Annotated in this window: 42 protein-coding genes and 2 tRNA genes; 28 read left to right on the forward strand and 16 right to left on the reverse strand. The window is 71.5% G+C overall.

From position 1 onward, the window contains the following. The first annotated feature begins 279 nt into the window (after positions 1-279). Together Q7T15_RS00720 and Q7T15_RS00725 are read left to right on the forward strand one after the other, a co-directional pair. A complete protein-coding gene (locus tag Q7T15_RS00720; protein ID WP_304692274.1) occupies positions 280-936 on the forward strand; it encodes a response regulator in 657 nt (218 codons plus the stop codon). Then, the gene (locus tag Q7T15_RS00725; protein WP_304692276.1) at positions 936-1,607 is read left to right on the forward strand and encodes a thymidine kinase; all 672 of its coding nucleotides are present in this window, start codon (positions 936-938) and stop codon (positions 1,605-1,607) included. The genes Q7T15_RS00720 and Q7T15_RS00725 overlap by 1 nt, the downstream gene beginning before the upstream one ends. A gap of 251 nt (positions 1,608-1,858) precedes the next feature. On the opposite strand, the gene Q7T15_RS00730 is transcribed toward Q7T15_RS00725, so the two are convergent. The 3 genes from Q7T15_RS00730 to Q7T15_RS00740 all read right to left on the reverse strand — a co-directional run bounded on the left by Q7T15_RS00730 (position 1,859) and on the right by Q7T15_RS00740 (position 5,539). After that, positions 1,859-1,932 (reverse strand) — tRNA-Pro (locus Q7T15_RS00730). 24 nt (positions 1,933-1,956) lie between these two features. Further along, a complete protein-coding gene (locus tag Q7T15_RS00735; RefSeq protein WP_304692278.1) occupies positions 1,957-2,913 on the reverse strand; it encodes a metallophosphoesterase in 957 nt (318 codons plus the stop codon). Further along, positions 2,900-5,539 (reverse strand): transglycosylase domain-containing protein, encoded by a 2,640-nt coding sequence (locus Q7T15_RS00740; RefSeq protein WP_304692280.1) that lies wholly within the window; start codon positions 5,537-5,539, stop codon positions 2,900-2,902. The genes Q7T15_RS00735 and Q7T15_RS00740 overlap by 14 nt, the downstream gene beginning before the upstream one ends. A gap of 50 nt (positions 5,540-5,589) precedes the next feature. Between Q7T15_RS00740 and Q7T15_RS00745 the strand changes: the two genes are divergently transcribed. Both Q7T15_RS00745 and Q7T15_RS00750 read left to right on the forward strand, forming a co-directional pair. Then, the gene (locus tag Q7T15_RS00745) at positions 5,590-5,745 is read left to right on the forward strand and encodes a DUF4177 domain-containing protein (protein WP_156376727.1); all 156 of its coding nucleotides are present in this window, start codon (positions 5,590-5,592) and stop codon (positions 5,743-5,745) included. A 1-nt stretch (position 5,746) separates the two neighbouring features. Further along, positions 5,747-6,211 (forward strand): RidA family protein, encoded by a 465-nt coding sequence (locus tag Q7T15_RS00750; RefSeq protein ID WP_304692283.1) that lies wholly within the window; start codon positions 5,747-5,749, stop codon positions 6,209-6,211. A gap of 85 nt (positions 6,212-6,296) precedes the next feature. Here the strand turns inward: Q7T15_RS00750 and acs are convergent, their stop codons facing one another. After that, on the reverse strand, positions 6,297-8,252 hold the full coding sequence (acs, locus tag Q7T15_RS00755; protein WP_370689066.1) for an acetate--CoA ligase: 1,956 nt from the start codon (positions 8,250-8,252) through the stop codon (positions 6,297-6,299). Between the two features lie 466 nt (positions 8,253-8,718). On the opposite strand from acs, the gene Q7T15_RS00760 reads away from it, so the two are divergent. From Q7T15_RS00760 to Q7T15_RS00805, 10 genes are all read left to right on the forward strand, one after another. Beyond that, complete coding sequence (locus Q7T15_RS00760) at positions 8,719-9,798, forward strand: CpaF family protein (RefSeq protein WP_304692287.1); 1,080 nt, start codon at positions 8,719-8,721, stop codon at positions 9,796-9,798. Next, entirely contained in the window at positions 9,795-10,712 is a 918-nt protein-coding gene (locus Q7T15_RS00765; RefSeq protein ID WP_304692289.1) for a type II secretion system F family protein, read from the forward strand. Before Q7T15_RS00760 ends, Q7T15_RS00765 begins: the two co-directional genes overlap by 4 nt. 149 nt (positions 10,713-10,861) lie before the next feature. After that, positions 10,862-11,146: a DUF4244 domain-containing protein gene (locus Q7T15_RS00770; RefSeq protein WP_370689067.1), complete on the forward strand. Its 285-nt coding sequence runs from the start codon at positions 10,862-10,864 to the stop codon at positions 11,144-11,146. Positions 11,147-11,151: 5 nt separating this feature from the next. After that, on the forward strand, positions 11,152-11,505 hold the full coding sequence (locus Q7T15_RS00775) for a TadE family type IV pilus minor pilin (protein WP_304692293.1): 354 nt from the start codon (positions 11,152-11,154) through the stop codon (positions 11,503-11,505). Beyond that, positions 11,505-11,825, forward strand: coding sequence for an Rv3654c family TadE-like protein (locus Q7T15_RS00780; RefSeq protein ID WP_304692295.1), 321 nt, complete (start codon positions 11,505-11,507; stop codon positions 11,823-11,825). Before Q7T15_RS00775 ends, Q7T15_RS00780 begins: the two co-directional genes overlap by 1 nt. Before the next feature lie 126 nt (positions 11,826-11,951). After that, on the forward strand, positions 11,952-14,723 hold the full coding sequence (gene topA, locus Q7T15_RS00785) for a type I DNA topoisomerase (protein WP_304692297.1): 2,772 nt from the start codon (positions 11,952-11,954) through the stop codon (positions 14,721-14,723). Between the two features lie 5 nt (positions 14,724-14,728). Then, positions 14,729-15,361, forward strand: coding sequence for a dTMP kinase (gene tmk / locus Q7T15_RS00790; protein ID WP_304692299.1), 633 nt, complete (start codon positions 14,729-14,731; stop codon positions 15,359-15,361). Further along, complete coding sequence (locus Q7T15_RS00795; protein ID WP_304692301.1) at positions 15,358-16,512, forward strand: DNA polymerase III subunit delta'; 1,155 nt, start codon at positions 15,358-15,360, stop codon at positions 16,510-16,512. Before tmk ends, Q7T15_RS00795 begins: the two co-directional genes overlap by 4 nt. After that, the gene (locus Q7T15_RS00800) at positions 16,509-18,050 is read left to right on the forward strand and encodes an alpha/beta hydrolase (protein WP_304692303.1); all 1,542 of its coding nucleotides are present in this window, start codon (positions 16,509-16,511) and stop codon (positions 18,048-18,050) included. Before Q7T15_RS00795 ends, Q7T15_RS00800 begins: the two co-directional genes overlap by 4 nt. A 98-nt stretch (positions 18,051-18,148) precedes the next feature. Continuing rightward, a tRNA-Thr gene (locus Q7T15_RS00805) sits at positions 18,149-18,224 on the forward strand. 19 nt (positions 18,225-18,243) lie between these two features. On the opposite strand, the gene Q7T15_RS00810 is transcribed toward Q7T15_RS00805, so the two are convergent. Next, positions 18,244-19,170, reverse strand: a complete 927-nt coding sequence (locus Q7T15_RS00810; protein WP_304692305.1) for an SGNH/GDSL hydrolase family protein — start codon at positions 19,168-19,170, stop codon at positions 18,244-18,246. A 196-nt stretch (positions 19,171-19,366) separates the two neighbouring features. On the opposite strand from Q7T15_RS00810, the gene Q7T15_RS00815 reads away from it, so the two are divergent. Together Q7T15_RS00815 and Q7T15_RS00820 are read left to right on the forward strand one after the other, a co-directional pair. After that, a complete protein-coding gene (locus Q7T15_RS00815) occupies positions 19,367-20,044 on the forward strand; it encodes a cation transporter (protein WP_304692307.1) in 678 nt (225 codons plus the stop codon). Then, positions 20,034-21,008 carry a DMT family transporter gene (locus tag Q7T15_RS00820; RefSeq protein WP_304692310.1) on the forward strand — a complete coding sequence of 325 codons (975 nt, stop codon included), beginning with the start codon at positions 20,034-20,036 and terminating at the stop codon, positions 21,006-21,008. Before Q7T15_RS00815 ends, Q7T15_RS00820 begins: the two co-directional genes overlap by 11 nt. A 13-nt stretch (positions 21,009-21,021) precedes the next feature. Here Q7T15_RS00820 and msuE read toward each other — a convergent pair whose 3' ends face one another. The 4 genes from msuE to Q7T15_RS00840 form a co-directional block, all read right to left on the reverse strand. Next, the gene (msuE, locus tag Q7T15_RS00825) at positions 21,022-21,600 is read right to left on the reverse strand and encodes an FMN reductase (RefSeq protein ID WP_304692312.1); all 579 of its coding nucleotides are present in this window, start codon (positions 21,598-21,600) and stop codon (positions 21,022-21,024) included. A 199-nt stretch (positions 21,601-21,799) separates the two neighbouring features. Further along, complete coding sequence (locus Q7T15_RS00830) at positions 21,800-22,723, reverse strand: MetQ/NlpA family ABC transporter substrate-binding protein (RefSeq protein ID WP_304692314.1); 924 nt, start codon at positions 22,721-22,723, stop codon at positions 21,800-21,802. Next, positions 22,720-23,460 carry a methionine ABC transporter permease gene (locus Q7T15_RS00835; RefSeq protein WP_304692316.1) on the reverse strand — a complete coding sequence of 247 codons (741 nt, stop codon included), beginning with the start codon at positions 23,458-23,460 and terminating at the stop codon, positions 22,720-22,722. The genes Q7T15_RS00830 and Q7T15_RS00835 overlap by 4 nt, the downstream gene beginning before the upstream one ends. Next, positions 23,457-24,485, reverse strand: coding sequence for a methionine ABC transporter ATP-binding protein (locus Q7T15_RS00840; protein WP_304692318.1), 1,029 nt, complete (start codon positions 24,483-24,485; stop codon positions 23,457-23,459). The genes Q7T15_RS00835 and Q7T15_RS00840 overlap by 4 nt, the downstream gene beginning before the upstream one ends. A 163-nt stretch (positions 24,486-24,648) precedes the next feature. Between Q7T15_RS00840 and Q7T15_RS00845 the strand changes: the two genes are divergently transcribed. Next, positions 24,649-26,073, forward strand: coding sequence for an LLM class flavin-dependent oxidoreductase (locus Q7T15_RS00845; RefSeq protein ID WP_304692320.1), 1,425 nt, complete (start codon positions 24,649-24,651; stop codon positions 26,071-26,073). 92 nt (positions 26,074-26,165) lie between these two features. Here Q7T15_RS00845 and msrB read toward each other — a convergent pair whose 3' ends face one another. Further along, entirely contained in the window at positions 26,166-26,591 is a 426-nt protein-coding gene (msrB, locus tag Q7T15_RS00850) for a peptide-methionine (R)-S-oxide reductase MsrB (RefSeq protein ID WP_304692322.1), read from the reverse strand. Positions 26,592-26,647: 56 nt separating this feature from the next. Between msrB and Q7T15_RS00855 the strand changes: the two genes are divergently transcribed. The 7 genes from Q7T15_RS00855 (at position 26,648) to groL (ending at position 32,326) form a co-directional block, all read left to right on the forward strand. Further along, positions 26,648-27,115, forward strand: coding sequence for a GNAT family N-acetyltransferase (locus Q7T15_RS00855; RefSeq protein WP_304692324.1), 468 nt, complete (start codon positions 26,648-26,650; stop codon positions 27,113-27,115). 27 nt (positions 27,116-27,142) lie between these two features. Next, the gene (locus Q7T15_RS00860; protein WP_304692326.1) at positions 27,143-28,129 is read left to right on the forward strand and encodes a DUF2332 family protein; all 987 of its coding nucleotides are present in this window, start codon (positions 27,143-27,145) and stop codon (positions 28,127-28,129) included. A gap of 55 nt (positions 28,130-28,184) precedes the next feature. After that, a complete protein-coding gene (locus tag Q7T15_RS00865) occupies positions 28,185-28,451 on the forward strand; it encodes a DUF3263 domain-containing protein (RefSeq protein ID WP_304692328.1) in 267 nt (88 codons plus the stop codon). Positions 28,452-28,526: 75 nt separating this feature from the next. Continuing rightward, complete coding sequence (locus Q7T15_RS00870) at positions 28,527-29,075, forward strand: LytR C-terminal domain-containing protein (protein ID WP_304692330.1); 549 nt, start codon at positions 28,527-28,529, stop codon at positions 29,073-29,075. Positions 29,076-29,241: 166 nt separating this feature from the next. Continuing rightward, entirely contained in the window at positions 29,242-29,445 is a 204-nt protein-coding gene (locus Q7T15_RS00875) for a cold-shock protein (RefSeq protein WP_304692332.1), read from the forward strand. Between the two features lie 59 nt (positions 29,446-29,504). Beyond that, positions 29,505-30,563 carry a DUF3048 domain-containing protein gene (locus Q7T15_RS00880; protein WP_304692334.1) on the forward strand — a complete coding sequence of 353 codons (1,059 nt, stop codon included), beginning with the start codon at positions 29,505-29,507 and terminating at the stop codon, positions 30,561-30,563. Positions 30,564-30,697: 134 nt separating this feature from the next. After that, a complete protein-coding gene (groL, locus tag Q7T15_RS00885; RefSeq protein WP_304692336.1) occupies positions 30,698-32,326 on the forward strand; it encodes a chaperonin GroEL in 1,629 nt (542 codons plus the stop codon). 158 nt (positions 32,327-32,484) lie between these two features. On the opposite strand, the gene Q7T15_RS00890 is transcribed toward groL, so the two are convergent. The 3 genes from Q7T15_RS00890 to Q7T15_RS00900 are packed head-to-tail and all read right to left on the reverse strand — an operon-like array spanning position 32,485 to position 35,271. Beyond that, complete coding sequence (locus tag Q7T15_RS00890; protein ID WP_304692338.1) at positions 32,485-32,775, reverse strand: WXG100 family type VII secretion target; 291 nt, start codon at positions 32,773-32,775, stop codon at positions 32,485-32,487. A gap of 53 nt (positions 32,776-32,828) precedes the next feature. Beyond that, the gene (locus Q7T15_RS00895; protein WP_304692339.1) at positions 32,829-34,550 is read right to left on the reverse strand and encodes a cell wall metabolism sensor histidine kinase WalK; all 1,722 of its coding nucleotides are present in this window, start codon (positions 34,548-34,550) and stop codon (positions 32,829-32,831) included. Between the two features lie 28 nt (positions 34,551-34,578). After that, a complete protein-coding gene (locus Q7T15_RS00900; RefSeq protein ID WP_055896996.1) occupies positions 34,579-35,271 on the reverse strand; it encodes a response regulator transcription factor in 693 nt (230 codons plus the stop codon). Positions 35,272-35,409: 138 nt separating this feature from the next. On the opposite strand from Q7T15_RS00900, the gene Q7T15_RS00905 reads away from it, so the two are divergent. Together Q7T15_RS00905 and Q7T15_RS00910 are read left to right on the forward strand one after the other, a co-directional pair. Further along, the gene (locus tag Q7T15_RS00905) at positions 35,410-36,126 is read left to right on the forward strand and encodes an alpha/beta fold hydrolase (protein WP_304692343.1); all 717 of its coding nucleotides are present in this window, start codon (positions 35,410-35,412) and stop codon (positions 36,124-36,126) included. A 139-nt stretch (positions 36,127-36,265) separates the two neighbouring features. Then, complete coding sequence (locus Q7T15_RS00910; protein WP_304692345.1) at positions 36,266-36,556, forward strand: hypothetical protein; 291 nt, start codon at positions 36,266-36,268, stop codon at positions 36,554-36,556. A 6-nt stretch (positions 36,557-36,562) separates the two neighbouring features. On the opposite strand, the gene Q7T15_RS00915 is transcribed toward Q7T15_RS00910, so the two are convergent. The 3 genes from Q7T15_RS00915 to Q7T15_RS00925 are packed head-to-tail and all read right to left on the reverse strand — an operon-like array spanning position 36,563 to position 40,398. Then, entirely contained in the window at positions 36,563-38,212 is a 1,650-nt protein-coding gene (locus Q7T15_RS00915; RefSeq protein ID WP_304692347.1) for a DNA repair helicase XPB, read from the reverse strand. Positions 38,213-38,258: 46 nt separating this feature from the next. Continuing rightward, positions 38,259-40,160 (reverse strand): helicase-associated domain-containing protein, encoded by a 1,902-nt coding sequence (locus Q7T15_RS00920; protein WP_304692349.1) that lies wholly within the window; start codon positions 40,158-40,160, stop codon positions 38,259-38,261. Further along, positions 40,147-40,398, reverse strand: coding sequence for a multidrug ABC transporter ATPase (locus Q7T15_RS00925; protein ID WP_304692351.1), 252 nt, complete (start codon positions 40,396-40,398; stop codon positions 40,147-40,149). The genes Q7T15_RS00920 and Q7T15_RS00925 overlap by 14 nt, the downstream gene beginning before the upstream one ends. 128 nt (positions 40,399-40,526) lie before the next feature. On the opposite strand from Q7T15_RS00925, the gene Q7T15_RS00930 reads away from it, so the two are divergent. Continuing rightward, on the forward strand, positions 40,527-40,907 hold the full coding sequence (locus Q7T15_RS00930) for a cold-shock protein (RefSeq protein WP_304692352.1): 381 nt from the start codon (positions 40,527-40,529) through the stop codon (positions 40,905-40,907). After that, positions 40,900-41,520, forward strand: coding sequence for a DUF3027 domain-containing protein (locus tag Q7T15_RS00935; protein ID WP_304692354.1), 621 nt, complete (start codon positions 40,900-40,902; stop codon positions 41,518-41,520). The genes Q7T15_RS00930 and Q7T15_RS00935 overlap by 8 nt, the downstream gene beginning before the upstream one ends. Positions 41,521-41,682: the final 162 nt, after the last annotated feature.

The raw sequence follows: 41,682 nt of genomic DNA on the forward strand, positions 1-41,682 counted from the left end.
GCGACCTGACGTTGCGGAACGCCGTCCGCGACCAGCCGCCGAATCAATGCCCAATCTTCCACTGAGATCACCCATCCAATCTGTCTGGGTGGCCTCATTTTCAAGCGTCGCTATGGCCTCATTTTCGAGCGTCGTCGACACGCGCTCCAGCCCGACGCGGGGCGGCCGGGAGGCGAGCGGGTCTCCGCGAGCGCGGGGGCTCCGACGCTGTTCTGACGCAGGGGCCCGCGACGTGCGCGGCGAGCCCCCGCGGCGCGGTCGAGGTTCTAGAGTCGACTCATGGACCCGAGCGCGCGCACCCCCGTGCGGCTCGCGATCCTCGACGATCACGAGCTCCTGCTCGACAGCATCGCCTCATGGATCTCGGCGAACGCCCCCGACTTCGACCTCGTGCTCACGGCGTCGACGTGGTTCGGGCTCGTGCAGAGCGACCGCTTCCCGACCGATCTCGTCCTCATCGACTTCCAGCTGCAGGAGCCCGTCTCGATCGAGGCCCGCGTGCGCACGTGCCGCGCCGCCGGCGCGAAGGTCATCGTGCTCTCGAGCCTCGAGACCGCCGACGACCGCGATCGCGCGTTCGACGCAGGTGCCTCCGCCTTCCTCGCCAAGGCCCTGCCGCTCGGCGAGGTCATGGAGACCGCGCGGCGCGTCATGGGCATGGAGTCCTCCGGCGAGCCCGCGCGCGACTGGCGGCCGCTCCCGTCGGGAGCGCAGCACCCCGCGCGCCCCAAGCTCTCCACGAGCGAGCGCGAGGCCCTCGTGCTCTACGTGAACGGCAACTCGACCTCCGAGGTCGCGCGGCAGATGCACGTGCAGTACGAGACCGCGAAGACCTATCTGCGGCGCGTGCGCGAGAAGTACGCGCGCGCCGGGAGGCCCGCGAGCACCAAGACCGACCTCATCCGACGAGCAGCAGAAGACGGGCACTTGCGCTGATGGCGAAGCTGTACTTCCGATACGGGGCGATGAACAGCGGCAAGAGCACCGCTCTGCTGCAGGCCGCCTACAACTACGAGGAGCGCGGGCAGCAGGTCCTGCTCGCCAAGCCGCGCATCGACACCAAGGGCGACCAGCTCATCGTGTCGCGGCTCGGCGTCACGCGGGAGGTCGACTTCACGATCGGACCCGACGACGACATCTATGCGGTCTTCCAGCGCGAGCGCGAGGCCGTCATCCGCGGCACCGGCCGCGACGTCTCGTGCCTCCTGCTCGACGAGTCGCAGTTCTTCAGCCCGCAGCAGGTCGACGACCTCCTCCGGATCGCCATCCGCGAGGACATCCCCGTCCTCGCCTACGGCATCCGCACCGACTTCCAGACCGCCGCCTTCCCCGGCAGCCGCCGTCTGCTCGAGATCGCGCACTCCCTCGAGGAGCTCAAGACGATTTGCCGCTGCGGCCGCAAGGCCGTCTTCAACGCGCGCACGATCGGCGGCGTGTTCGTCTTCGACGGCGATCAGGTCGCGATCGACGGGGCGGATGTCACGTACGAGAGCCTGTGCGGAGCATGCTACCTCGACGAGTCGGGCGACTCGCTCGCGTCGGGGTGGAGGCCGCCGGTGGCGCTCGGCGGTGCGGCGGAGCTCGGGCCGGATCCGGACTTCGCGTAGGTCGTCCTGCGGGATTCGCGGGGCGGCTGCCGCTGTGCGGCCGCCGTCGGCTGCGCGCGGCTTCGGAGCGCGAGCCCCGCGACACTCCGGCTCGCGCAACCGGATTTGTCCCCATCGCACCGACGGCAGAGCGCTGCGCGCTGCGCCGTTACGGGCGACGTGGGCCCACCTGCTGGGTGCAGGTTCGCGTCCGGAAACTCCGGACCCAATGTGAAAGGGACCGCCCTCTGGGCGGTCCCTTTCACATTCAGTCGGGGTAACAGGATTTGAACCTGCGGCCTCGTCGTCCCGAACGACGCGCGCTACCAAGCTGCGCCATACCCCGGTGCGCCGCGCGAGCGGCAACTCGTCAAGAATAGCCGATGTCGTCGGGCACGAGCGTCACGAGCACCGCCTCGGGCGGGCAGGCGAAGCGGAACGGTGCGTAGATGGAGTGACCGAGACCCGCCGAGACGTTGAGGAATGCCGCACGGTGGGCGTGATGCCACATGCTCAGGCCGCGGGCGCGTTGGCGCGGAATGTCGCAGTTCGTGATGATCGCGCCGTAGCCGGGGAGGGCGACCTGGCCGCCATGGGTGTGGCCGGCGAAGATCACGTCGGCGGCCTGCGTCGTGAAGGCGTTGAGCACGCGCTGATACGGGGCGTGCGTCACGCCGATCATGACTGCCGGGTCGTCGCTGTCGTCCTCATCGAGCTCGCGCAGAGCATCCACGAGACCCGGAAGCGCATCGAGGCGATCCCAGCCGCGGTGCGCGTCGTTCGTGCCCATGAACTCCAGGATCGAGCCGTTGATCGTGAGCTGCGCGACGTCGTTGTTGAGCGAGTGCCATCCGAAGCGCTCGGTGTAGAGGCGCTCGAGGGCGTCGACATCGAGTCGCACCGGCTCGGACGCCGCGCCGGAACCGGACGGCCCGGTCAAGTACCCGAGCGGGTTCTTGAAGCTCGGCGCGAAGTAGTCGTTCGAGCCGTGCACGAAGACGCCGGGCACGCCGTCGAACACCGACAGCGCATCCTCGAGGGCAGGCAGTGCGTCGACGTGACCCATGCTGTCGCCCGTGTTGACGATCAGGTCGGGGCGCAGGTCGGTGAGGGATCGGACGAAGTCGATGCGGTCGAACTGCCAGGGCGCGAGGTGCAGATCGCTGAGGTGGAGGATCCGGATGGGATCGGCGCCGGGGGAGAGCACGGGCACGGTCTCGCGGCGCAGCCCGTAGGCACGGCGCTCGACCGCCGTTGCGTACACGGCGACGGCCGTCGCTGCTCCGAGAGCCGCGACGGCCGCCAGCCGGCCGTTAATCGCCGTCACCGGGGTCCGGGGTCGGGGTGGGTGAGCCGCCGCCGTTCCCGCCGCCGTTGCCGCCGCCGCCGCCGGAGCCGCATCGCTCGCTCGCGACGCCGAGGGTGATGAGCGTGCTCCTGCTCGTGGACGTCCCGGCCGCGGGGTTCTGCGACTCGACGATGCCCTCCCGAGCGGGGTCGGGGCCTCCGTTGATCGGGACGCAGGACGTCGCGATGTTGCTGAAGCCGGCTCCCTGCAGGGCGGCTCGTGCCTGCGCCTCGTCGTACCCGGCGCTCGTCACGTCGGGCACCGTGCCGAGGTTGCCGTTGCTGAGCTGGACGCGCACGATGAGGCCGCGGCCGACGACGGCGCCGGGCGACGGCGAGGTCGCCGCGACCGTGCCCTGGGGCTGGCCGGAGTCGATCGTGCCGCCCTCGCCGTAGCGCAGGCCGAGACCCTCGAGGATGGCGCGCGCCTGCGACGGCGACTGCCCGATCAGGTTCGGCAGCTCGATGCCGCTCCCGCGGACCAGGCGGGCCGGCGGCTCGGGGAACGCGGCGCCGCCGTACTGCGCGTTGGCCGCGCCGAGGATCTCGCGCATGATCCGGTGACGCAGCTCCCCGCCCCAGAAGCCCTCGGGGTTCTGGTACTGGCGGATACGGGCGTCGCCGACGATGTTGCCGACCCAGACCGCGGTCGCGAACTCGGTCGTCGACGTGATGACCCACGTGTCCTTGGACTGGTCCGTCGTTCCGGTCTTGCCGATGATCGGGGTGCCGTCGAACGGGTTGCTTGCGACGGCGGTGCCGCCGTCCACCATCGTGGAGCCCATCGCGAACGACGCAGCGGCCGCGACCTCCGGGTCGATGCCCTGGTCGCACTTCGGTGCCTGACCCGGAAGCTCCTCGCCCTCACGGGAGACGAAGCGGTCCACCATGATCGGCTCGCAGTACTGTCCCCCATTGGCGATTCCCGCGTAGGCCGCCGCCATCGACAGGGGTGCGATCTCGTTCGTGCCGAGGACGGACGACGGGTTGGTCTGCAGCTCGCCGCCGTCGGCGCGGTGCACACCGAGGTCGGCCGCACGGTTGCGGATCTCGCAGAGGTCCAGCTGCGTCGCCATCGACACGAACGCCGAGTTGACCGAGCGGCGCGTCGCCTGGATCGGGTCCATCGATCCTGCAGCGCCCTCGTCATTGCCGAACTTGAACGTCTGGCTGGGGTCGACCCCGTTGCACGAGTCGGTGAAGGCCGAGAAGCGGTACTGGAACGTCGATGCGTCCACGACCTCCCGCAGGCCGCGCCCCTGGTTCAGCCACTCCAGGAGCGTGAACATCTTGTACGTCGACCCGGGCTGGAACCCGCTCGAGCCGCCGTAGGCGCGGTCGGTGTTGAAGTTGACGGCGGTGTACTCCGGGCCCGGGGGCGTCTGACTGTTGTCGAAGAGCTTGTTCTGCGTCATGGTCAGGATGCGCCCGGTGCCGGGCTCCACGGAGACCGCGACCGCCCCGAGCTGGAGGCGCGTCTCGTTCGCCGGCGCGTACCGCAGCACGGCGTCGTAGGCCACCTGCTGCAGAGACATGTTGATCGTGGTGTACACGTCGATGCCGCCGGTCTTCCAGGCGGCCAGGCGGGACTCGGCGTCGGGGCCGAGGGACTCGAAGTTGGCGACGTTCCGGACGACGTAGTCGCAGAAGAACCGGGCGTAGTCGTTCGCCGCGATGCACCCGTTGCGCGGCGGCTGGGGCAGGACGAAGCTCTCGTCGACCGGGATGGCGACGGCGGCGTCGTACTCCTCCTGCGTGATCATCTCGTAGGCGAGCATGTTGCCGAGGATGACGTCGCGACGCTCCTGATTGGCCGCGAAGTTCTCCGGAGTCTTGAGGGAGCGCGCACCGGGCTGCTGCACGATCGCGATGAGGCTCGCCGCCTGCGGGAGCGTGAGGTCGATCGCATTGACGCTGAAGTACTCCTGGGCGGCCGCCTGGATGCCGTAGGTGTTCCCGCCGAAGCCGGCGATGTTGAGGTAGCCCAGGAGGATCTCGTCCTTCGTGAACTCCTTCTCCAAGTTGATGGCGAGCTTCGCCTCGTTGAGCTTGCGCTCGAGGCTCGACACCTGGCAGTCGGCGACGCCGGCGAGGGCGGCCTCGCGGTCGACATCCTCGGTGTTGAGCGCCTCCTGGATGCAGATGTTCTTGACGAGCTGCATGGTCAGGGTCGAGGCGCCCGATTCGATGCCGCCGGAGACCACGTTGCCGACGGCGGCACGGACGACCGACTGCACGTCGACGCCGTTGTGCTCGTAGAAGCGACGGTCCTCACCGGCGAGGGTCGCATTCTTCACGAAGTCGTTGATCTGATCGAACGCGACCTCTTCGCGGTTCTGAGCGAAGACGGTCGCGATCTGCTGGTAGCCGTCCTCCGGGTTCGCGGTCTTCTGCGCGTAGAGCGCGTTGCGCCCGGGGAGCTCGTTGATCTCGATGTACTCGGGGAGGCTGTCGAAGATCCCGATGGTGTTGCTCGCGGCGATTCCCGTCAGGGCGATCGCGGGCGTGACCATGACGGTGGCGAGCACTCCGGCGACGGCCGACAGGGCCACCATCCCGAAGAGTGCGCGGATCGCGCCAGGAGCCCCTTGATTCTGCGCAGACATAGACTCAAGGGTACGCGATGACCCTATGAGGAAGACCGAAGGATCCGACGATGACTCAATGGGAGTACACGACCACTCCGCTCCTCATCCACAGCACGACCGCCATCCTCAACAACTGGGGCGAGCAGGGCTGGGAGCTCGTGCAGATCGTCACCGGCCCCGAGGGCGGTCTGGTGGCGTACCTCAAGCGCCCCAAGGCGGCGTGAGATGAGCCGCATCGACGCGCGCCTCGCCGAGCTCGGCCTGAGCATCCCCGCCGTGGCGAAGCCCGTCGCGGCCTACGTGCCCGCGAGCATCTCGGGCCACCTCGTCTTCACGGCCGGCCAGCTGCCCTTCGTCGAGGGCGCGTTGCCCGCGACCGGCAAGGTGGGCGCCGAGGTGACAGCAGAGGATGCGGCCCGCTACGCGGGCCTGTGCGTGCTCAACGCCCTCGCCGCGGTGCAGAGCGTCATCGGCTCGCTCGACCGCATCACTCGGATCGTCAAGGTCACCGGCTTCGTCGCCTCGGCCCCCGACTTCACCGGTCAGCCCGTGGTCCTCAACGGCGCGAGCACGCTGCTCGGTGAGATCTTCGGCGACGAGATCGGCGCGCACGCGCGCAGCGCGGTCGGCGTCGCGGTCCTGCCGCTCGATGCACCCGTCGAGGTCGAGCTCGTCGTCGAGTTCGCCTAGACCGCCGCACGAACGAGAACGGGGCCCCTCGCCTGGGAGGAGCCCCGTTCGTCGTCTCCGGCCGACCACGGATCGACCGGCCGGATCAGCGCATCGTGTCGGTGATGACGTTGATGACCGTCGAGTCGGTGAGCGTCGTCGTGTCGCCGATCTCGCGGCCCTCGGCGACGTCGCGCAGCAGGCGCCGCATGATCTTGCCCGAGCGCGTCTTCGGCAGCTCGGCGACGACGAAGATCTCGCGCGGGCGGGCGATCGCGCCGATCTGCTCGGCGACGTGCGCGCGCAGCTGCTGGCTCGCCTCGGTCACCGACACGCTCTTCGCCTTCTTCGACCGCAGGATCACGAACGCGACGACGGCCTGACCGGTTGTCTCATCGCTCGCGCCGACGACGGCGGCCTCGGCCACGATCGGGTGCGAGACGAGCGCCGACTCGATCTCCATGGTCGACAGGCGGTGGCCCGAGACGTTCATGACGTCATCGACGCGGCCGAGCAGCCACACGTCTCCGTCGGCGTCGAGGTGGGCGCCGTCGCCGGCGAAGTACTTGGTGACGAACTTCGACCAGTAGGTCTCCTGGAACCGGTCGGGGTCGCCCCAGATGCCGCGCAGCATGCTCGGCCACGGCTCGGTGACGACGAGCAGGCCGCCGGCCTCCTTGCCGACGTGCGTGCCGTCCTCATCGAGGACGTCGATCGAGATGCCGGGAATCGGCACCTGCGCCGATCCGGGCTTCGTCGTCGTCACGCCGGGCAGCGCGCTGATCATGATCGCGCCGGTCTCGGTCTGCCACCACGTGTCGACGATCGGAGTCGTGCCGCCGCCGATGATCTCGCGGTACCAGACCCACGCCTCGGGGTTGATGGGCTCGCCGACCGAGCCGAGCACGCGCAGGCTCGAGAGGTCGTAGGCGAGCGGGATCTCGCGGCCGGCCTTCATGAACGAGCGGATGGCCGTGGGCGCCGTGTAGAAGATGGTCACGCCGTACTTCTGGATGATCTCCCACCACCGGCCGGGGTGCGGCGTGTCGGGGGTGCCCTCGTACATGACCTGGGTCGCGCCGTTCGCGAGCGGGCCGTAGACCATGTAGGAGTGGCCGGTGACCCAGCCGACGTCGGCGGTGCACCAGTAGACGTCGGTCTCGGGCTTGAGGTCGAACACGCTGCGGTGCGTGAAGGCGGTCTGCGTGAGGTAGCCGCCGCTCGTGTGGAGGATGCCCTTGGGCTTCCCGGTGGTGCCGCTCGTGTAGAGGATGAACAGCGGGTTCTCCGCCTCGAACCCCTGGGCCTCGTGCTCGGGCGCGGCCTTCTCCATCGCCTCGTGCCACCAGACGTCGCGGCCGTGCTGCCACTCCACCTCGTTCTCGCCGCGCCGCACGACGACGACCGTCGTCACGTCCGTCTCGGCGGCCGCGAGGGCGGAGTCGACCGCGTGCTTGAGCGGGAAGACCTTGCCCTTGCGCCAGCCGCCGTCGGCAGTGATGACGAGCTTGGCATCAGCATCCTCGACACGGGCCCGGATGCTCTCGGCGCTGAAGCCGCCGAAGATGACCGAGTGGATCGCTCCGAGGCGCGCCACGGCGAGCATCGAGACGACCGCCTCGGGAATCATCGGCAGGTAGATCGCCACGCGATCGCCCTGGCCGACGCCGAGGTCGGCGAGCATGTTCGCCGCGCGCTTCACCTCGGCGGTGAGCTCGGCGTAGGTGATCGAGCGGCTGTCCCCGGGCTCGCCCTCCCAGTGGATGGCGACGCGGTCGCCGTTGCCCGCTTCGACGTGGCGGTCGAGGCAGTTGTAGGCGACGTTGAGCTCGCCGTCGTGGAACCAGCGCGCGAAGGGCGGATTCGACCAGTCGAGGGTCTGGGTGAAGGGGGTGTGCCAGTGCAGCTCGCGCGCCTGGTCGGCCCAGAAGCCGAGGCGGTCGGCGCTGGCCCGATCGTAGAGCTCGGGGCCGGCGACGGCGTTCGCCGTGAAGTCGGGGTCGGGCGCGAAGCGCCGTTCCTCGTGCAGGAGGCTGTCGATCGAAGTCGTGGACATCGTCATCCTTGGTCGATGTGCGTAACAGGCCTGGACTGCCGCAACGCTGAGGTGGTCGTGGGCCATCCTATTCGCGGGCGGAGCGGTCGCCAGGGCTCGGGCTCGCGGTGCGACGAACGCGCGCGACGAGGCGACGAGCGGGCTCATCCGCGCTGCGGATCGCCTACTCCGTCGCGCCCCGGAGCGCCCCCGAGCGAGGGTCGGCACTTTGGGGGACAATTCGCTGGCCGAAAGTCTTGACGAGGAGGGCCGCTGTCGTAGACTGATCCCTGTCAGCAGCAAGACTGACTTGAGCAGCACGGCTACGATTCCCCCCAATCGCGTGCTGCTGAGGCGGCGCCCATTTCCCCCCAAAGTTGGGCGCCGCCCCCCAAGCACCGAACGGCTCCTCCCCACGAGGAGCCGTTCGTCTTTTCTCCGCCCTTCTCTTCGGCGCCCCGTGCGACCGACCGCGGTCGGCGACGATCGGGCGATGCACCGTGCGCCGTTCGTCCCACTCGATCCCCGCGTCCGTGCCGAGACGGACGCCTCGTCCTCGTCGCCGACTCCGGTCGCCCGGCCGCTCGCGGTGGAGCTCCGCGCCGCCCTCGGCCCCCTGGCTCGCGCCGTCGACGACGAGGCGGCGACGGATGTCTTCGTCACGGGCGACGGGGCGGTGTGGCGCGACGCCGGGCGGGGCGTGCAGCGCGTGCCGGGCATCCGTCTCGATGCCACGACCGCGCGCGATCTCGCGGTCCGCCTGATCGAGTTCGGCGGGCGGCACATCGACGAGGCGACGCCGTGCGCCGACGTGCGCATCGGCGACGGCGTGCGCGTGCACGCCGCTCTCCCGCCGATCGCCTGGGCGGGGCCGGCCCTCTCGATCCGGCTGCCGCGCTCGCGGCCCGTGACGCTGGGGGATGCGGGGCTCGCCCCCGCGGCCGTCGACGCGCTGCGCGACGCCCTCCGCGATCGCCGCACCCTGCTCTTCACCGGTGCGACGGGGAGCGGCAAGACCACGCTGCTCGCCGCCTGGCTCTCCGAGGCCTCGACCGCCGAGCGGATCGTCGTGATCGAGGACGTCGCCGAGGCGCGCATCCGGCACCCCCACGTCGTCGGACTCGAGTGCCGGCAGGCGAATCTCGAGGGCGCGGGCGAGGTCGACCTCGCTCGGCTCGTGCGTGAGGCGCTCCGGATGCGGCCCGATCGCCTGGTGGTGGGGGAGTGCCGCGGCGCGGAGGTGCGCGAGTTCCTCGCCGCGCTCAACACCGGGCACCGCGGCGGCGCCGGCACGCTGCATGCGAACTCGCTCGCGGACGTGCCCTCCCGGCTCGAGGCGGTCGGCATGATCGCCGGTCTCGACCCGCTGGCCCTCGCTCGTCAGGCGCTCAGCGGCATCGATCTCGTCGTCCACCTGTCCCGTGGCCCCGGCGGCGAGCGCAGGGCGGAACTCGGTCGGTTCCGACTGGACGAGCGCGAGCGCCTCGCGATCGATCCGGTGCCCGTCGACCCGGTACCCGTCGACCCGGTGCCCGTCGACCCGGTGCCCGTCGAGCCGGGTGCGCGCGGATGACGGAGTCGACCGATGCGCTCGCTAGCCACGTTCACCGGCTCGCCGTCCTCGTCGGTGCGGGCATCGCGCCGGCCTCCGCCTGGCGCCACGTCATGGCCGCCGCGCGTCCGGCTGATGCCGCGCTCGCGGCTCTCGTCGACGACCTCGACGCAGGCGCACCGCTCGGTCTCGCGATCGACCGCGTGGCGCGCGATCGCGACGACGGGTGGCGGGCGCTCGCCGCCGCGTGGTCGGTCGCGACCTCGAGCGGGGCGCCGCTCGCTCCCGCGCTCTCCGCCTTCGCCGAAGCCGTGCGAGACCGGGCGGCGGCGCAGCGCGACATCGCGGTCGCGCTCGCCGGGCCGCGCGCCACCGCGCGCATCGTGCTCGCGCTCCCCGTCGTCGCGATCGGTCTGGCGCTCCTGGCGGGCGCCGACATCCTCGCGAGCCTCGCGCACCCGATCGGCATCGCGAGCATCTTGGCCGGGCTCGCGCTCGGCGTGCTCGCGCGCGCCTGGATGGCGCGGATGCTCCGCGCTGCGGCTCCGCCTCCGCCCACCGTCGGGCTCGATCTGGATCTGCTCGCCGTCGCTGCGGGCGGCGGTGGCTCTCCGGAGGCCGCTCGGGCGACCGTCCTGCGGGCGCTCGTCGACCAGGGGCTGCCCGCGCCATCCGGAGCGCAGGCGGCCGATGATGCGCTCTCCCGGCTCGTCGCGCTGTCCCGCGCGTCGGGGGCTCCGCTCGGAGCGCTCGCGCGGGCCGAGGCAGCGGAGGCCCGGGCGGCGGAGCGAGCGCGGGCTCGACGATCGGCGGAGGAGCTGGCCGTGCGGCTCATGCTGCCGCTCGGCGTGTGCGTGCTGCCGTCCTTCCTCCTCCTCGGCGTCGTGCCGATGCTCGTCGGGCTCCTCTCCTCCACAGCGGGGCCGACGGGGTGACCTCGCGAGTCTTCGCGGTCCGCATCGCCGCGACCTCCCCGCGATGCGCACACTGGACACCGTTCGTGCCCTCGACAGCGCTCACCTCGACTCGTGCGCGCACCGACCAGAAAGGCGCGACCCCCATGTCTCGCAGCCACTCCTCTCTTATGCAGCCGTCCTTCGCACTCGCGGGGGCCTCCTCGCGACGTGCTCCTGGCCTGTGCTCGCCCGTCCGGCAGCGCGCTGCGCTCGTCGCGGCCGTCCGGTCCGGAGATGGAGCCCCGCGCTCCCTCTCTCTTGCGGATGACCGCGGTGCGGCGACCGCCGAGTACGCGATCGCGACGATGGCGGCGGTCGGGTTCGCGAGCCTCCTGGTCGTCATCATGCGCAGCGACGAGGTGCGGGGCATCCTCACCGACATGGTGCGCACCGCGCTGTCCTTCGGCGGATGACGGGAGTGGCGCGGCCGCCGCGACGGACGGCGAGCCGTGATCGCGGAGCCGTCACGGCGGAGACTGCGATCGCGATCCCCGCGGTCGTCCTCGTCCTCGTCGCGAGCCTGCAGGGTCTGGGCGCGGCGACGCTCCTGCTCCGCGCGCAGGACGCGGCGGCCGACGCCGCCCGCTCCCTCGCCCGTGGCGACCCCGACGGCGCGGCGGCCGCGCAGATCGCGGCCGCCGCCCCGGGCGGCCGGCTGCGCTTCGAAGGCTCGGGCGGGATGGTCTGCGCGACGGTGAGCGTGCGTCCGCGCATCCTCTCGATCCCGATCGAGCTCGACGCGCGGTCGTGCGCGCTCGACGAGGGGCGCTGATGGCGGGCGCTCCGCTCGTCCTCGGCCTCATCGCCGTCGTCGCCGCCGGCGGCGGGGGAGCGGTCGTCGCGGGGACCGCGCTCGTCGAGTCGCAGAGGCTCGCCGGTGCCGCCGACGCCGCCGCGCTCGCGGGAGGGGACGCACTCCTCGGCTGGCTCGCCGAGCCCCCGTGCGCGGTCGCCTCCCGTGTCGCGGCGGCCAATCGCACGCACCTCGCCGCCTGCCGAGTAGAAGGGCTCGAGATCGTCGTCGCCGTCTCCGGAACCGCTGCGGGGCTGCCCGTGGAACGCTCCTCGCGAGCCGGTCCGCCTCCGTCGTGAGCCGCCCGCCCTGGGACGCCGCCTTCGACAACCTGTGTATGGTGTGCCAGAACGCGGCATGCGCGCCGCAGCGACCGCCGGGGTGCGGAGTCATCCCCCCGGACGCCCCTGAGATCGAGGAGTACCGTGCCGAGCACGAAGAAGCTGGTCATCGTCGAGTCGCCTGCGAAGGCGAAGACGATCGGCAAGTACCTGGGCGACGGCTACGAGGTGCAGGCCTCCGTCGGGCACGTGCGCGACCTCATCGAGCCGAAGAACCTGCCCGCCGAGCTCAAGAAGGGCCCGCTCGGCAAGTTCTCGATCGACGTCGACAACGGCTTCGAGCCGTACTACGTCGTCTCCGATGAGAAGAAGCGCGTGATCGCCGACCTCAAGAAGGCGCTCAAGGGCGCCGACGAGCTCTTCCTCGCCACGGATGAGGACCGCGAGGGCGAGGCCATCGCGTGGCACCTCCTCCAGGTGCTCAAGCCGTCCGTTCCCGTCAAGCGCATGGTCTTCCACGAGATCACGCCGGAGGCGATCGCCCGAGCCACCGAGTCCACTCGCGAGCTCGACACCGCGCTCGTCGACGCTCAGGAGACCCGGCGCATCCTCGACCGACTCTACGGCTACGAGGTGAGCCCCGTGCTGTGGCGCAAGGTCGGCCCCGGGCTCAGCGCCGGACGCGTCCAGTCGGCGGCGACCCGCCTCGTCGTCGACCGCGAGCGCGAGCGCCTCGCCTTCGTCGCCGCCCAGTACTGGGATCTCGACACGACCCTCTGCCCGGTCGATGCCGAGACCGCGTTCACCGCACGCCTCACGCGCCTCGCCGGCAAGAAGGTCGCGAGCGGCCGCGACTTCGACGACCGGGGCGAGCTCAAGGGCTCCGGCACGATCGCGCTCGACGAGGCGACGGCCACGGCGCTCGCCGAGGCCCTCCGGTCGCCCGATGTCGCGGTCACGGTCACCAAGGTCGAGTCCAAGCCCTACACGCGCCGACCGGCCGCCCCGTTCACGACCTCGACCCTGCAGCAGGAGGCCGCGCGCAAGCTCCGCTTCACCGCTCGACAGACCATGTCGGTCGCGCAGTCGCTCTACGAGAACGGCTACATCACCTACATGCGCACCGACTCGTCCTCGCTGTCGCAGCAGGCCGTCGCCGCCGCTCGCACTCAGGCTTCCTCGCTCTACGGCGCGGAGAGCATCCCCGACAAGCCGCGCGTCTACGCGAGCAAGTCCAAGAACGCGCAGGAGGCCCACGAGGCGATCCGCCCCGCCGGTGACACCTTCCGCACTCCGAGCGCGCTCGAGGGCACCCTCCGCGGGAACGACTGGAAGCTCTACGACCTCATCTGGAAGCGCACCATCGCGAGCCAGATGGCGGATGCCCGTGGCCAGACCGCCTCGGTCGCCATCCAGGCCGGCCCGCTCACCGCCCCCGCCGAGGCCGGTGCGATCGCCGAGTTCGCCGCGAGCGGCACCGTCATCACCTTCCGCGGGTTCCTCGCGGCGTATGAGGAGGGTCGTGACGAGGAGCGGGACGCGGAGAAGAACGCCGCGGACGCTGAGGCGAAGCTCCCCCCGCTCGCCGAAGGGCAGACCCTCTCGGTGCAGGACGTCGAGGCGAAGGGCCACGAGACGAGCCCGCCGCCGCGCTACACCGAGGCGAGCCTCGTCAAGGCGCTCGAGGAGCGCGGCATCGGCCGCCCCTCCACCTACGCGGCGATCATCTCCACCATCGTCGACCGCGGGTACGTCACGCCGCGGGGCACCGCGCTCGTGCCGAACTGGATCGCGTTCAGCGTCGTCCGTCTGCTGGAGGAGAACTTCGCCGACCTCGTCGAGTACGACTTCACCGCCGAGATGGAGGCCGACCTCGACCGCATCGCGAACGGCGAGGCCGACCGCACCGACTGGCTCAAGGGCTTCTACTTCGGCGACGCGCACCAGCCCGGCCTCCGCCCCGTCATCGACAACCTCGGCGACATCGACGCGAAGACCCTCAACTCGATGCCGATCACCGACGAGATCACTCTGCGCATCGGCAAGTACGGCCCCTACCTCGAGGTCGCCGAGGAGGGATCGGAGACGCCGCGCCGCGTCAACCTCCCGGAGGACCTCGCGCCCGACGAGCTCACGCCGATCAAGGCGCAGGAGCTCATCGATGCGCCCGTCGTCGGCGATCGCGTCCTCGGCATCAACCCCGAGAACGGGAAGCAGGTCGTGGCGAAGGACGGCCGCTTCGGCCCGTATGTGACCGAGGTCGACCCTGAGCCCGAGACCCCCGCGGAGCCCGCGGCCGCAGAGCCGGTCGTCGACCCCGCCACGGGCGAGGTCGTCGAGCCGCCCAAGAAGCGCGCGCCCGCGAAGAAGAAGGCCGCGGCGGAGAAGCCGCGCACGGCATCCCTCTTCAAGGACATGGACCCGGCGACGGTCGACTTCGAGACGGCGATGAAGCTCCTGAGCCTGCCGCGCGAGGTCGGGCTCGACCCCGAGTCGAGCGAGCCGATCACGGCGCAGAACGGCCGCTACGGCCCGTACCTGAAGAAGGGCACCGACACGCGATCGCTCGATTCCGAGGACCAGATCTTCGAGATCGACCTCGACGGAGCGCTGGCGAAGTTCGCCGAGCCGAAGTACGGCGCGCGCCGCGCGTCGAGCGCGCTCAAGGAGTTCGACGCCGACCCCGTGAGCGGCAAGCCGATCAAGATCAAGGACGGCCGCTTCGGCCCGTACGTGACCGACGGCGAGACGAACGCGACCATCCCGCGCGGCGAGGAGGTCGAGTCGGTCGACTTCGATCGTGCCGTGCAGCTGCTCGCCGACAAGCGCGCCAAGGGCCCCGCCAAGAAGCCCGTCAAGCGCGCCGCGGCGAAGAAGCCCGCCCCCAAGCGCACGACCGCGGCCAAGAAGAAGTAGTCCGCGTGACCGGCCTCTTCCTGACGTTCGAGGGCGGCGACGGCTCGGGCAAGTCGACGCAGTCCGCGCTCCTCACGGAGTGGCTGACGAGTCGAGGCGAGACCGTCGTCCACGCGCGCGAGCCCGGCGGCACCGAGCTCGGGCTCGAGCTGCGCGAGATCATCCTGCACCGCCGCGGCTACATCGCCCCGCGCGCCGAGGCGCTGCTGTACGCCGCCGATCGCGCGCACAACATCGCGACGGTCGTGCGGCCCGCGCTCGAGCGCGGCGACGTGGTGATCCAGGACCGATACCTCGATTCGTCGGTCGCCTACCAGGGCGCCGGGCGCGTGCTGTCGACCGACGAGGTGCGCGGCCTCTCGCTCTGGGCGACCGAGGGGCTGCTCCCGCACCTGACGGTGCTGCTCGATCTCGATCCCTCGCTCGGCCGCGAGCGCCTCGACGCGAGCCGCACGCGGTACGACCGGCTCGAGGCCGAGGCCGCGGTCTTCCACGAGCGCGTCCGCGACGCGTATCTCGCCCTCGCGCGCGACGAGCCCGATCGCTTCCTCGTCCTCGACGCGACCGAGCCGGTCGCGACCCTGCAGGAGCGCATCCGCACTCGCGTGTCCGCGCTGCTCGATACCCTGACCGCATGACGGGCTGGGACGACCTCACCGGGCAGGAGGCGGCGATCGCCCTTCTGCGCTCGGCGGCGAGCGACCCCGCCTCGATGACGCACGCGTGGCTCATCACGGGGCCCCCCGGCTCCGGTCGGTCGAACCTCGCGTTCGCCTTCGCGACCGAGCTCCTCACCCCTCAGCCCGCCGCGGCGGCGGTCACCGCCGCGCAGGTCGCGGCTCGGACCCACCCCGACCTCGCCGTGCTCGCGACCGAGCGCGTCATCATCTCGATCGACGAGGTGCGGCAGCTGGTCTCGCAGAGCCAGTACTCGCCGAGCGTCGCGCCGTACCGCGTCATCATCGTCGAGGACGCCGATCGCATGACCGAGCGCACGTCGAACGTGCTCCTGAAGGCGCTCGAGGAGCCGCCGCCGCGCACCGTCTGGATCCTGTGCGCCCCGAGCGCCGCCGACCTCATCCCGACGATCCGGTCGCGCGTGCGCGCCGTCCGGCTCCGCGTGCCGAGCGTGCGCGAGGTGGCCGACCTGCTCGAGCGCCGCGACGGCGTCGAGCCGAGCCTCGCCGAGCGCGCCGCCCGCGAGGCGCAGAGCCACATTGGGATGGCCCTCCGACTCGCGACGGACGCCGAGGCCCGCGAGCGGCGGGCCCGCACCCTCGAGCTCGCGCTCGGCGTGACGAGCGTCTCGCGCGCCGTGCTCGCCGCGGAGCAGCTCGTCGCCCTCGCCACGGACGACGCCAAGGCCTTCACCGCCGAGCGCGAGGCTCTCGAGCGCGACGCCGCGCTCCGTTCGCTCGGGCTCGAACCGGGCGGAACCGTTCCTCCCGCGATGCGCGGCGCGCTCAAGGCTCTCGAGGAGGACCAGAAGCGCCGTGCGACCCGATCGGTCCGCGATGGCATCGATCGCGTGCTCGTCGATCTGCTCTCGCTCTACCGGGATCTGCTGCTTCTGCAGCTCGACGCCGGCATCGAGCTCGTGAACGAGTCGCAGCGCGCACGGCTCGAGGAGGTTGCGCGCTCGAGCCCGGCCGAGCAGTCGCTCGCGGCGCTCGACGCGATCGGGCAGGCGCGCCGACGGGTCGAGGGCAATACACCGCCCGTCCTCGCGCTCGAGGCGATGCTCATCACGGCCAGCGGACGGGTGCCCGCGTTAGGCTCGCGGGCGTGACGACCCGACCCCGCCGCTCCGCCGTCGCTCTGGCCCTCGTCGCGGTGCTGGCGCTCTCGGGCTGCGTGCCGACCTGGCTGAGCGGGCTCACGGGGCAGGACACCTCGACGCCCACGGGCGAGGAGGTCGACGCGGGGCTCGAGCCGTACTACCGGCAGGCGCTCGTCTGGGAGCGATGCGGCGGCGGTGCTCAGTGCGCGACCGCGATCGCGCCGCTCGACTGGGACGACCCCGGCGAGGGGGACGACGTCGAGCTCGCGCTCGTGCGCTACCGGGCGACCGAGGAGGCCCAGGGCTCGCTCTTCGTGAATCCAGGAGGCCCCGGCGCCTCGGGCTTCGACTTCGTCCGCGACAGCGTCGACTTCGCGGTGAGCGAGCGACTGCGCGAGCGCTTCGACGTCATCGGATGGGACCCGCGCGGCGTCGGCCGGTCCTCCGCCGTGACGTGCTTCACCGACCCCGCCGACATGGACGAGTTCATCTACGGCGTGCCGGAGGCCGAGCCCGAGACCCCGGAATGGGTCGACGAGCTCGAGCGCAGCGCGCAGCGCTTCGTCGACGCGTGCGCCGAGAACTCCGGTGACCTCCTCGAGCACGTCGACACCGACTCCACGGTGCGCGATCTCGACATGCTCCGAGCCGTCGTCGGCGACGAGTCCCTGAACTACTTCGGCTACTCCTACGGGACGGAGATCGGCGCCCGCTACGCCGACCGCTTCCCCGAGCGCGTCGGTCGGCTGGTCCTCGACGGCGCGACCGACCCGACGACGACCCAGTTCGAGGTCGTCCTCGCGCAGTCCATCGGGTTCGAGTCCGCGCTCACCACGTACCTGACGGAATGCGCCGCCGCAGCGACGTGCCCCTTCCCGACCGACACCGCCGCCGCCCTCGCGGTCGTCGAGCAGCTCTACGAGCGGCTCGAGAGCGACCCCATCGCCGGGCCCGACGGCCGGCTCTTCACCGATTCCGTGCTCGACATCGCGGTCGCGACCGCCCTCTACGACGAGGCGTCGTGGGAGTTCCTGAGCCAGATGTTCACCGAGCTGCGCACGGGGGTCGTCGAGACCGGCTTCCTCCTGGCCGACTTCTACTACGGCCGCGAGAACGGCGAGTACCTCGACAACTCGCTCGAGGCGTTCATCGCGATCAACTGCCTCGACTATCCCGTCGAGCGCGACGCCGAGCGCATCATCGAGCAGAACGCGGCCATCGCCGAGGCCGCGCCCGTGACCTCGGACCCCAGCGTGCTCGGCGATGTGGTCTGCCAGAACTGGCCGCACGAGTTCGAGGGCGAGCTCGAGCCCGTCCGCGCCGAGGGCGCTCCGCCCATCCTCGTCATCGGGACCACGGGCGATCCGGCCACCCCGTACGTCTGGGCCGAGGCGCTCGCCGAGCAGCTCGAGAGCGGCGTGCTCCTCACCTACGACGGGGAGGGCCACATCGCCTACGACGAAGGCGACCCGTGCATCAACGACCTCGTCGACGACTACCTCATCTCCGGGGCGGTGCCCGCGAGCGACCCCGTCTGCGCCGGCTGACCCGGAGCGGGCGGGCTGACGCCGTCGCCCTGCCTGTGCGGAGGGCGCCCGCAGGATGGGCTAGACTCCATAGCCGTGTCCCGGTGCGAACCGAGCACGCCGCCTTAGCTCAGTCGGCAGAGCGATTCACTCGTAATGAATAGGTCGTGGGTTCGATTCCCACAGGCGGCCCCACCCCCCTCCCGCTCGTCGCTCACACGACGATCGGCACCGCCACGGTCCTCAGCGCGACCGTGTAGCCCTGGGCATAGCCCGTCGCGTTCGGGTGGAACGCATCGACGCTGCGGAACAGGCTCCAGTCGTTGATCCACGGGCTCGCGCTGCCGATGCCGTGCCCCGCGAAGATCGCGGTGACGTCGACGAACACGGCGCCCGCGGCTTCGGCGTTGGCCCGGATGACCGCGTTGAGCGTGATCGTCTGCGCGTTCACCTCGTCGGCCCACACGTACTTCGCGTTCGTCCCGGAGGCGTCGAGGTGGAACAGCTGCGGGTAGCCCGTGACGACGACGCGCGCTCCCGCGGCGCGTGCCTGGACGGCGTCGACGACGCCTTGGATGCTCGCGGCGAACTCCGGCGACGCGGCGATGGCGGTGCCGGCGTCGATGCTCGACGCGCACGAGCTCGAGATGAGGACGAAGCAGTTGCGCATGACCGTTCCGAACCCGACGTCGTTGCCGCCGACGGTGATCGTCACGACCTTCGCCGTCGTCGGGATGGCCGGAACCTGCCCGGAGATCACCTGCGCCGTGGTCGCACCGGAGCACGCCGGGAAGGCCACGAGCCGGAGAGTCGCCTCGGCGTCGAGCAGAGAGGGGTAGCTCCGCGAGCTGCGGTAGCAGCTCGTGTCCAGGTAGCTGCGAGCGCCCGTGCCGGCCGCGAACGAGTCGCCGATCGCGGCGTACTCGGCCTCGCCTCCACCGCCTCCACCGCCGCCACCGCCTCCGTTCCCGCCCCCGGGCTTCCCCCCGCCCGGGCTCGTCGGCTTGGCCGCCCACGCGGCATCGTCGCCGACCACCGGGATGGGGGCCAGGACGAGCGCGAGGGCCGCGATCGCCGACGCGATCGACACGATCGCGCTGCGACGAGCGAGAGGCCGGAGGCGTCCGCGAGTGATGAGCATGGGGGTCTCCTTCGGGCAGAGCGCGGCATCGGCGGGTCGCGGACCGATGCCGGGCGCATCGACGGGCCCGAGGATGACCGAACCGTAGTCCTCGCCGGTGCCGCCCGCAGGCCCCCGAACGGGGGGCGCACCGCGGCGCGGTCGCTGGCGGGCCCCCGCGTCCGCGACGCGCCCCGGTATGCGCGACGATGGACCCGTGGATCAGACGCCCGACGACGCCGGCAGCGAGACGCCCGGCCGCGCCGTGGAGCCCTCGCCGCGCATCCCGGTCCCGACCCTGCGGCGCACCGTCCTCCTCGTCGCCGCGCTCAACCTCGCCTACTTCCTCATCGAGGGCGGGGTCGCGCTCGCGATCCGCTCCGTCTCGCTCCTGGCCGACAGCGTCGACTTCCTCGAGGACACCGCGATCAACATCCTCATCGCTCTCGCGCTCGGCTGGTCGCTCGCCGCGCGCGCCGCGATCGGTCGGGCGCTCGCGATCGTCATCCTCATCCCCGCGGTCGCTGTCGTCGTCCAGCTCGTGCTCAAGGTCGGCGAGCCGGCGGCCCCGGCGGTCATCCCGCTGATCCTCACCGCCGCGGGCGCCGCTGTCGTGAACCTCGTCGCGGCGCTCCTGCTCGCGCGCATCCGGGCCTCGTCGGGGGCGATGGGGCGCGCGGCCTGGCTCGCCGCCCGCAACGACGTCGTCATCAACCTGGCGATCATCCTCATGGCACTCGTGACGCTCGCGGTCGGCACCGGCTGGCCCGACATCGTGCTGGGCGGGCTCATCATCGTGCTCAACAGCCGCGCGGCTCTCGAGGTGTGGCGCCTCGCGGGCGAGGAGTCGCTCGCCGCGCGCGCCCTCGCCGGGGAGGACCCCGATGACGACTGAGCCCCGGCACCGGCTCCTCCTCGCGATCGCGTGCCTCGCCACGGTGGTCGCGGGCCTCGGCGTCGCCGCGCAGCACCGCGTCAACGGCGAGCTCGGTCAGGTCATCGGCGACGGTTTCACCGCCGCGCTCATCTCCTTCTCCTCCGGCCTCGTGATCCTCCTCATCGCCTCGGCGGTCTCGCCGCGCGCTCGCGCCGCCTTCTGCGCCATCCGCCCGCTCGTCGCGTCGGGCGAGCTGCGATGGTGGATGCTCCTGGGCGGGCTCGGCGGGGCCTTCCTAGTTCTCGGCCAGAGTCTCGTCGCGGGCATCCTCGGAGTCGCGATCTTCACGGTCGCGACGGTGACCGGCCAGACCGCGATGGGTCTCTGGATCGACGCCACCGGCTTCGCCGGCGGACGGCGCGCACCCGTCACGCCGCAGCGGCTCATCGGAACCGTGCTCACGCTCGCCGCCGTCGTCGTCTCGGTCGCGCCCGAGATCGGCGGGCAGGTCCCCGTCGCTGCGCTCGTGCTGCCGCTGCTCGCGGGGCTCGGCGTCGGAGTCCAGGCCGCGGTCAACGGGCGCGTGCGCGTCGCGACCGAGTCGCCGATCGCCGCGACGACCGTCAACTTCATCGTCGGAACCGCCGCGCTCGCGGTCGTGACGGGCGTCCACCTGCTCATCTCGGGGCTTCCGCAGTCGTTACCGAGCGACCCGATCCTGTACCTCGGCGGGGCGATCGGGGCGGGCTTCATCGCGATCCAGACGATCACGGTGGCGCGGATCGGAGTCCTCGTGCTCGGGCTCTGCCTCGTCATGGGCCAGCTCATCGGCGCGCTCGTGCTCGATCTCGTCGCGCCGATTGGCGTGCCGACCACGGCCTCGACGGCGATCGGCGCGGGGCTCACCCTCGTCGGCGTGCTCGTCGCGTCCATCCCCGGCCGTCGGCGAGGGCGACAGGTCGCGACCGCCGCCGGTCGGTAGAGGCAACCGGCCGCTAGAAGTACGCCGAGCGCACCTCGGGCGCCACGCGCTCGACGACGGGGAGGGCGCGCGCGACGGCGGTCTCGATGCGCTCCTGCAGCTCGTCGTTCGAGATGCGGTAGTCGGTGAAGTCGGCGTCGGAGGCGTAGATGCCGTTCGGCAGAGTGAGCGACTGGAAGAAGCCGAACAGCGGCCGCAGCTGGTGCTCGATCATGAGCCCGTGGCGCTCGCTGCCGCCCGTCGCCGCGAGCAGCACGGGCGTGCCGACGAGCGCGTACTGCTCGACGAAGTCGAAGAGGTGCTTGAAGAGCCCCGTGTACGAGGCCCGGTAGACGGGGCTCGCGACGACGAGCAGGTCGGCAGACTCTATGCGGGCGAGCTCGCCCTCCACGGAGGCGGGAAGCTCCGCACGGCGCACCGTGCCGGCGAGGCCCGGTCCGATGCGGTCCACCTCGACGAGGTGCGTCTCGACGTCGCGCTCGCGGGCGACGACGTCGAGGATCGTCGACACGAGCGCGGTCGTCCTCGACGGCGAGTGCGTGCTGCCGGAGACTCCGACGACGGAGAGCGGGCGGTCGAGAGTGAGCGTCATGGGAAGCACGCTAGGCGTGTTGCCGCGAGCGTTCCAGCGGCGCCGTCACGGGGCGACCGGGGGCGTAACCAAGTGACGTCGGGTGACGCCGCGTGACGGCGGCGGGCTCAGGTCGCCCCGCGGCAGACACGCCGATGGCCCGCCCCGGCGGTGCGGGACGAGCCATCGGCGGATGCGGGGCGCCGGCCGTGCGCGGGCCTCAGTCGGCGCCGAGCGGCAGCAGAATGCCCTTCACCCGCTCATCGGTTGCGAGGAACTCCTGCACGGCCGGGTCCTGGAAGGCCTTGATCAGAGCGCGGATGTTGTCGGTTTCGAGGTAGTCGGTGCCGACAGTCAGCTGCCCCGCGAACTCGTCGGGGGCGGCAGGGGCGAAAATCTGCTTCTCGAGCGGGATACCCGCGGCGAGGTAGTACTCCGTATACCCGACCGCGGCGTCGATGTCCGGGAGCGCGCGTGACTGCGCCGCGAAATCGAGGAGCACGATCTCGAGGTTCTTGGGGTTCTCGACGATGTCGTCCTGCGTGGCGGCCGACCGGTCGATTCCCTCGCGCAGCGTGATGAGGCCCGCCCGCTCGAGCAGCCAGAGCCCCTGGGCCTCGTTGGCGGGGTCGGAGTAGAGCGAGATCGTGCCGCCGTCGGGAATCTCGTCGAGCGAGGTGTGCGTGTCGGACCACACTCCGAAGCCCCAGCGGAACACCGGTGTCGCCGCGGTCTCGCGGAAGTCGGGGTTCGCCTCGAGCACCTGACTGAGCCAGAGCTCGTGCTGATACACGGTGGCGGCGATCTCGCCCTCGCTCACGGCGCGATTGATCGTGTTGCTATCGCTTAACCCGCGGAAGGCGACCTCGATCCCGTACTTCGGGGCGACCTCCTCGGCGATGAACTGCACGAGCGCCTGCTCGGCGGCGTTGCCCTCGGCTGTCGCGACGACGAGAGTCGCACCGGGAACGAGGTTCGCCGAGCTCGTAGCGGTGAGCTGGGGGATGGCGATCGCCGCGCTGATCGCCGCGACCGCGAGAACGCCTCCCGCGATCCACGGCCACCAGCGGCGGCGCTTCAGTTCGAAGCCGGAATCGTCGAGGGGGAGCGCAGTGTCTGCGGCCTTGGGGAGTGTGCTGGTCATGCGGGGATGCTCCTCGGAGTTGTGGCGCGGGTGATCCGCGCTCGGGGGGTGGCGACGCGCACGAGTCGATCGCCCGCGAACTGCACGAGCGCAACGAGCGCGACGAGGGTGAGGATCGTGGCGACCATGACGCCGTGATCGAATCGCTGGTATCCGTAGGTGACGGCGACGTAGCCGATTCCGCCGGCACCGATGGTGCCCGCGATCGCGGAGTACTCGATCATCGCGATGGTGTTAATCGTGAGGCCCCCGATGATGGACGGCACCGCCTCGCCCAGCTGCACGGTGCGCACGATCTGCAAGGGAGATGCGCCTGCCGCGCGGGAGACGCGCACGAGGTCGGCGGGAACTCCCCGCAGCGAGTTCTCGACGATGCGCGTGAAGAAGGCGATCCCCGCGATCGCCATGGGCACCACTGCGGCGGCGATCCCGATGTTCGTGCCTGTGATTAGCCTCGTGAACGGCATGATCGAGGCCATCAGGATCAGGAACGGCAGCGACCGGCCGATGCTGATGACAGCGCTGAGCGGCCGGTGCAGTGCGGCGTTCTCGACGAGCCCGCCGGGCGCGAGATTGTGCACGAGCGCGCCGAGAGGCACGCCTAGGAGGACCACGATCGACATGACGATGCCCACCATGACGAGCGTGTCAACGAGCGCGGGCAGCACGAGGGCGGGGATCTCGAGGGGCGGCACACTGACCGACACGAGCGGCCCGGCGATGCGCGCCGCAGTCATGAGGCCGTCTCCAGCGCACGAGCGCGGGCGGGGGCCGCGGTGGGCTGCGAGACCGGCACGCCCTCGAGTCCGAGTCGTCGCAGCGCGGCGACGGTGAGCGGAGCATCCGTCGCTCTGAGTCCGATGGTCGCGTGACCGACGACGCGACCGTGCACCGTCTCGATGCTCGCGCCGAGCAGGCTCACCGGCGATCCGAGCTCGGCGGCGAGAACGCTCAGCCAGTCGGCGGGCACGCCGTCCTCTCCGTACTGCACGCGCCACGGCGCCTCGCCGGCGCCAGCCTGCTGGGCGGCGCGGTGGGGACGAAGAGTGGCACCCAGCTCGGAGTCGGGATCGCGGAGCAGATCCACGAGCGCACCCGACTCGACGATGCGGCCGCGGTCGAGGCGCGCGACGGTGTCGGCGACCGCCAGTACCGTCTCCATCTCGTGCGTGATGAAGAGGATCGACAGGTCGAGCTCGTCGCGCAGCTCGGCGAGCAGCGCCACGATCGACGCCGTGGAGTCGGGATCGAGTCCCGAGGTCGCCTCGTCCGAGAGCAGCACGGTGGGGCGCAGCGCCAGGGCGCGCGCAATGCCGACGCGCTGGCGCTGACCGCCTGAGAGCTCGTGCGGGTAGTGGTGAGCGCGGTCGAGCAGCCCGACGCGGTCGAGCAGCTCGCCGACGCGAGCCCGCACCCCCGCCTTCGTGACCCCCAGGTACTCGAGCGGCAGCGCGATGTTCTGCGCCGCGGTGCGGCGGCTGAGCAAGCCATCGGATTGAAAGATCGTGCCGATACGGCGTCGGGCGAGTCGCAGCTCCCGCGCGCCGAGGCCCGTCAGTTCGTCGCCGTTGACGACGATCGACCCGGAGGTGGGTCGCTCGAGCAGCGTCGTGCACTGCGCGAGGGTGCTCTTGCCGGCACCGCTCGGGCCGACGACGGCCGCGATCTCGCGAGTCGCCACCTGCAGGCTCAGGCTGTCGAGGACGAGCGGCCCGGTCTCGGGGTCGCCGTAGCGCTTGGTCAGTCGATCGATCTTGATCATGGTCGGCGAGCGTACGAGCGGCCCGCGCCCGGCGCGCGCGCCACCGTCATCGAGCGTCGCGCATCGTCACGCGGCGTCGCAGTGCGTCATCTCATGACGCGCCGTGACCTCCCGTGACTCCGGGGCGCGCACGCGGGGCATGCCCCGCGGCACGATGGCTCGCATGTCTCAGCTCATCGAACCCGCACCGACCGATTCCTCGCAGCCCGCGCGCCGCATCCGTTTCAACGCGTTCGACATGAACTGCGTCGCCCACCAGTCCTCCGGGCTGTGGCGCCACCCCGACGACCAGTCGCACCGCTACACCGAGCTCGGCTACTGGACCGAGCTCGCGCAGCTCCTCGAGCGCGGCACATTCGACGGCATCTTCATCGCCGACGTGCTCGGCACCTACGACGTGTACGGCGGGTCGAACGAGGCGGCGATCCGGCACGGCGCGCAGGTGCCCGTCAACGACCCGATACTGCTCGTCTCGGCGATGGCCGCCGCGACCGAGCACCTCGGCTTCGGCGTCACGGCCGGCACGGCGTACGAGCATCCGTACCCCTTCGCCCGACGCATGACGACGCTCGACCACCTCACGAAGGGCCGCGTCGGCTGGAACGTCGTGACCGGCTACCTCCCGAGCGCTGCCCGCAACATGGGGCACGACGACCAGCGCGAGCACGACGACCGCTACGACCACGCCGACGAGTACCTCGAGGTGCTCTACAAGCTGTGGGAGGGCTCATGGGAGGACGACGCCGTCGTCCGCGACCGCGAGGCGGGCGTCTACACCGACCCGAGCAAGGTGCACGAGATCGGGCACGAGGGCACGCACTTCACGGTCCCGGGTATCCACATCTCGGAGCCCAGCCCGCAGCGCACGCCGGTCATCTACCAGGCCGGGGCGAGCCCGCGCGGCATCGCCTTCGCGGCGGGCAACGCCGAGGCGATCTTCGTCGCCGCCCCCACGAAGGAGGTGCTGCGCGGCACGGTCGCGAAGATCCGCGACGCCCTCGAGGACGCCGGTCGCGACCGCTACGCCGCACGCATTTACACGCTCCTGACCGTGATCACCGACGCGACTCCCGAGAAGGCGCAGGCGAAGTACGCCGACTACCTGAGCTACGCGAACCCCGAGGGTGCGCTCGTGTTCATGTCGGGCTGGATGGGGATCGACCTCTCGCAGTACGCCCTCGACGAGCCGGTCGGCAACGTGAAGAGCAATGCGATCCAGTCGGTCATCGCGAATTTCGCCGAGTCGGCTGAGCATGGCCGCGAGTTCACGGTCGGCGACATCGGGAGGCACAGCGCCATCGGGGGCCTCGGCCCGCTCATCGTCGGCTCGGGCGAGCAGATCGCCGATCAGCTGCAGGAGTGGGTCGCCGAGACCGACGTCGACGGCTTCAACCTCGCCTACGCGATCACGCCCGGCACGTTCGCCGACATCGTCGAGCACGTCATCCCCGTGCTGCGCGATCGCGGCGTGTACCCCGACTCCTACGAGGAGGGCACGCTGCGCGAGAAGCTCCACGGGCGCGGCGACCGCCTGCCCGATGAGCACCGCGGTGCACGCTTCCGTGTGGGCGAGCGCGTCGCGGTCTGACGCGGGCGATCGCGGCGACGGATGCGAAGGGCCCCGGCGGTGATCCCGCCGGGGCCCTTCGTCCTGGTCGTCGAGCGCGTGCTCGCGGCGCCCTACGTCTCGTCGCTGGCCTGGAAGTCGAGCGCGAGCGAGTTCATGCAGTAGCGGTCGCCCGTCGGCGTGCCGAACCCGTCGGGGAAGACGTGGCCCAGGTGCGAGCCGCAGTTGGCGCAGCGCACCTCGGTGCGGGCCATGCCCAGAGAGTTGTCCTCGAGCAGCTCGACCGCCTCGGGCCGGACCGACTCGTAGAAGCTCGGCCAGCCGCAGCCGGAGTCGAACTTCGTGCCGGCGACGAAGAGCTCGGCGTGGCAGGCGCCGCACGTGTAGATGCCGGTGCGGCTCTCATCGAGGAGCTCGCCCGTCCAGGCGCGCTCGGTGCCGGCCTGGCGCAGCACCTGGTAGCGCTCCTCGCCGAGCTCCTCGCGCCACTGCTCCTCGGTCTTCTCGACGGCGTACTTGCCGGTCTGCTGCTCGGTCATGATGCCTCCTCCTCGCCCCGCGGGGCGATACGTCGTCTCTCATTAAACTCGACGTCGTGGCGGACTCTTCCCCGATCCAGCGTTCCTGGAGCCAGATGACGCCCGATGACGCCTTCGAGATCTTCGCCCTCCGCACGAGCGTCTTCTACCTCGAGCAGCGCATCGACGAGGAGGAGCTCGACGAGCGCGACCGCGACCCGTCGACGCTGCACGTCTGGATCCGCGACGATTCCGGCGTCGCGAGCTATCTGCGCGTCCTCCTCAACGACGAGCCCCGTCCCGGTGACGCGGATGCCCGGCGCCTCATCGGCCGCGTCGTCACCCGCGCCGACCGCCGAGGCCAGGGCCTGAGCCGGCGCCTGCTCGAGCACGTCATCGCGCAGTTCGGCGCCGAGCCGATGGCTCTGCACAGCCAGAGCCACGTCCAGCCGCTGTACGCCGCGGTCGGCTTCGAGCCGTACGGCGACGAGTACCTCGAGGCGGGCATCCCGCACATCGGGATGCGCCGCGCGCCGACCGCCTGACCGCACCGCGTCTGCCAGGATTCGAGCGTGATCTCGACCGCCGAGAGGTACCGCCGCTTCGCCCGCGAGGCCGCTCCGCGCTCGCCGATCTACGCCGCGTGGTCGGAGGCGATCGCGGGCGACGACGAGCTCCTCGCTCTCATCGACACCCTGCCCGTCGCCGACCGGCAGCCCGTGCTCGTGCTCACCGCGGCGCGCTTCACCGGACTGAGCCCGCGCGGCGACGTGCGCACCTGGCTCGAGGGGGAGTGGGACGCCGTCGCCGCCATCGCCCGCGCCCGCGCGACGCAGACCAACGACCCTCGCCGAACCGGCCCCCTCATCGCGGCGCTGCAGGGCATCCCCGGGCCGATCGCCCTGCTCGAGGTCGGCGCCTCGGCGGGGCTGGGCCTCCTCGCCGACCGCTACAGCCACGTCTTCGCCGGACCGTCGGGCGAGATGCGGATCGACCCGCTCGACGGGCCCTCGACCCTCGAGCTGCGCTGCGAGCTCGGCGCGGGCGTCCCGCTTCCGGCGCGGATGCCCGACATCGTCTGGCGCGCCGGTCTCGACCGCGCCCCCCTCCGCCTCGATCGCGCCGACGACGAGCGCTGGCTGCGCACGCTCGTGTGGCCCGAGGAGCGGGCGCGGGCCGCGCAGCTCGACGCGGCGATCGGCATCGGGCGCGAGCATCCGCCGCACCTCGTCGCCGCCGACGCGGTCGACGGGGTCGCCGCGCTCGCCGCCCACGCGCCCGCCGACGCGACGCTCGTGGTGTGGAGCCCGGCCGTCCTCGTCTACCTCGCGCCGCCCGAGCGGGAGCGCTTCGCGCGGATCGTCGCGGACCTCCCGGGGCACTGGATCTCGCTCGACGGGCGCCGCGTGCTCTCCGAGGTGGGCGCGCGCGCCGAGCGGAGCCTCCCGGGCGCCGACGGCGACTTCCTGCTCAGCGGCGACGGGCATCCCCTCGCGATCGTGAGCCCGCACGGCGAGCGCATCGACCGGTGGGCGGCCGCCGACGCGACAGCCGAGTGAGCCGGTCGCGCGCGTCACGACCGGCTCCGAGCCGGGGCGGGCCTAGCATTCGAGCGTGACCACCGTGCCCGACCCCGAGCGCATCGCGAGCGTGCTCGAGTTCGAGCGCCGCTGGTGGGGCGGCGCGACGGGTCGCAAGGAGGTCCGCATCCGCCAGGAGTTCGGCTGGAGCCCCGCCCGGTACTATCAGGTGCTGAACGCCCTCCTCGACGAGGAGGCCGCCGTGCGCTACGACCCCGTGCTCGTCGGCCGGCTGCGCGAGGTGCGCGCCACCCGCGCCGAGCTGCGCCGCACGCGCCGTCCCGGCACCGGGGCCGCCTGAGCCCCGCCCGCCGCGTTCACCGTCCCCCGCGCCGACCACGACCCTCGCCCACCCGCCCCGGAGGCAGCCGACAGCATGGCCGAGTACCCGAGCGATCGCTTCGACGACGTGCCTGCCGAGCTCGGCCGCGTCGGCGCCCACCGCGCTCCCGCCCCGCGCTCGCGCGGAGGGGTGATCGCGGGCGTCATCGCCCTCGCGACGGGGATGCTCGTGGGGCTCGGTCTGCTGGCCCTGCAGGTCATCGACAGCGGCCTCGATCTCGGCACGCCGCCCCCCGTCGCCCAGCCGCCCGGCGAGCCCGAGCCCGAGGTCACGCCGGTGACCGACCCGGCGACCGTGCAGCTGCCGGAGGGATTCACGATCACGGTGCTCAACGGCGCCGGCATCGCCGGGCTCGGTCAGTCGAGCGCCGATGTGCTGACAGACGCGGACTGGCCCGTCGGCGCCGTCACGAACGCAGCCTCCTCCGACATCGAGACGACGACCGTCTACTACTCGAACCCCGCCGACGAGGGGATCGCCCTCGGCATGGTCGAGCTGCTCGGGCTCGGCACGATCGAGCTCTCCGACGCCTTCGCGGGGGCTCCCATCACCGTCGTCGTCGGGGCCGACGCCGCCGGCTGAGCCCGCCGCGGCCCGACGGCGGACCGCGGTCGGCACGGCATCGGTGAACGCCGTGTTTCGCGCGCGCGACCGTCGTGAGACGGTCCGCCGAGAATGACGGGAATCCCTGGTGCGGGCGCGTTCTGCTGGGTTAGCATCGCGCTCGTCCGCACAGCAGGGAGTCTCCATGGCCAGTGGCACCGTCAAGTGGTTCAACGCCGAGAAGGGTTTCGGGTTCATCACCCTCGAGGGAGGCGGGAGCGACGTCTTCGTCCACTACTCCTCCATCGACATGCCCGGTTTCAAGGTGCTGGAGGAGGGCCAGGCGGTGACGTTCGAGGTCGGGGCCGGCGCTAAGGGCCCCCAGGCGGAGGGCGTGCGCCCCGCCTGAGCGCGGCTCGCCCGATCCCGCTGCGGCCCTGATCGCCATCCCGGGGTTATCGTGACGAAATGCACCGCCTCGCTCGTCGGTCCCCGTCCGCCCTCGTCGCGCTGAGCGCCGTCGCCGCGCTCCTCGTCGGGTGCGTCGGCGAGCCCGAGCCGGCTCCGGTCTCGACGAGCGCCGCGCCCCCGCCGGCGCCGGAGCCCGCGTTCACCTCGACCTACGTCGCGCCCGCGGACTTCGACCTCGCGCCGCTCACGGGCGAGCGCATCGCGGTCGGCGGGCTCGCCTCGCCGTCGCTCGCGGCGAAGATCGACAACCACCCGCTCGCGCGTCCGCAGCTCGGAATCGACCGCGCCGACATCGTCTTCGAGGAGCTCGTCGAGGGCGGCCTGACGCGCTACGTCGCGGTGTGGCACTCGGACGTCCCCGCCGAGATCGGCCCGATCCGCTCCATCCGTCCGATGGACCCGGACATCGTCTCGCCGCTGCGCGGGATCATCGCCTACTCCGGAGGCCAGCAGCGCTTCGTCGACATGATGCGCGCGACCGACGTCTACAACGCGATCCACGGTCAGCCGGACACGAGCGCGGTCATGTTCCGCGGTCGCAATGCACCGTCGCCTCACAACGTCATCGTCCGCGCGCCGCAGCTCATCGCGCAGCACGCCGAGCTCGCCGCCCCGCAGCAGCACTTCGCCTACGCCACCGACGCGGCCTCAGCGTCCGCCGGCCGCGACGGGGCTTCCGCGGCGGGCGTCTCGCTCGTCTTCGGCTCGCTCGCGACGCCGTCGTGGGCGTGGGATGCGGCCTCCGCCGCATGGCTGCGCAGCATGACCGGCGGCGCGCCCGACGTCGCGGCCGGCGGCACGCGCCTGTCGGCGGTCAACCTCGTCATCCTGCGCGTCCCCGTCGCCGTGATCCAGGTCATCCCCACCACGCAGATGATCGGCAGCGGCGAGGCGTGGGTCCTGTCGGGCGGGAAGGCTCTGAAGGTCACGTGGAGCAAGGCCGACCGGAACGCCCCCGTGCGTCTCGTCGACGCGAACGGGCTGGCGGTCCGTCTTGCCCCGGGGAACACCTGGGTCGAGCTCGTCCCCACGGCCGGCTCCGTCGCGATCCGCTGACGCGCGGCCGCCGCGGCCGCTCCCCTCGGCTTGCACTCGCTCTACGAGAGTGCCAGAATCGCTGTTAGCACTCCGGTTCTGCGAGTGCCAGAAGCTACCGTACGTACTGCGTCCGGGAGGGACGAAAGACACACATGGCTAAGATCATCGCTTTCAACGAAGAGGCCCGTCGCGGCCTCGAGCGCGGCCTCAACATCCTGGCCGACGCGGTCAAGGTGACGCTCGGCCCGCGCGGCCGCAACGTCGTCCTCGAGAAGAAGTGGGGCGCCCCCACCATCACGAACGACGGCGTCTCCATCGCCAAGGAAATCGAGCTCGACGACCCGTACGAGAAGATCGGCGCCGAGCTGGTCAAGGAGGTCGCCAAGAAGACCGACGACGTCGCCGGTGACGGCACGACCACCTCGGTCGTCCTCGCCCAGGCGCTCGTCCGCGAGGGCCTCCGCAACGTCGCCGCGGGCGCCGACCCCATCAGCCTCAAGCGCGGCATCGAGAAGGCCGTCGCTGCCGTCTCGGAGCAGCTGCTCAAGAACGCCAAGGAGGTCGAGACCAAGGAGGAGATCGCTGCGACCGCGAGCATCTCCGCCGCCGACCCCGAGATCGGCGCGCTCATCGCCGAGGCGATCGACAAGGTCGGCAAGGAGGGCGTCGTCACCGTCGAGGAGTCGAACACCTTCGGCACCGAGCTCGAGCTCACGGAGGGCATGCGCTTCGACAAGGGCTACCTGTCGGCGTACTTCGTCACGGACCCGGAGCGCCAGGAGGCGGTCTTCGAGGACCCGTACATCCTCATCGTCAACGGCAAGATCTCGGCGATCAAGGACCTCCTTCCCGTCGTCGACAAGGTGATCCAGAGCGGCAAGCAGCTGCTCATCATCGCGGAGGACGTCGAGGGCGAGGCCCTCGCGACGCTCGTCGTCAACAAGATCCGCGGCATCTTCAAGTCGGTCGCCGTGAAGGCCCCCGGCTTCGGCGACCGCCGCAAGGCCATGCTCCAGGACATCGCGATCCTCACCGGCGGCCAGGTCATCAGCGAGGAGGTCGGTCTCAAGCTCGAGAACGCGACCCTCGACCTGCTCGGTCGCGCCCGCAAGGTCGTCATCACCAAGGACGAGACCACGATCGTCGTGGGCGCCGGCGAGGCCGACGCGATCGCCGGTCGTGTGAAGCAGATCCGTGCCGAGATCGAGAACACCGACTCGGACTACGACCGCGAGAAGCTCCAGGAGCGCCTCGCCAAGCTCGCCGGCGGCGTCGCCGTCATCAAGGCGGGTGCCGCGACGGAGGTCGAGCTCAAGGAGCGCAAGCACCGCATCGAGGACGCCGTCCGCAACGCGAAGGCGGCCGTCGAGGAGGGCATCGTCGCCGGTGGTGGCGTCGCGCTCATCCAGGCCGGCAAGCTCGCCTTCGAGTCCGACGCCCTCACGGGCCTCGTCGGCGACGAGGCGACCGGCGCGAACATCGTGCGCGTCGCGATCGACTCGCCCCTCAAGCAGATCGCGCTCAACGCCGGTCTCGAGCCGGGCGTCGTCGCCGACAAGGTGCGCCACCTCCCGGTGGGCCACGGTCTCAACGCCGCCACGGGCGAGTACGTCGACATGCTCGGCGCCGGCATCGCCGACCCGGTGAAGGTCACGCGCTCCGCGCTGCTCAACGCCGCGTCGATCGCCGGTCTCTTCCTCACCACGGAGGCCGTCGTCGCCGACAAGCCCGAGAAGCACCCCGCCCCCATGGGCGACCCGTCGGGCGGCATGGACTTCTAGTCCGCAGTCGTCTCACGAGACACGAGAACGGGGCGGTTCCCTTCGGGGAGCCGCCCCGTTCCGCGTCTGCGGGCGCGCGCCGGGCGGGTGCTCCCGGTCGCGCCCGCGGTCGAGGCCGCGGGGGATCGCGCGTCGGGTCGCGCGTCGACCTCGAACGATCAGCGCGAGAACAGCCTCGCGTTCGCCTGCTCGATCTCGGCGTAGTGCTGACCGGCGCTGCCGAGCGCCTCGGTGAGGGCCGCGAGCGTCTGCTCGATGCGCTGCTGCGTGGCCGTCCACTCGCCCACGAGCGACTGGAACGCCGTCGCGGCCGATCCCTGCCACGAGCCCTGCAGCGCGCCGAGCTGGCCGCTGAGCGACGCGACCTCGGCCTGCAGCCGTCCGATCGAGGCGCGGGCCGCGCCCGTCGCGCTGATGATCGCGTCGCTGTCGACCTGATAGCGGGTCATGAGTGCCTCCTGAGCTCGGTGCGGCGGAGCGTGCCCCCGCCGACGCGAGCAGGTTAGGAGGCCGAGGCGCCGCCGCGCGGCGCCGAGTCGCCGCCCGCGGAGAGCGACGTGCGACGCGGGTTGGGGAGGAGCGGCAGCGAGACCATGAAGGTGGCGCCTCCTCCCGGGGTGTCGAGCACGTCGATGCGCCCGCCGTGCTGGTTGACGATCGAGGCGACGATCGCGAGCCCGAGCCCCGACCCTCCCGTGTCGCGCGTGCGCGAGGAGTCGGCTCGGAAGAACCGCTGGAAGATCTTCTCCTTGAGCGCCGCCGGGATCCCCTCGCCGTGATCCACGATCGAGATCGTCCCCATGCTGCGCGCGCGATCGATGCCCACGACGAGCTCGATGGGCGACCCGGCCGACGTGAATCGCATCGCGTTCCCGACGAGGTTCGTCACGACCTGACGGATCTTGTTCTCGTCGCCGAGCACGACGGCCTCGGCGGCGGGCAGCTCGGGGACGGCCAGCTCGAGCGACGGCTCGGCCGCGGGAGCGGCGGCGCGGCCCCGTCGCCCGCGCAGGCGGGCGATCGCGGCGATGGCCGCGGTGCTCAAGGACGAGGTGGTGGGCTCGGGTGCGGGCGCGGGCTCCGGACGGGCATCCGTCGCCGATGTCGCGGGGGATGCGGCAGCCTCGTCGACCGCGACCGTCACCTCGCGATCGGGGGCGCCGGCCATCGCATCGAGGGCCGCGTCGCGCGCGAGCGGCACGAGGTCGACGGGGCCGGCCTCGAGCGGCTTGGACTCGTCGAGGCGCGCGAGCTCGAGGAGGTCGGAGACGAGCGCGCCCATGCGGATCGCCTCCTTCTCGATGCGCTCCATCGCCTGGGCGACGTCCTCGGGCTTCTGGATGGCTCCCATGCGGTAGAGCTCGGCGTAGCCGCGGAGGGAGACGAGAGGGGTGCGCAGCTCGTGACTCGCGTCGCCGACGAAGCGGCGCATCTGATCGATCGTCGCCGCGCGATCGGCGAAGGCGCGATCGATGCGCGAGAGCATCGTGTTGAGCGAGCGGCTGAGGCGGCCGACCTCGGTGTTGGGGGTCGCTCCGCCGAGGCGCTGGCTGAAGTCGCCGCCCGCGAAGCGCGCCGCGGTCGCCTCGACGTCGCGCAGCGGTCGGAAGGTCGAGGTCACCAGCAGGCGGGTGAGGGCCGCGCTCACGATGACGGCGACGATGCCAAAGCCGAGGAAGATCGAGGCGAATGATCCGATGATGCCGTTCGTCTCGTTGAGGTCGGCGCCGATGACGAGGGTCGCCCGCATGGGGTCGCCCTCCTCCTCGTCGAGCAGCGTCAGGGAGAAGGGCGCGAGCCGCCACTGAGCGGTCCGGTCGGTGCTCGCGACGGTGATGCCCTCGCCGTACCGGCCGTCGATCGCGTCGAAGCTCAACCTGCTGACGTCCGGCGCCTGCCCGAGCTGGCTCGCATCGACGTTGTCGACGAGGACGTCGCCGTCGGCGTCGACGGCGGCGAAGTAGAACGGGCTCGAGAACACCGAGCCGGTCAGGTCGCTGAAGTCGTCGAAGTCGTCGATCGAGAGCCGGTCGGGGGCCTGCGGCAGCTCGGTCGCGGCCTGGCGCAGCTGCCGATCGACCTCGCCGACGAGGGTCTGCTGCAGCACCGTGAGCGTGCCCATGCCGACGACCAGAAGCCCCACCGTCACGACGAGGACGGTGACGCCCGTGATCTTGGATCGGAGGGAGATGCCCTCCCACCACTGGCTCAGCTGCTCATGCATCGCGCACGACGGCGCCCGTCGGCACGGTCTAGGCCTTCGCGGCCTTCAGCATGTAGCCGAAGCCGCGCTTGGTCTGGATGAGCGGCTCGTCGGTGTGCTGGTCGAGCTTGCGGCGCAGGTACGAGATGTAGCTCTCGACGATGCCGGCGTCGCCGTTGAAGTCGTACTCCCACACGTGGTCGAGGATCTGCGCCTTCGACAGCACCCGGTTGGGGTTGAGCATGAGGTAGCGCAGGAGCTTGAACTCGGTGGGGCTGAGCTCGATGACGGCGTCGCCGACGGTGACCTCGTGCGTGTCCTGGTCCATCGTGAGCTCGCCCGTGCGGATGATCGCGTCGTCCTCCTCCTGCATCGTGCGGCGGAGAATCGCCTTGATGCGAGCGACGATCTCGTCGAGGCTGAAAGGCTTGGTGACGTAGTCGTCGCCGCCGACGGTCAGACCCATGATCTTGTCGTCGGTGTCGTCCTTGGCGGTGAGGAAGAGGATCGGGCTCGTGTACCCGCTCGAGCGGAGGCGCTTTGTCACCCCGAAGCCGTTGATGTCGGGGAGCATGACGTCGAGGATGATCAGGTCGGGCTCCTCCTCGAGCACCGCCGAGATCGCCTGGGCGCCGTTGCCGACCGCGCGCACCATGAAGCCCGCGAAGCGGAGCGAGGTGGTGAGGAGGTCGCGAATATTGGGTTCGTCGTCGACGATGAGGATCTTCGGTCCATCAGCCATGGCATCAGTATCTGCGCGTCCGTTGCGAGTTTCCTGAACGCCGCGCCGATGGTCTCAGAGCGGGATGCCCGACTCGGGCCGGAGCGCGCTGTGAGTCGCCCGGGCGCGAGTGTCGGCGCACCGCTCTAAATTCTCCGCATGGACATCGTGCTCATTCCCGGTTTCTGGCTCGACGGCGACTCGTGGAGCACGGTGACGCCGCCGCTGGCGGCCGCCGGCCACCGCGTTCACCCGCTCACCCTGCCCGGCAAGGAGGCTGAGCCCGCACCGCACGGCGGCATCGGCCTGCAGACTCACATCGACGCGGTCGTCGCCGAGCTCGACGCGCTCGCGGCCGCCGGCGCGACTCCCGTCGCCCTCGTCGGCCACAGCGGCGGTGCGGCGATCGTGTGGGGCGCATCGGATGCGCGGCCCGACCTCGTCGGCCGCCTGGTGTTCGTCGACTCGTTCCCCCTCGGCGACGGCAGCGTCGTCAACGATGAGCTGCCGGTCGAGGGCGACTCGGTGCCGCTGCCCGACTGGGATGTGTTCGAGGAGGCCGATCTGCGCGATCTCGACGACGAGCTGCGGTCGCGCTTCCGTGCCATCTCGGTTGCCGAGCCGGCGGGCGTGGCTCGAGATCCGCTGCGCCTGTCGAACGAGGCGCGGTACCGCATCCCCGCGATGGTCATCGCGTGCGAGTTCCCGGCCTCCGACCTCGAGGGGGCGATCGAGCGCGGGGCGTCGTGGGCCGACGAGCTCGCGCGCCTCGACGTCCTCGAGGTCGTCGAGCTCCCGACCGGGCACTGGCCGCAGCTGACGCGTCCGGTCGCCCTCGGCGAGAGCATCCTCGCCGCGGTCGGGCCCGCACGCTAAGCGGGACGACCGCGCTCGCACGGCCGACCTCCACGACGATCGACCTTCGAGGCATAATCACGGAATGGAATCCTCGGTGCACCACGCCCCGCCCCGTGCGCGTAGGTCAGGCACGTCGCATCGCTGGCTCATCGGGCCGATGGCCGCGATGCTGCTCGCCATCGCAGCCCTGCTCGGTGTCATGGTCGGGCCGCGGGCATGCGGTCTCGTCTATCCCGCGTCTGCCTCATGCTTCGCCGGGCAGTTCGACGCTGCGCTCACTCTCTGGATCCTGAGCATCGCCGTGGTCGGCGTCACCGTCGTCGCGATCGGAGCTTTCGTACCGCTCGCTCGTCGCGCCATCTCCATAGCGGGCGCGACTCTCATTGCCGGTTCCACTCTCACGCTGATCGTGGTCCGTGTCGCACTATTCGGGCCGGTCGGCGGATGATGCGCGCTACGCGGCCTCGCCGATCGAGGTCGCGTCCATGATCGTGTAGCTGTAGCCCTGCTCGGCGAGGAACCTCTGGCGGTTCTGCGCGAAGTCCTGGTCGACGGTGTCGCGCGCGACGAGCGTGTAGAAGTGCGCGGGCAGCCCGCTCTCCTTCGGGCGCAGCAGACGGCCGAGGCGCTGGGCCTCCTCCTGGCGCGAGCCGAACGAGCCCGACACCTGGATCGCGACCGTCGCCTCGGGCAGGTCGACCGAGAAGTTGGCGACCTTCGACACCACGAGCACGGGGGTCTCGCCGACCCGGAACTCCTGGAACAGGCGCTCGCGCTCGTCGACGGGTGTCGAGCCGGTGAGCTGCGGCACCCCGAGCGCCTCGCTCAGCTCGTCGATCTGGTCGAGGTACTGACCGATGATGAGGATGCGCTCGCCCTCGTGCTGGGCGACGAGCTGCTTCACGACCTCGAGCTTCGCCGGCGCGGTCGCGGCGAGCCGGTAGCGCTGGTCGTCGGCGCTCGCCGCGTACTCGAGCCGCTCGCTCGCGGGAAGGTCCACGCGAACCTCGTAGCAAGAGGCGGGGGAGATGTAGCCCTGCGCCTCGATCTCCTTCCACGGGGCGTCGAAGCGCTTTGGCCCGATGAGGCTGAACACGTCGCCCTCGCGGCCGTCCTCCCGCACGAGCGTCGCGGTGAGGCCGAGGCGTCGGCGGGCCTGCAGCTCGGCGGTGAGCTTGAACACCGGGGCCGGCAGCAGGTGCACCTCGTCGTAGATGACGAGACCCCAGTCGAGCGCGTCGAGGAGCGCGAGGTGGGCGTACTCGCCCTTCCGCTTCGCCGTGAGGATCTGGTAGGTCGCGATCGTGACCGGCTTGATCTCCTTGAGCTGCCCCGAGTACTCGCCGATCTCCTCGGCCGTGAGCGAGGTGCGGCGCAGGAGCTCGTCGCGCCACTGGCGGGCCGAGACCGTGTTCGTCACGAGGATGAGCGTCGTCGTGTCGGCCGCGGCCATCGCGGCGGCGCCGACGAGGGTCTTGCCCGCGCCGCAGGGCAGCACGACGACTCCCGATCCGCCCTCGAAGAAGTGGTCGACGGCGGTCTGCTGGTACGGCCGCATGCTCCAGCCGCTCAGGTCCAGGTCGATCTCGTGCGGGGTGCCCGGGGTGTACCCGGCGAGGTCCTCCGCGGGCCAGCCGATCTTCACGAGCTCCTGCTTGACCTGGCCGCGGGCCCAGGCGGCGAGCTCGAACGCCGAGTGATCGATGCGCCGGGTGAGAAGCGGGGCGACGCGCTTGTTGTGGGCGATCTCGGTCAGCACCGCGGCATCCGTCGAACGGAGCACGAGGTTGCCCTCCTCGTCGCGCACGATGATCAGCCGGCCGTAGCGGCCCACCGTCTCGGTGATGTCGATCGCGACCGACTGCGGCACCGGGAACTTCGCGTACTTCTCGAGAACCGCGAGCATCTCGGCGGCCTCGTGGCCGGCGGCGCGGGCGTTCCAGAGGCCGAGGCGTGTGATCCGGTAGGTGTGCACGTGCTCGGGGGCGCGCTCGAGCTCGGCGAAGACGGCGAGCGCGTGCCGGGCGTCGTCGGCGAGCGGATTGGCGACCTCCAGCAGCACGGTGCGGTCGCTCTGGACGATGAGCGGGCCCTCGGGATTCATAACGGGCCAGTCTAGGTGCGTCGCCTGGGAGGGCCCGACGCGCGCGCTACTCCAGCGGCTCGAGCGCCGTGATGCTCGAGATCGGCAGGGTGCGCTCGACGTCGGCCTGCAGGTCGCGGCCGCGCACGCGCGAGCCGGCGATGCCCGTGGGCTCGAGCTCGAGGATGCGCTCGGTGCCGTCGGGCATCGCGATCGTCGCGCGCACGCCGAGCTTGCCGCGCACCGCGAGCTCCCACTGGCGCGAGACCCAGGCGGCGCCGCTCTCATTGCTCGTCGATGCGGCGGCCTGACGCAGTCGCGCGACGGCGGCGAGCACCGGGTCCTCCGTCGGGGGAGCGGGCGGTCGCGCCGCGCTCGAGCGCGGGCGCTCGGGCGGCAGGGCGCCGTCGTCGGGGGCGGCAGGGTAGCGGGCGTCGATGAGGGTCCAGAGCACGATCGCGGGCTCGACGCGGCTCACGAGCCGGTGCGGCCCGGTGCGGCGAAGACCGAGGGATGCCGTGGCCGCGTCGACGAGGACGGCTTCGAGCATGACGCCGTCGTCGCTCCGCACGCCCGTCCGAGCGCCGAGCGCCGTGCTCTCGTCATGGTCGAGCGCGCCGACGCGCACCGCGCCGTAGCGCCGCGCGGTTTCGCGGACGAGGTACTCGAGCGGCTGCGGCACGCCCGTGAGCGAGATGTCGTGGAGGAACTTCACGAGGGTGTCGGCGGTCTCGCCGAGGGCGATCGCGCGCGTCACCGACTCCTGCGTGACGCGATAGCGACCGGCGAGCCCCGCGGCCTCCATGACGGCCACGCGGCGCAGGCGTTCGTCGAGCGCGCCCGCGAGCGGGCCGGGCGAGACGATCGTGAGGTCGTGCTGCAGGTAGACCTTGTCGACGGCGGGCGGCACGAGCGGGGCGAGCACCTCGGCGGCCGCCGCGGCCCCGGAGGTCACGAGCGCCGCGCCGATCGATGACGGGCGGCCGTCGGTCGCGATGCCGAGTCGATCGCCCTGGGCGCCGCGCCGGTGCAGGCGGCGCAGCAGGGCATCCCCGCCCGCCGGGTACAGCCAGTCGACGAAGTCGGCGATGCCCTCGCCCCAGCGCGCGTCGACGCGGTCGGCGAGCAGCTCGCGCAGCTCCTCCGGCAGGGCGGATGCCCATGCTGCAGCGAGCGAGGCCCACCGGTCGGCGACGGGGAGGCCCCGCCACTCGTCCACGGTGGGCAGGGGGCGCGTGTGCCCGGCCGAGTCGTCCACGAGCCCGGCGAGGACGGCGAGGTCGAGCAGCACCGGGATCTCGTCGAGCTCGGCGTCGGCGGCGGTCGCGAGGCGCTTGGCCTCGGGCAGCGAGAGCCCCCCCTTCGCGAGGAGGCGCGCGGGGCTCTCCTGGAGGGCGATGAGCAGCTCGGTGACGCGCGTGACCGTCGTGTAGGCCTTCTCGGCGGCGCCGCGGTCGAGGAAGCGGCGGTCGGAGTCATCGACGGGCTCGAGCGCGGGGGGAGCGGGCTCGTCGCGCAGGGCCTCGGTGCTCGGGAGGCCGCGCGCGGGCCAGCTCGCGAGCTCGGCGGCGACGGAGGGCCAGACGAGGACGGCCGGGTCGGCGGCGACGGTGGGCTCCGTCCGACCGTCGGCGGCGTCGCCGAGGGCCACGAGGGCGGCGCGCTCGGCGGGGACGAGATCGTGCAGCAGCGCTACCGGGTCGCGGTCGACGGCGGCAGCGAGGGCGGACAGCGGAAGGCCGTCGGGGTGCTGGGCCGCGGTCGCGATCGCCGCGAGCGCGCGGCGACTGAGGGCGGCGAGGGAGGACGCGACGGTGCCGCCGTCGAGGAGCGCCTCGGCGAGGTCGAAGACGTCACGCAGGCCCGCGGGGCTCACGCCGCGGTCGCGGATCAGGCGAGCGAGGCTCGCGTCATCCCGGTCGCGCAGCCGCGCGGCCAGGGCCAGGGAGGCGGCGCTAGTGCCCGGCATCCCGCGCGGCCCGCCCCCGGCGCACGGCGCTCACGACGAGCAGCGTGATGATGAGGACGAACCCGATGGGCAGGCCGATGAGCGGCAGGACGGTCACGGCGGGCCAGATGCCGACGGTGAAGTCGCCGCGCTCGAGCCCGGAGGCGGTCGCGATGATGACCGCGACGAAGCTCGCGAGGCTCAGCACGATGATGCCGGCGACCATGTAAGCCAGGATGCGCTCCACGCGGTTGGTCATCACGACGGATTCTTCTGGCACGTGACCAGGATAGGTGCCGCCGCCGACGCCGCAGTACCCCCGATCCTGGGGCCGCGGGATCGCGGTATCCTCGAAGGCTGGATCATCCACAGGCGAGGAGTGCGCGCATGCCCACCGGCAAGGTCAAGTTCTACGACCAGGAGAAGGGATTCGGGTTCATCAGCGGCGACGATGGCTCCGAGGTCTTCCTGCACGCCTCCGCGCTGCCCGAGGGGGCGGTCGTCAAGGCCGGCAGCCGGCTCGAGTTCGGGGTGGCCGACGGCAAGCGCGGCGCGCAGGCGCTCTCGGTGCGCGTTCTCGACGCGAAGCCGAGCCTCGTCAAGGCGAACCGCAAGCCCGCCGACGAGATGGCGATCATCGTCGAGGACCTCATCAAGCTGCTCGACAACGTCGGGGGCCGTCTCAAGGGCGGGCGCTACCCCGACGGCGAGCACGGCGCCAAGATCGCGGCCGTGCTGCGTCGCGTGGCGGACGAGCTGGATGCCTGAGTCGGTCGAGAGCGCCGCTCCCGGGCGCGCCGTGCTCGAGCCGCTCGCACGCGAGGCGCTCGGCGAGATCACGAACCCTAAGCACGTCGGCGCGCTGCGCGACGTGACGATCGCCGATGACGTCGCGACCGTGCGCTTCTCGACGACGCAAGGCGGCTACCCCGGCTGGGCGTGGACGGTCAGCATCGCCGTCAACCCCGGCATGGAGCCCGCCATCCTCGAGACCGAGCTCATGCCCGGCGACGGCGCGCTCGTCGCGCCCGACTGGGTGCCGTGGGCCGACCGGCTCGAGGACTACCTCGCGCAGCAGGCCGAGGCCGGCTCCGGCGACGACGCCGACGACGAGGCGGACGACGACGACGAGCACGACGATGACGACCACGAGCTCGACGACGACGTCGACGGGGTCGACATCGACCTGCACGCGGACGACGTCGACGACGACGACGACGAGGATGAAGACCTCGACGACGACGACGAGGACATCGACGACGGCGACCTCGATGACGAGGACGACGACGATGACGACGACCTCGATGACGAGGACGACGACGACGCCGATGAGGACGACATCGACGAGGAGTCCGACGAGGACGACGACTCGGGCCTCTGATCCCGGTCGCCCCGCCGCCCGCTAGCTGTACTCGGCAGGGACGTTGGTGACACAACCGTTGTGAGACAGGGAGACCTCCTGGCTTAGTGGAGCTGTCTAGTTCTTCACTGCCAGGAGGTCTCGTGTCCCACGGTAATGCCCGCTTGAACGTGCGTGGCAGGC

Source organism: Microcella sp. (assembly GCF_030645145.1).
Lineage (GTDB): Bacteria > Actinomycetota > Actinomycetes > Actinomycetales > Microbacteriaceae > Microcella.

What these genes read in the sequence shown, in the direction of transcription:
- Q7T15_RS00720 (WP_304692274.1), top strand. Translation starts at nt 280, where the DNA reads ATGGACCCGAGCGCGCGCACCCCCGTGCGGCTCGCGATCCTCGACGAT.
- Q7T15_RS00725 (WP_304692276.1), top strand. Translation starts at nt 936, where the DNA reads ATGGCGAAGCTGTACTTCCGATACGGGGCGATGAACAGCGGCAAGAGC.
- Q7T15_RS00740 (WP_304692280.1), bottom strand. Translation starts at nt 5,539, where the DNA reads ATGTCTGCGCAGAATCAAGGGGCTCCTGGCGCGATCCGCGCACTCTTC.
- Q7T15_RS00745 (WP_156376727.1), top strand. Translation starts at nt 5,590, where the DNA reads ATGACTCAATGGGAGTACACGACCACTCCGCTCCTCATCCACAGCACG.
- Q7T15_RS00750 (WP_304692283.1), top strand. Translation starts at nt 5,747, where the DNA reads ATGAGCCGCATCGACGCGCGCCTCGCCGAGCTCGGCCTGAGCATCCCC.
- acs (WP_370689066.1), bottom strand. Translation starts at nt 8,252, where the DNA reads ATGACGATGTCCACGACTTCGATCGACAGCCTCCTGCACGAGGAACGG.
- Q7T15_RS00760 (WP_304692287.1), top strand. Translation starts at nt 8,719, where the DNA reads ATGCACCGTGCGCCGTTCGTCCCACTCGATCCCCGCGTCCGTGCCGAG.
- Q7T15_RS00765 (WP_304692289.1), top strand. Translation starts at nt 9,795, where the DNA reads ATGACGGAGTCGACCGATGCGCTCGCTAGCCACGTTCACCGGCTCGCC.
- Q7T15_RS00770 (WP_370689067.1), top strand. Translation starts at nt 10,862, where the DNA reads ATGCAGCCGTCCTTCGCACTCGCGGGGGCCTCCTCGCGACGTGCTCCT.
- Q7T15_RS00780 (WP_304692295.1), top strand. Translation starts at nt 11,505, where the DNA reads ATGGCGGGCGCTCCGCTCGTCCTCGGCCTCATCGCCGTCGTCGCCGCC.
- Q7T15_RS00795 (WP_304692301.1), top strand. Translation starts at nt 15,358, where the DNA reads ATGACGGGCTGGGACGACCTCACCGGGCAGGAGGCGGCGATCGCCCTT.
- Q7T15_RS00810 (WP_304692305.1), bottom strand. Translation starts at nt 19,170, where the DNA reads ATGCTCATCACTCGCGGACGCCTCCGGCCTCTCGCTCGTCGCAGCGCG.
- Q7T15_RS00820 (WP_304692310.1), top strand. Translation starts at nt 20,034, where the DNA reads ATGACGACTGAGCCCCGGCACCGGCTCCTCCTCGCGATCGCGTGCCTC.
- msuE (WP_304692312.1), bottom strand. Translation starts at nt 21,600, where the DNA reads ATGACGCTCACTCTCGACCGCCCGCTCTCCGTCGTCGGAGTCTCCGGC.
- Q7T15_RS00830 (WP_304692314.1), bottom strand. Translation starts at nt 22,723, where the DNA reads ATGACCAGCACACTCCCCAAGGCCGCAGACACTGCGCTCCCCCTCGAC.
- Q7T15_RS00835 (WP_304692316.1), bottom strand. Translation starts at nt 23,460, where the DNA reads ATGACTGCGGCGCGCATCGCCGGGCCGCTCGTGTCGGTCAGTGTGCCG.
- Q7T15_RS00840 (WP_304692318.1), bottom strand. Translation starts at nt 24,485, where the DNA reads ATGATCAAGATCGATCGACTGACCAAGCGCTACGGCGACCCCGAGACC.
- Q7T15_RS00845 (WP_304692320.1), top strand. Translation starts at nt 24,649, where the DNA reads ATGTCTCAGCTCATCGAACCCGCACCGACCGATTCCTCGCAGCCCGCG.
- msrB (WP_304692322.1), bottom strand. Translation starts at nt 26,591, where the DNA reads ATGACCGAGCAGCAGACCGGCAAGTACGCCGTCGAGAAGACCGAGGAG.
- Q7T15_RS00870 (WP_304692330.1), top strand. Translation starts at nt 28,527, where the DNA reads ATGGCCGAGTACCCGAGCGATCGCTTCGACGACGTGCCTGCCGAGCTC.
- Q7T15_RS00875 (WP_304692332.1), top strand. Translation starts at nt 29,242, where the DNA reads ATGGCCAGTGGCACCGTCAAGTGGTTCAACGCCGAGAAGGGTTTCGGG.
- Q7T15_RS00880 (WP_304692334.1), top strand. Translation starts at nt 29,505, where the DNA reads ATGCACCGCCTCGCTCGTCGGTCCCCGTCCGCCCTCGTCGCGCTGAGC.
- groL (WP_304692336.1), top strand. Translation starts at nt 30,698, where the DNA reads ATGGCTAAGATCATCGCTTTCAACGAAGAGGCCCGTCGCGGCCTCGAG.
- Q7T15_RS00890 (WP_304692338.1), bottom strand. Translation starts at nt 32,775, where the DNA reads ATGACCCGCTATCAGGTCGACAGCGACGCGATCATCAGCGCGACGGGC.
- Q7T15_RS00895 (WP_304692339.1), bottom strand. Translation starts at nt 34,550, where the DNA reads ATGCATGAGCAGCTGAGCCAGTGGTGGGAGGGCATCTCCCTCCGATCC.
- Q7T15_RS00900 (WP_055896996.1), bottom strand. Translation starts at nt 35,271, where the DNA reads ATGGCTGATGGACCGAAGATCCTCATCGTCGACGACGAACCCAATATT.
- Q7T15_RS00905 (WP_304692343.1), top strand. Translation starts at nt 35,410, where the DNA reads ATGGACATCGTGCTCATTCCCGGTTTCTGGCTCGACGGCGACTCGTGG.
- Q7T15_RS00910 (WP_304692345.1), top strand. Translation starts at nt 36,266, where the DNA reads ATGGCCGCGATGCTGCTCGCCATCGCAGCCCTGCTCGGTGTCATGGTC.
- Q7T15_RS00915 (WP_304692347.1), bottom strand. Translation starts at nt 38,212, where the DNA reads ATGAATCCCGAGGGCCCGCTCATCGTCCAGAGCGACCGCACCGTGCTG.
- Q7T15_RS00920 (WP_304692349.1), bottom strand. Translation starts at nt 40,160, where the DNA reads ATGCCGGGCACTAGCGCCGCCTCCCTGGCCCTGGCCGCGCGGCTGCGC.
- Q7T15_RS00925 (WP_304692351.1), bottom strand. Translation starts at nt 40,398, where the DNA reads ATGACCAACCGCGTGGAGCGCATCCTGGCTTACATGGTCGCCGGCATC.
- Q7T15_RS00930 (WP_304692352.1), top strand. Translation starts at nt 40,527, where the DNA reads ATGCCCACCGGCAAGGTCAAGTTCTACGACCAGGAGAAGGGATTCGGG.
- Q7T15_RS00935 (WP_304692354.1), top strand. Translation starts at nt 40,900, where the DNA reads ATGCCTGAGTCGGTCGAGAGCGCCGCTCCCGGGCGCGCCGTGCTCGAG.